The following is a 57,671-nucleotide window of genomic DNA, read 5'->3' on the forward strand; positions in this document are numbered from 1 at the left end:
GGTCCGCCACCCGGCTTACGTACAAATTATGCCCCTGCAATAGCAATTCGCGCGCGCCCGGCAAATCACCGTCTTTGTCTTTCTTCCCGCCTAAATTTAACCGCTGCAACACCTTACCGCTGCGGGCATCAACTTTAGAAATAGTGCCATCAAGGGAGTTAGAGGTATAGAAAACAGCACCTGCGTTATCAGCCACCATGCCAAAGTTTTTCAGGTCGGTATGTGTTTCCCCTTCCGTGGCAAGCGTAACCGGGTTCAGGCGATAGATAACGCCGCCATTAACATTTTTAAAGCTCTGAGCACTGGCAACATATAACGCATCAGCCACTGGCGAATAGGCCATTTCATATAAGCCATCGCCCACTTCGCGCTGAGTAACAACTTGCAGGTTTACTGGCTTAGCAGCCACTGTGGGCGTGGGAGCCGCAGTTTTTTCAGGCTGATGCTGGCAGGCAGCAAGGGCAAGGGTGGCGGCAACCAGCGTGGCAATACCGCTTTTGGGCAAACTGCAAAACGATTTCATTCCAGGCTCCATTAATCAATGCCCGGTACTATTTGGCCCCAGGCAATACAGGAAAAAAGAGAATGAGAATCATACGCGTTAAAAAGCGATTAGCAAATATCCGGAAAAACAGACAGGCACTGTGTAGTGACAAATAACCACAGACCATTCTTACCTTACAGCCAGGCAGAAAAAATAAAACTTTTATTTTTAAATCATATATTTAACCAACAACAATACCATTCAACCGCCCCGTTATTCCGATACAAAGAATTACATATTTATCGTTAATACCTCTACGAATAATAAAGAAAATGATTATCATTTATTTTCTCATAATGAGCCTGCTATGTGCTCACATACTCTGATGCAGCAAATCAAAAAGCTGCGCAGTGGCAATTTGCTTTTTGGACGGGGATATTATGTCTTTTAATCACAGGGAACCGGGAAAACCGGTTCTTCAACCCAGATACACGCTTTCTCTTCTCGCACTGGCAATTCATACACTGGTCAGCCCAACTCAGGCTATTGCGGCCGATGGCACCACAACCGACACAACCAGCAACGAACAAACCATGGTGGTGAATGCTACAACGAAGAAAGACACAGCTTCCCAGGAAAGCAAAGATTACCAGGTTAAAACCACTCGGGCTGGCACCAAACTGCTACTGACTCCGCGAGACGTTCCGCAGTCGCTCAGTGTGGTGACTCAGCAGCGCATGCAGGACCAGCAGTTGCAAACAGTTAATGACGTTCTGGGCAATACCACAGGTATCTCAGTTCAACAGGATGACAGCGAGCGCTCTTATTACTACTCCCGGGGTTTCCAAATCACGAATTTCACTTACGATGGCATTCCCACCAGCATGGGTGATGCCTGGAATTTTGGTGATGCCGCTTCCGATACCGCTATTTACGACCGCATTGAAGTGGTGCGCGGGGCAACCGGGCTGATGACCGGTGCTGGCAGCCCGGCGGCGTCAGTCAACATGGTGCGTAAACATGCCGACAGTAAAACATTCACCGGTAACCTCACCGCCAGCTATGGCAGTTGGAATAAACAACGTTATGTGGCTGATATCAGCACACCATTAAATGATTCCGGAACGATTCGTGGCCGTGTTATTGCGGGGTATCAGGATCAGGACAGTTGGCTGGATCGCTACCATAAAAACACTAAGTTTTTATATGGTGTTGTCGATGCAGACCTGAATGACAGCACCACGCTGTCTCTGGCGTGGGATTACCAGGATGCAGACACCCGGGATCCTTCCTGGGGTGGCAACCCCGTCTTCTACAGCAACAGCTCATTGACCCACTACCGGCGCAGCCTGAACTCTTCAGCAGACTGGACGTATTACCACACCACCGTTCGTAAAGTTTATGCCGACCTGACACATAACTTTGATAACGGGTGGTCCTTCCGCCTGAATGGCACCCATGCTGAAAATACCTTCAGTGATAAATTGCTGTATGTGGGTTACCTCTCCACTCCAAATGAGCAAACCGGGGAAGGTGCCGATGGTTTTGGCAGTATGGACCGGGGCAAACGAGAACAAACGTCTGTGGATGGTTATGCCAGTGGCCCATTCGAACTGTTCGGGCGGCAACACCAGCTAATGGCAGGCCTCACGTATAGCCGCCAGCATAATTCCACCTACAGCCGGGATGGGGTTACCGATGAAGACGCTTATGACATTGCAACCAGCGACATCGGTATTTTCAATAATAGCTGGAATGGCAACATCGCAGAACCGAACTGGAGCGACTGGTATGCAAACGCTAATGATGTCGTGCGGCAGAAATCCGCTTATACCGCAGCCCGCTTTTCACTGGCCGACCCGTTATCGCTGATTGTAGGGGCCCGCTACACCCAGTACAGCACTATTGGCAGTAGTGGTGATATGAAAAAGAACAACACCACGCCTTATGCCGGTGTGGTGTATGACATTAACGACACCTGGTCTGCTTACGCCAGCTATACCTCGATTTTTCAGCCGCAAACTTACCGTGACAGCAGTGGCCACTACCTGGCCCCGGTTACCGGGAAAAGTTACGAAACCGGGCTGAAATCCGCCTGGCTTGATGGCCGCCTGACTGCCACCATGGCTATTTTCCGCATTGAACAAAACAATGTCGGCCAGGAAGTCAGTGGCTCTTATGTGAATAACAGCAGTGAACAGGCTTATGTTGCCACGAAAGGCGCACGCAGCAAGGGCGCGGAATTTGAACTGAATGGGGCGCTTACCGATAACCTGCAAATGACGTTCGGCGCAACGCGTTATGTGGACAGGGATTCCGATGGCCGTTATAACCCGGATCAACCCCAAACCAGCTTCAAACTGTTCGCCAGCTACAATCTACCTGAACTTCCTGCCCTTACGCTGGGCGGCGGCGTCAACTGGCAAAACAGAGTATTCGACGATGTCAGCGCGCCAAATGGCACAACCAAACGCGTGTACCAGGGAAGCTACCCGCTGGCAAACCTGTTTGCCCGTTATCAGGTGACCAAACAAGTTTCTGTTCAGGGGAATATCAGCAACCTGTTTGACCGCAAATACTACGCGTATATGAACAACTATGTGTATGGTGAGCCACGTAACATGTCGGTCAGTGTCACCTGGCAGTTCTGAATATTCGCTTTTTAAATCACCACAGCCCTGCAGATTCAGGGCTGTGGTCTGCCAGATTGTTGCCGTACTTCCGGGGAACTGGACACCGTTTTTTGATGTTCTGCCCAAAACTCCCGCGAATATTTGTTGTTGACCCTCGCCTTTACGCAAGATAACAGCCAGACTTAAACCAAAGACGTAGTCTGCCCGGGCATTGTGCTTTACACTGCGCGCTGCGAAATTGAGTGAATAACGAGTAAGTAAGCGGTAATGACCATGAAAGGAACAATCACAACCTGGTTCCAGGACAAAGGTTTTGGGTTTATCAAAGATGAAAACGGCGATAACCGCTATTTTCATGTTATCAAGGTTTCCAACCCTGAACTGATTAAGAAAGATGCGGCGGTAACCTTTGAGCCAGGCACCAATAACAAAGGGTTATCAGCCTTTGCGGTGAAAGTGGCACCAGAAAGCAAACACCTGTATATCGCCGGTGAGCGCGTGAAACTCACGTCGATTAAGTCTTACCTGGTTTACAGTGAAGAAGAGCCTGCCGACACCCGGATTGATAAAGAAAACGCAGTGTTGTCTGTCGGCATACTGATGAACAGCATCAGGCCGAAATCGTCACAAAAAGCAGGAGAGATGCGTTCAGTGAAAAAACTGGCGATCACCACTTTCCAGGGAACTACGCTCATCTTCACAGAAGATGAAATAGACATTGATGCAACAGTGAAAATGCTCAAAGTCTGACGCGTTCAGTGCCGGGGCAGAAACACCTGCCCATGGCTTCTTCCCTGGCGTACTCCCCACGCGCCTGAACCTGCCTGCAGCTACTTCATCAGCACCTGAAATTGTGGGTTAAACTCGTCAAAAATTGGCAGGGCTGCCGCCCCAAGTGCTGCGGTGTCCATGCCCGACATCCCCATTTTCACCCGCATGCCATCCAGGTAGCGCCCGCGTACCGACTGGTAAAACGGTGGCAGGCGCGCCAGCACTTTCTCCAGCAATAGCGCTGGCATCATGCCGCCCACTACCACGGTCTGCGCATCAAAAATACACTCCAGCATATTAATCGCCTGGCGCAGAGGTGGCAGCGCTGTCTCTACCCAGCGGTCAAACAGTGCGCCATCTACGGCCAGTAAGTCATCGGGCAGCGCCTGGTAAGGGTCAAGGCCGCAAAATTCATACGCCGCCTGCAAAGAGACATAGCGCTCAAGGCAGCCATGGTTCCCGCAATAACAGGCCTTACCACCGGGCTGAACCACTATGTGCCCTACTTCCCCCGCATTATGCGCATGGCCCGAGTAAATATGGCCATCAGTAAAAATACCGGCTCCCAGGCCAGTACCAATATACAAGTAGATAAATGAACTGAGCTGGCGGGCCACGCCATGAAAACGCTCACCGATTGCCGCAACCGTGGCATCATTCTCCAGCGTCACAGGCAGGCCAGTCAGTTCAGAGAGCGTGGCGGCAACATCAACGTGCTGCCAGCCATTCAATGTTGTCGGCCCGGCAGAAGAAATCCCTTCCACACCAAATGGCCCGGGCATTACCACCCCGGCACCCAGCACTTTTTGCCAGTCCAGCTCCGGTAACGCTTTTATCTCATCAATAACCGCCATAATGCGCGCAAATGTGGCATCGGGTTGGGGCTTTTGCACCATAATAAGGCGGCGAAAATGAACTTCACCGGCCAGGTCCACCAGCACAATAATTAAAGTCTGGTGATCCAGATGGATCCCAACTGACCAGGCGCTGGCCGGGTTCAGGCTGACCGGAACCGCTGGTTGACCACGCCCGGTCACTTTGCGTGGCGCATGGCTGAGTAAAATTTCTGCCTGTTGTAGTTCCGCCACAATGTTTGACACGGTTTGCGGTGTCAGCGCGGTAAGCCGCGCCAGCTCTGCCCGAGTCAGCTCACCGTGCAGCCGAATAGTTTCAATAACCACTCGCCGGTTGTGCGCGCGCGCGTGTTCAAGGTTGGTTCCTGAGGTTTTCATCTGTTCCTTTCCTGGTGCCCCTGCGGGCAGTATCTTCTGCCCCCTGGCGGATAGCAACGGTTAAGCAAGCTTTGTGCCCTGTTCACTGGCTGGCATAAAGTTTGCTTAAAGCTTAATCAGTGAAGGCGAAGTCAGCCGGACCTTTTTGTCATCCTGATTAAATCAATCAAATTGATTTAATAAATCATAAACGGTTTTACGCCTTGCCACCCGGTTGCACACAGCAAAAAAAGCCACCCGGGGAACAGGGCTGGGGGAGAACACCATGCGTCACCACAATACACACCGCTTGCGTCTCAGCCTGCTGGCAATGCTGGCAGTTTGTACCAGCGCCACGGCCGCCACACAAATCAACGCCTTGTTTATGACCCAGGCGGCCTACAGCGAAAACGATATTCGTGCCATGACCAGTGATTTCCAAAAACAGCACCCGGACATTCACGTCAACCTGGAGTTTGTGCCTTATGAAGCGCTGCATGACAAAATCGTCGCAGCCCGGGGCGCAGGCACCAACGGCTACGATGTAGTGCTGTTTGATGCTATCTGGCCGGCTGAGTTTACCCGCTTTAACCTGCTGCAGGATGTCAGTGCACGCATTCCCGACGCTGAACGTGAAAAGATTTTCCCGGGTGCCATGAACACCGTGGTTTATAAAGGGAAAACGCTGGGCATGCCGTGGATTCTGGATACCAAATATCTCTACTACAACAAAGCCATGCTCAGTAAAGCCGGGATAACCCAGCCGCCAGCCACCTGGCAGCAGGTGATGGACGATGCCAAAATCATTAAAGATAAAGGCATTGTGAAATACCCGCTGGTCTGGAGCTGGTCACAATCCGAGGCTCTGGTGTGCGATTACACCACGCTGGTATCGGGCTTTGGCGGCAGCTTCTATCACAACGACAAACTGGATTTCAGTTCCCCGGCCTCGCTCGCTGCGCTGAAACTGATGAAAAGCTCGCTGGATGAAGGCCTGACTAACCCGGCTTCACGTGAATACCTTGAAGAAGATGTGCGTAAAGCCTTCTCTAATGGTGATGCCGCCTTCGCCCTGAACTGGACCTACATGTACAACATGGCCAATGACCCGAAACAGAGCAAAGTGGCGGGTGATGTCGCGATTATGCCAGCCCCGGGCGATGCGCCAGGCAAAGCCGGTGCGGTAAATGGCTCGATGGGCTTAGGTATCACTCAGGGTAGCCAGCATCCGGAACAGGCATGGCAGTTTATCAGCTATATCACTTCACAACCGGTACAGGATAAATACGCCAAACTGAGCCTGCCCATCTGGAAAGCGTCTTATACCGACCCGGCGGTCGCTCAGGGCCAGGAGAGCCTGATTAAAGCCGCGAATACTTCGTTGAATGTCATGCTTTCCCGCCCGGAAACAGCAGACTATTCACGCCTGTCTAATACCCTGCAGCAACAACTCCAGGCGGTATTACAAGGCAAAGCCACACCACAAGACGCCATGAAAGCTGTAGATAAAAGCGCGGCACGACTGCGTTAAGGAAGCGTGATGCTGAATTTGCAACAACGCGAACACCGTCAGGCATGGGTGCTGTTAGCACCCATGGTTATCATGATGCTGTTGCTAACAGCCTGGCCATTGCTGCGCACCCTGTGGTTAAGTTTTACCGATGCAGCGCTTATCAGCACCGGGACCAGCCCAAACTATATTGGGCTGGATAACTACTTATACGCCCTGACTGACCCGGATTTCCGGGATGCATTTGGCCGTACGCTCTACTTCACCATTGTTTCTGTGGCGATTGAGGGCGTACTGGGCGTATTAGTCGCACTGCTGCTTAACCAAAAGTTCGTCGGGCGCAACATTCTGCGGGTGTTGGTGATCCTGCCATGGGCGCTTCCCACCATTGTTAATGCCATGATGTGGCGGCTGAACTTTAACCCGGATTACGGCAGCATCAATGCCCTGCTCACTCAACTGGGTATTCTGGACAGTTATCGTTCCTGGCTTGGCTCAACCGACGCCGCACTGAACAGTGTGATGTTTGCCGATATCTGGAAAAACTACCCACTGGTGACATTGCTGGTGCTCGCGGCGCTGCAATCCATACAGGAAGACCTGTACGAAGCCGCAAGGCTTGATGGCGCCAGTGCGTGGCGGCGTTTTCGCGCCATCACCTTTCCGGCCATTGTCGCGCCACTGGGCGTGGCTTTGGTTCTGCGCACCATTGATGCTTTCAAAGTTTTCGACATCATCTACGTTATGACGCGTGGCGGCCCGATGGACAGCACCAAAACCCTGAGCTTTTTCGTTTACCAGGAATCGTTCAGCTATATGCGCGCAGGCAGTGGTGCGGCTTACGCCATTTTGATGGCGCTGATGTGTGCCGTACTGATTGCCATTTACCTGCTAATGCTGTTGCGCCAGCGCCGCCGGAGTACTGCCCATGAAGCGTAAAATCCGCACCATCCTGCGTTACCTGGCAGCCCTGGTCGTGGCATTGTCTATTCTGGGCCCGATGGCGTGGCTATTTTTAATGAGTGTCAGCTCTACCGCCGACCTCACCCGCATCCCGCTTGAATGGTTACCACGCCAGTGGGATTTCAGCCGCTATGCAAGCCTGGTTTCACTGGAGCCTGGTAAGCCGGGAGCACTCTTTTTGCACGCGCTGTTAAACAGCATTCTGGTTGCCTGTGGCGCCACGCTGGTGTCGCTGGTGCTTGCGGTTCCGGCCGCATTCAGCTTTTCCCGCTACCCAGGCCGTGATGGGTGGTTGTATGCCGGGCTGGGCATTTACATGGTGCCCCCCGTTGCCTTTGTACTGCCGCTCTATTTTATTCTTGAACAACTCGGGCTGCTTAATACCCGCACGGGCCTGGTTCTGGTTTATTGCTCGCTGATCCTGCCCTTTCTCACCTGGATGCTCAAAAACCAGTTCGATACCCTGCCCCGCGATATTGAACAGGCGGCAAGGCTTGATGGTTTGCGATTTTGGCAGGTTCTGTTGCGCATCACACTGCCACTGGCGAAACCGATGCTGGGTGCTTCAGCGCTGTTTGGCTGGCTACTGGCCTGGGATGAATTTTTCTACTCACTGCTGTTTACCAGCAATATCGCCGCACAAACACTGCCCGTAACGATTGCCGGTTTTACCGCCGGGCGCGCAACCGATGATGGCCTGATAGCGGCAGTCGGCATTCTGGCATCCGTTCCGCCCCTGTTTATTGCTATCTGGCTGCAAAAAACGCTGGTTGGTGGGCTTGCCAGCGGTGGAAGTAAAGGATAACTATGCACAATTTAACCACGCCTGTGCTGTATGTCGCGGGCAATATCAATGTCGATATTATTATGGGCACCCTGGCGCAGTGGCCCTTACCTGGCACAGAAGCCATGCTGGAGCACAGCGCGCTGCGCCCTGGTGGTTCAGCCGGGAACTGTGCTCTGGCTCTCGCCGCAATGGAGATTCCCCACCGGGCAATTTCCTGCCAGGGCAATGATGCTTTCACGCCGTGGCTCGCCGGGTACTTTCCACAAAGCGCTGCCGGGTGGCCGGGTTATGCCTGCGAAACGTCTTTCACCGTGGGCGTGACACACCCAGACAAAGAACGGTCTTTTCTCAGCAATTACGGCCATATTACCCGTCTCAGCGCCGACGACATTCTGCAACAACTGCCGGAACAAGCCATCCCCGGGGATATTGTCCTACTGTGCGGCACTTTTTTATGCAGCACATTGTTCAGCCAGTACTCCACTCTGCTGCCCGCGCTGCGCAAGCGCGGTTACCGCATCGCGGTGGATACCGGCTGGCCGCCCACCGGCTGGACACCCGAATTACGCGCTGGCGTATATACCTGGTTACCCGACTGCGACTGGTTATTGCTCAACGAGGTGGAGACCCTGGGGCTGAGCGGGCTGGAAAACCTGGATGACGCCGGAGCGGAACTTGCCCGGCAACTCAACGGCCGGGGGGGATGTGTGGCGAAATGCGGCCCGGATGGCGCCCGGTTATGGACCACACAGCACAAACAGCACGCTCCGTGCCAGCCAGTCTGCGTTATTGACACCATTGGCGCCGGAGACAGTTTTAATGCCGGTTTTCTGGCCGCACTTTGCCAGGCACAGCCCCCCGACGAAGCGTTGTACTGGGGAAATGCCGTTGCCGCCCATGCCATCAGTAGTTCACCACGCAGTTACCCTGACTGGCAGGCGTTACAACACCATATAGAGGAGATGTCACATGGCCGGGGTTGAACTGGTAAAAGTTGCCAAGCGTTACGGGAAGCAAACTGTTTTGCACCCACTGGACCTGACCATTCCTGATGGCAGCTTCACCGTGCTGGTAGGCCCTTCCGGATGTGGTAAATCCACCCTGCTGCGGCTGCTCGCTGGTCTGGAAAGCGCCTCTGACGGGGCGATTTTAATGAACCAAAAACAGATTAACGACCTTGACCCGGCCGACCGGGATATCGCTATGGTGTTTCAAAGCTACGCGCTCTATCCCCACCTGACTGTCGCTGAAAACCTTGCTTTTCATATGCAGGTTAAAAAGGTGGATAAAACCACGCAAAAGAGCAAAATCACCCAAATAGCCACCATGCTGGGTATTGATAAATTGCTCAGCCGCTACCCACGGGCCTTGTCCGGCGGGCAGCGCCAGCGTGTGGCGATGGGCCGCGCTATGGTGCGTAATCCTCAGGTATTTTTGTTCGACGAGCCACTGTCCAACCTCGATGCCCAACTTCGTATGGAACTGCGTGCGGAAATAAAATCCCTGCATCAGCGTTTTAAAACCACCATGATTTATGTCACCCACGATCAGGTTGAGGCCATGACACTGGCCGACCAAATTGTGGTGATGCGTGACGGTATCATTGTTCAGCAAGGCAGCCCGTTAACTATCTACGACCAGCCACGCAACACTTTTGTGGCCCGCTTTATTGGTTCACCGCCAATGAACCTGCTGGAAGGCACTATTCAGCTTCGCCAGGGCGAGCCAGGCGTGCAGTGTGGTGAACTCTGGATACCGCTGCCTGCTCACTGGCACGAAGCCGCACGCATACAGGGCGACCAACCGGTCATCGCCGGGCTACGCCCACAAGATATTGCTATCGCGCCACAAGGCAGCAGCGCTCAGGTGAATATTATGGAAGTCACCGGGGAATCCACATTGCTGCATCTGGACTGGCAAGGGTTTGCCATTCACGTTCAGGTAACGGGGCGGCCTGAAACCGGGCCCGGGCAAACGCTGGCGTTAGTGGCGAAAAGCGACAAACTGCATTTGTTTGATAAAGCGAGCGGAGAACGGCTGGTTCAAGGAGAATAATGTGAGTAGTAACGGGGGCCTGAAGCCCCCGTTCAGATTGATGAAAAAGAAGGGAAAAGCGTGGTTTTTCCTTCTTTTTAGTTAGCAGGCGAAAATCAATGACTTGATTTTCCTGTTTTTTTATTGGGTGACATCCTCTCGTTCTGTGCGAACATGAGGTTTGTCATCAGACTCAACGGGGGCCTGAAGCCCCCGTTTAATATAGTCATGTAGCAATAAACTCAGAACGACTCCCAGTCATTCTCTTTGTGACCACCACCCGCCAGCGCCAGTTGGCCTTTTTTCGCCGAAGACAGTCCTTTACGCGCTGCTGGTTTCGCCTGATTACCACTCGCATCACCCGGCAGTCGGAACACCGAAACAATTTCAGTCAACCGGTGAGCCTGCTCTTCCAGTGATGCCGAAGTACCGGAAGACTCTTCCACCAACGACGCGTTCTGCTGCGTTACGGTATCCATCTGAGAAATCGCGCTTCCCACCTGGGAAATACCTTTGCTCTGTTCCACAGATGCTGATGCAATCTCCGACATAATGCTGGTTACACTGGAGACAGATTTCAGGATGTTATCCATCGTGGTGTTTGCCAGAGAGACCTGCTCATAACCGGTGTTAACATTGCTGACTGATTCATCAATCAGGGTTTTGATCTCTTTTGCCGCACCCGCACTGCGCTGAGCCAGGTTACGTACTTCACTGGCTACTACCGCAAACCCGCGCCCTTGTTCACCAGCACGAGCAGCTTCAACCGCTGCGTTAAGCGCCAGAATGTTGGTCTGGAATGCAATACTGTCGATAACGTTGATGATATCGGCGATTTTCTGCGAGCTGCTGGTGATATTTTTCATACTACTGATAACACCCTGCACCACTTCACCGCCTTCATTCGCCGCTTTGGATGCTGTTTGTGCCAGCGTACTGGCCTGTGCTGCGTTATCGGCGTTCTGTTTTACTACAGCGCTCAACTGTTCCATGCTGGCGGCCGTTTCAGTCAGAGCTGCTGCCTGCTCTTCCGTACGTGACGACAAATCAACGTTACCTGCGGCAATTTCACTGGAGCCGTGATAAATCTCGCTGGCACTGCCACGAATTTGTGAAACGGTTTTCACCCAGTTTTGCTGCATGGTTTCCAGGAACGGAATTAACTGGCCCACTTCGTTATTACCCAGTGGCTGTGTGGATTTATCCAGATGGCCTTGTGATAACACCTGCAAATGTTGTTTTACCCACTCCAGTGGGCGGCCAAGGAACACGGATAAGTAACGTTCACTCAGCACCAGGATCACCAGACCAATAACCATTGTGATAATAATGGTGGTACGCGCCACAGAAACCCAATTATTAATACGGCCATTGGCTGCCGTTTTAAGATCCTGAATTTCCTGGTTATAGGCGAGAATAGCGTCGGTGAAATTGGTGCGTAGCGGGTTATATTTATCACTTGTCAGTTGAGTAAAGGCTTCCAGGTTATTTGCTTTCACCGTGTCGAACATCGGTTTAATTGCCTGGTTAAACAGTGTCAGTGAGCTGTTGTAAATATTATCAATCGACGTACTGCTGATATTGGCATGGTCTGTCACTTTGAACTGATTAAGCCCACCCTGCAGGAAATCAATGTCTTTACCAATCCCATCCACTAACTGCTGGTAACTGGCTGTATCCCCATTTTTTTGTGCAACCATTGCACGGTCCATAGCCAGTTTAACCTGGTAGTAACGCGCACTGGCGCCATTAATGATATCGCCATTCACCTGCTGAACATTGGTGAGCGCGACCTCGTCTTTCAGGCTGCCCAAAGCATGCAGAGAGAAAAAAGACACGCCACTCCACAGCAGAGTGAACAGGATAAGGATAGATAACATCATAACCTTAATTTTAAGGTTGCGAATGAAGTGCATATAACCCCCGGAAGTATTGAACTGATAACAAAACGAGTGCTGAGATGAGAAACAGGAACACAACCTGATGCCGTTGCATCAATTCCGTGTCTGGTGCGCAACACCTGCATGTAATATCGGCACAATTACATTTTTAATTAATATTTTTATCACCTCACTCACACTGAAATCACAGAAAGAATATCAATTAACACACTGTTTTAACTGAATTTATTAAAAGTACAAAAACAAAAATGTTAATAAAATTATCACTAATAAAAAAATATTCAGCCAAAAGAAATAATTTTTAATAATTAAAACAATCCAACAAAAGTATGATTTATTCATTAATTAAGCAGGGCTAACTGAGAATAAAACACATTTCATTCCCACTAACATATCTTTACATTACCACCGAGAACAATCTGAATTAAAAACAGCTCCATACTTTGTTCACAATTATCCCTTATATACCTCAGTTAATAACGAGGCAGAGAAAAACCCTGCCTCACGTAACGAAGAACCCGATGAAATCCCGCTACCGGGAGACCATTGAATACCAGTCTGAGGATGACATGAACAAATTAGTCGCACTTTCTGCTTTACTGGCCTTTGCCGCTGCTCCCATTGCTCAGGCAGCGCCACAACCGCAGCAAGAGCAAAATAACCAACAGATGCTGCACAAAAAAGGCCATAACCAGAATAATGGTTCTCATAAAGACCAGCACCAGAGCAACCATAACGGTAATCACAACAGCAATCACAAGGGTTCACAAGGCAAACCCGGCCAGAATGGCGGACAAAATATGAAACCGGGGCAGACTGGTAGTCACAATATGAAACCGGGACAGAATGGCGGGCAGAATACGAAACCGGGACAGAACAGTAACGGTGATAACAAACTGCCAGTACAACCACGCTAAGTTGGCACTTATCCGTTTCTGAATGCACAGAAGGAAACCCTCAGGGTTTCCTTCTTGTTTAATGCATTACATTGTTGTTCGGTTCGTACGCTGGAACGGTAAAACCCGCCACAATTGCAACTCACGGCAGGCCACATTACCCGGTAAAAACACCCGGCCCTTTTACAGAAAGAACATTAAGGACACGTAACGCTGCCCCATTCGGTTTTTTTTCACCACGTTCCCATTTGGAGACAGTCACAACAGACATATTCACAAGTTCAGCCAGCATTGCCTGGCTCAGGTGGTAGCGGCTACGCAGCGTACGAATTGCATCACCATTCATTTCAGTAATCACAGGTAAACGTTCGCGGAATTCACGTAATCTCACACGCGAATCAATGTAACCGACAGTGTCTTCAGAAATCCCACCATGAGGAAGCATATCGTGAGCCATTTCCTGCAAATCTTTCAGATGGTCAACCATTACATTTAACCTCTCTCATCGTGCTATTTTTAATCTGTGCCGCAATTTGTTCTTGCGTCATATTCTGAAGATCAGCAGCGAATTTACGATAGCCTTTAAGGGCATCATCAGGAATCTCTTTACCTCTGTTACTGATATTCGACTTCAGGTAACCATTAATAAAGAAGAAATTCCGCCCGGTTTGAAAGGCAATAATTGCACGGGCTCCATAACTTTTCCCCTTTCCTGGCAGAGGGATACGTTTTTTGATAATCCCACCGCCCAGGTCACCTTCAAAAAGGCCTTTCATAATTTCATTTGCTGCACTACATAAATCTGCACCACTAATGCTGCCACCTCTGGTGTTCTTATCGAACACCTTTAAAACATAAATCTCCATGGCGGATTCCTTGCGTGTTGTCAGGGTATCCCTCTCCAGACTACGCAAGCTATAATACTAAGGATTATAGGTTAGAACAATGTGGGTTTGTTTTACCCGGTAAAAACACCCGGCACGTTGCACAGCATGGAAGACTCGCCTTTATGCTTTGCGGGCTATCAGTACATAACTCAGAAGCGCTAACAAATAGCTCCCGCCCAGCACTACCCCCATAGAGATAAAAGACGTGCCGCCAATACCGGTTAAAGGTGCGCTCACGCCACCCATCATAAACATTAAGGTACCTAAAAAAGCAGATGCAGTGCCTGAATGTTGACCTTGCGCTTGCATCGCCATGGCTCCAGCCAGGGTACAAACGGCACTGTTTATGGATACGGCGATGAACAATACAGGAACAACCGCAGCCAGGGGTGCCCTTACTACACCGCACAGCAGCAGTACCACCGCAGCAATAACCGACAGAACCAGAGCGCCAACCAGAACCGGCTTTTCTCCCCAACGGGCCGAGAGTTTCACTGTGCCAAGGGAAAACACAATAAGCCCGGCACCATTCAAAGCAAACAGGTAGCTATACTGCTGTGGCGTCAGTTGCCAGTGAGACTGAAAAACATAAGATGAGGCACCAATGTAGGCAAATAACCCGGCCAGCATAAACCCCTGCACCAGGCACAACCCCATGAAGCGCCGGTCCCGCATCACTGCAATAAATGATGCCGCCATATTACTTTGCTGTTTTTGCCGCCGTTGTGGTGGGTAACTTTCGGCTAATTTGGTGGACACAACAACCAGCATCACAATCCCCACCAGCGCCAGAGTAATAAACAGCCCCTGCCAGCCAGTCAGCGCCAGTTGCAACCCACCTAATACCGGTGCGGCTATTGGTGCCACACCGTTAATTGCCATCAGTAAGGCAAAAAACTGCGTCAGCTCTGGCCCGGCGTAACAGTCACGCGCAATGGCCCGGGATAATACCGCGCCACCAGCCCCGGCCAGCCCCTGGATAAAACGCGCCGCCATTAAACCAGACATACTGGTTGCTACCGCGCAGCCAATTGAAGCCAGAATAAAAATAACCAGAGAAGCCAGCAGTGGTACTTTACGCCCCATTCGGTCACTTAACGGGCCGAAAACCAGTTGCCCCAACCCCAGGCCAACCAGAGACGCGGTGAGGGTCAGTTGCGTCGCAGAAGTGGATACCTGTAAATGGGCCGTAATATCCGGCAATGCAGGTAGATAAAAATCGGTGCACAGTGGCCCCAACGCGGCCAGCATCCCAAGTATCAGGGCATACAGCGTGCGTTGTTGTATTGACATGGTTTAGTCCTTTTTCCTGGTATTGTTGCTCTGAGTATCCGGAAACAGGGTGTGCAATATGGCAAGGTAATTACTTTGCAAACATTGCGCATCAATTGGCCGGTGCGGGCGAACATGGCGACGAAGCAGAGTGCCTTCAGTAAGCACCGCCATCACTTCACTCAGCGCATTAACCTGAATGGTATCCAGATGCGGGTAGCGTGCTTTCAGCATGGCGCACCCTTGTTCAAATAAACTCAGGTCAGCCTCAACCACCAGTTGAGCAATGCGTGGGTTACGGGTTGCTTCAGCACTGATTTCCAGCAGCAATGCATCATCGCGGCTGTCAAATGCGGCAATACCAGCCAGGCTCCGGGTAAACTCATCTGCCTTGCGCACTAAATCATGATTAACGGCCAGCATATGTTCCACCCTGGCACTAATAATCGCTTTGATAATGGCTTCCACAATGGCGTCTTTATTCTGAAAACAGCGGTAGATTTGGCCCGGCCCAAGCTGTGCTTCCCGTGCAATATCCGCCATAGAAGTGCCATGCAGCCCTTTATCCCGAAAGCATGCCCGGGCGGCCTGAATAATCGCGTTGCGCCTGGCGTCCTGGCGGCTTATGCGGTCCGTAGTCATAAATTTTCCGTGATTGCAGGAGTTGAGAGGATCACAACCCACAGATGAGAACGTTCATTCTCGTTTAAACCACGGAAAGATTCAAGAAACAGTGGTAAGCAATTTGTGCCAATGAGAAACACCGCTGGCAGCAGGCAGGGAAATGCGCCAGAAATTTGGCGCATTGTTACGGTTACCCATGAGCTACACGGTCTGCCTGTGCAAATACGCCACGCGCGACGGCAACTGCTTTCAGCGCCGCAGGGAACCCTGCGTACAGCGCCATTTGTAGCATCACTTCTGTAATCTCTTCACGGCTGCAACCCACATTCAGTGCTCCCTGAATATGCACCGCCAGTTGAGGCTCGCAGTGGCCCATCGCAGTCAGCGCCGCAACCGTTGCGATTTCCCGTGATTTAAGATTGAGTTGTGGGCGGGAATAAATATCACCAAAGCCAAATTCCACAATATAGCGGCCAAGATCAGGGCAGATATCCGCCAGCCCATTGACCACATTTTCGCCTGCTTCGCCATCAATCTCAGCAAGCTTTGTTAACCCTCTTTCATAGCGTGACTGTTGCATGTGTTACCTCCGGTTAGTCAGTTCAGGTAACAGGCTAAAAGTTAGAGCACACTCTAAGTCAAGGGGATATTACCAACCACAAACAGGCCAATGTTACCCAAAGGTAATCACGCCGGATCACTCTGATGCGCCACTTGTTCCCGCAATGCCTCATCATAAAAAGCAATTTTGCTGCCCAGTGCCTGCAGATGCGCCTGAGCCTGAGCAATATGCGCCTGCAATACCGCCTGGTGTTCCGCCAGCATTTGCCGCCGTTGCAAAAGCGTTGCGGCGCCTTTTTCCCGTAACATGGCATAGGCGCAAATTTGTGCCAGAGGCATACCGGTCTCTTTCAGGCGGGTAATGAATTTGACCCATTCAATATCTTTCTCATTAAACTGCCGGTGCCCACTGGTATCGCGTGCAATACGCAGCAACCCTAAGGTTTCGTAATAACGCAGGGTGTATGGGCTTAACTGAGTACGTTCGGCAAAACGGGCAATTTTCATCAGTTCTCCAGGGACTCACTGTTACCAGCACAATAAGATAGCTCTTATTCGCAGGGGCTAATATTAGTGGGGGATTATGTGTTTATTCTTTATTGCAGACCAACAGCCCGGCAATTAAAATATCGCCATATTTTATTCAGTTATCACTTAAGAAAACGGTTGTCATTGTCTGGTATCCACGACCAGCAGACACTGGTATTCATTTTTCACCGGTTGGCATTCCAGCATGCGTTCAGCCATGTCTGGCTATACCCTAAATAATTCGGGTTGCAGGAAGGCGGCAAGTGAATGAATCCCGATGAGCTTACTGTAGTAAGTGACTCGGGTGAATGACCGCAGCCAACGCACCCGCAACTTGAAGTATGACGGGGATATACTCCGTATTATACGGGCTTACACACTGTCGGGAAGACTCAGATGTTACATAACATATACCAAATTTTGTTGGGTATTATTGCGGTTGCAGTAATTTGGGGCGTTTTTTATGTATTTATTATGTTCATCAGTAAATGTTCACTATGGGCACTGCAAAAACATATTAATGCCGGGCGTATATCAGATAAATTTCTGGTGAAAATGTACCAGGGAAGCCAACAATCCAAACGGATGAGCCATAAAATTATTATGTTTCTGGTATTTGGCTTTGGCGCCCTGCTGTTGATCTCCGCCAATAAACGCCGTAATGAATTTATTACCCAGGAAATGCTGCGCCGCGGTTTACCCCTGTAACATTTCTGCCGGGTATTTTTGCCCGGCATCTGTTGATCGTTTTTCATCCTTCCAGCGTACTTTTTGCCCTTCCATGGTGCATTTCGCGCACCACCAGCAGACATAAGCCCCGTTTTGATCCAGCCCGTTTTCCCCATGCCTGCTGCAACGCTGTATATTTACATCTAAATTAAAATTGGCACGTTTAATGCTTAATCATTGTTGAACAATATCATCAGGGGTTCGACATGAAAAAAGTCATCGCATTACTGGGCAGTGCCGCAACCATTCTGGCGTCATTGCCAGCTCTGGCGAACGGCACGTTACAGCCGGGCAACCTTACTATCGGTTCCGACTTAACTTACCCACCTTATAACTTTATGAACAACAACCAGCCTGCCGGTTTTGATGCTGAGTTTATGCAGTTGATCGGCAACGATATGCATCTGAAACCTAAGGTTAAAGACACCCGTTTCGCCAGCCTGATAATGGGCCTGAAAAGCCAAAAATTTGATGTCATTGCATCAACGCTATATGTCACCCCCGAACGAGCACAGCAGGTGGATTTTATCCCCTACATGAAAACGGGCGGCTCACTGATGGTGAAACAGGGCAGTACATGGCAGCCCAAACAGCCGCAGGATCTCTGCGGGAAAAAAGTCGGATCCATTAAAGGCGGTGCGTGGATCCCTAAATTGCAAAAAGTTTCCGCGGATTATTGCCAGGTGAAAGGGCTCGGCGCTATCGATGTGAAGGAATTTCCTTCCTCACCCGAAACAACTCAGGCTCTGCTTTCTGGCGCCATTGACGTTCAGTACGAAGATGCCGCTGTCGCCAAAGCGACGGTTGAGAAAACCGGTAACCGCCTGGTTATCAGTTCTGACAGCGTGTTGTACCCGGTAGTGGTTGGCCTGGCCGTAAACAAAAACAACACAGTTCTGCGCGACCAGTTGCAAAAAGCATTTGGGGATGTTGTGAAAAATGGCGAATACGCAACGTTACTGAAGAAATACAACGTACAAATGCCCAGTGCCGAAGAGATCAACAAAGCGCTGGCTGGCACGCTGTAACTACTTACCGGTTCGGGAGAGAGCATTATGCAGTTTGACTGGCATTATCTGTTCAGTTTATTCACCTTTGCTGATTTCTGGCATGCCAGTTGGCTGGTTGTGCAATTAAGTTTGCTGACCTGGGTTGGCGGGGTAGTTCTGGGGCTGGGTCTGGCTTTTGCCCGCCAGTCTCCCCGCCGCTGGGTCAGCCAGGCTGCCGCAGTCTATATCTGGCTGTTCCGTAGCCTGCCTTTGCTGGTGTTACTGATTTTTATCTTTAACCTGCCACAGATGATCCCGGCAAGTGGTGCGTTGCTGAGCAGCCCGTTTATCGCGGGAGCTATTGCGCTTATTTTAAGTGAAACGGCATATATTGCTGAAATTCATCGGGGCGGGTTAATTTCCGTACAGCGCGGGCAATATGAGGCGGGCAAAGCACTGGGGCTGGGTAATGGGCAAATTCGCCTCAAAATTATCATTCCCCAGGCCCTGCGTATCTCTCTGCCAACGCTTGTGAACGAGTTTATTACCATTGTAAAAATGACGTCCCTGGTCTCGGTCATTTCACTTTCCGAAATACTGATGGTCGGTGAGCGGTTATATACCGAAAACTTCAAGGTAATGGAGACATTACTGGCTGTTGCCTGTTACTACGTGTTGATAGTCACCTTGTTTGAGCGCTTGTTTTCCTGGCTGGAAAAAAGCCTGGATATTCAGCGCCGCCAGCCCGCAATGATTGACGCTGAACAAGTGCGTGCCACCTTACCCGCGCTGGTTCCTGGCACCCGGCGCAGTGTGAGCCCTTCCGCCAAACCCATTCTGGAACTGAGCGATATCCACAAAGCGTTCAATGGGAAAACCGTACTCAACGGCATTAACCTGGCCGTACGCCCGGGGGAAATTATCTCCATCATCGGGCCATCCGGCTCCGGGAAAACCACGCTTATCCGCACCATTAATGGCCTGGAAACGCTGGATGGCGGCACTGTACGGCTGCTGGGCAACGACTTTATTGAGGCCGGCCAGGCTGAAAATGCGCTCGCCTGGCGCAGTAACATCACCAAACTCGGCATGGTCTTTCAGGGCTTTAACCTGTTCCCCCATAAAACGGTGCTGGAAAACCTGATGCTGGCTCCACACCTGCACTTTGAAGAACAGCGGGAAAGCTTAAAACAACGCTGCCTCGCCATGCTGGACAAAGTGGGCATGCTCGAACACGCCAACAAATACCCGCATCAGTTATCTGGCGGCCAGCAACAACGTGTCGCCATTGCCCGCACGCTGGTAATGCGCCCCAGTGTGGTTCTGTTTGATGAACCCACATCGGCCCTTGACCCTGAACGCGTCAGCGAAGTGCTGGATGTTATCGCCCGGCTGGCCCAGGAAGGCATCACCATGCTGATAGTGACTCATGAAATGAAGTTTGCGTTCACCATTTCCGACCGGGTGGTGTTTATGGAGCACGGCAATATTGAAGTGGATGCCGCACCCAGTGCTATCCTGCAGATGCGAGAACATCGCATTAACCGTTTCATTCAGGATATGGCAACTGCCTGAGGCCGCAAAGATGCTCAGTTTGAAAATCGAATTACCCGAAGAAATGTCTGCAGACACACTGCCCGCTTTCCAGCGCATTGCGGTGCTGTTAAGGGAAAACATTATTAACGGCAATCTGCAGGCCGGACAGGCGCTGGCGGAAAACGAACTGGCGGCCCTGTGCGATACCTCGCGCAATACTCTGCGCGAAGCCTTGCGGTTTTTGCATGGTGAAGGGCTGATGGATTATCAGCATAACCGTGGCGTATTTGTTCGCCAGTTAACCCAGCGAGATGTGCGGGACATTTATAAAGCCCGCCGCTACCTGGAAGTGTTGGCAATACAGTCTTCGTCCACTATCAGTGAATTTCACCTGCATAAAATGGCCGGGCAACTCGACCTTGCAGTAACCGCCGCCAACAACAACGACTGGCGCACTTTCGGGACACACAGCCTGCGCTTTCACCAGCGCATCGTCCACATGCTCGGCTGCGCCCGGTTCAATGAGTTTTTCAGCGTATTGCTTGCTCAGTTACGTCTGCTGTTTGCCAGTGGGGAGCACGAAGGTAACTTCCAGCGCCCCTGGCTTGAACGCGACCAGGCTATTTTTGGCCTGCTGAAAGCACAACGTAATGAAGAAGCCTGCCAGTCGCTCACTGCTTATCTTGAACAATCTGAACAACAGATTATGTCTGCGTTTACCACGCGAATGAACGGAGTTTAATATGTCTTCTTATCCTGCTGCATACCAGAGCACCAAGGGCTCAGCCCTGGATGTTGATCGTGACTTTTACCAGGCTCTGGCTGATGGCAAACGGACTCAGGTTTCCCAACACCTGGTGCCGATTCGTACCGGTTATGCCTGGGAGGTTCCGGCTGGCCATATTTTTCGCATAACCACCCCACAAGGCCCGCAAGTGGGCGACCTGAACATGTGGAACCTGCATAACCCACGGGAAAGAATGTGGGTATCACGTACCCGCCAGTTACAGCGTGCCCATTTGTCCACCTTTGACCGGCTGTGGTCCACACTACCGTTTATGCGCCCTGTTGCTACGATCACTGCTGATTCACTGGCTGATTATGGTGTGGATGAACACGGCGGGCGTGTCCATGATCTGCTGGGCACCCGTTGTGATCCTTATGTCAACAAGCTGCTGACAGGTGAAGATTTTGATTTTCACTGCCACTCCAACCTGACCCGGGCGATTCAACCCTGGGGGCTAACTGAATTTGACGTGCATGACGTCATGAATGTGTTCCAGTGCACCGGGCTTAACGATGAAGATAAATACTTTATGAAAGCCTGCCCGGCGCGCAAAGGTGACTATCTGGAGTTCTTCGCCGAAATCGATTTGTTGTGCGCTATTTCTACCTGCCCGGGTGGTGATCTCTCGCTGCCAATGTGGGGAGATGAAGCCGAAGACACCCTGAAAGTGTGCCGCCCTTTAGGTATTGAAATTTACCAGCCGGACCCGGCACTGTTAGCTGGTTGGGAATCACCTAAGTCGCCAGACTACAAAGGGAACCACGGCATGAAGTTGAATGCAGTAAATTGGTAACTGAGTTTGTGTTGTGTGGTTGCGTTATTTTCAGGGAAGAGGAATAACGCTTTTTTCCACACTCACAGTTTTCGGGGCAAAGGGGTATCTCGCCCCGTTACCCTTCTCCAGCGCCAGGCGTAACGCACCGCCACCACGGCCACAAAACCAACGAGAATAATCATGCCAGTACCTCCACGCAGCCTGTATCAAAACCCAGTTGCCGGATAAGCCGTTTCTGCCACTCAGGGACACTCAGCTGGTGCTTTTTCACCCGCCGCCTATACAACACATACAACGGGTAACGGGAAACGACATCATCGCGAAACTGCAGATAACGTGGCGACAGGCTCCATAACCAGGCGCGTTGTATCCAGAAATCAACCAGCCACAAATTCTTTGCCATTCCACGGCCATGCAATGCACAGAAAGCAAACAGATAGGCGATATAAGCCCGGTAATCGCCACTGATATTCCCCGACAGCAAAATTGCCGGGCAGAGTTGCTCCAGGCCTTGCTGGACTTTTTCCGGGAAATCAGACAGTGCCAGTGTGCAGGCAAGATCATAGCGGGCAAGTGCATGCCCGGCTTGCTGAGACTGGTATAACAACGTTTCCCTCGCCTCTGCGAGGCGTGTTACCTCCCGAGGCAAGAACTCCCGCAAGAGCTGCCTTTCCAGTAACCGGCTATGTAAAAACCAGGCGTGTGCATCACCCTGGTCACCGGCCTTAGTAAAAACATGTTGGGCCTGTAATTCATTCTCCTGCATAGCCATGGCAGACAGAGCCCGCGGATTCGCCCCCGACTGCGCATCGGCCAGAAACAGTGCAGCCTGGCGCCCACCCTGCTGTGCGGCAAGCAGAAGTATTCTTCCCAGAGCCTTGCCATACCCCAGTGCGGCAAGGTTATTACAGGCCTGCCACAACGCTGCCGCATTCGCGTGCTGAATTCTGGCCTGCAACGCCAGTAACTGGCTGGCAGATAACGCCTGTTTCAGGCCACCTATGCCCTCTGGCGTCGCCGCCAGTAATGCCAGCAAAGCATCCAGCACAGAGCTTCCCCGGGCACGGGTCAGAGCAACCAGTTTTGCCAGCACCTGTTGCCTGTCCGGCGGTGGTACGGTTGCATTGCCCAACACAACCGCCAGAAGCGAGAAAACGTGGTCACTGTGGGTTAACCAAAAAGCCGGAGCGTCTATGGCAGCAAGTGCTGCCACGCACTGATAAATCTGCCCGGTAAACCAGGACGTTAACCGCCACTCTTGCCCGTACCGGTTAAACAAAAAATGTTCGCAAAACCGGGCATAAGCCAAATAACCACTGGCCTGAGCTTCAGGATGTAAAGGAAGAGACAGCAACTGACGAAAACGCACATCCAGGCGGCGAATACGGTACGTTTTCCCCGGCAAAGGCCACAACACCGGGTTATTTATCTTGTCATATATCTTCGCGCGCCACAGTTGGTTACGCACCGGCAGCGCCAGGTTCTGGCAATGCTCGCTACTGAGAAAATGGTTCACTGCCTGGTAACGCGCGTCTCCATAATGCAGAGGAGATAATAACCGTACCCACTGTTCACGAGCGGCGATATTTGCCGGATCGCACTCCATTGTACGGTTAAACCAATACAGTGCCGGGAAACGTGTCTCTGAGTAAGTAGGTAACCGCAATGACAGCGAGACCGGCCCTTTATCAAGCGGCAATGCACCGTACTGCCGGGCAAAAGCCAGTGCATCTTCACCAAACTGATGTGCCGGGAACGTCACTGGCCATAAGCCATTTTTCGCTCCGGCTGGCGTACCCAGGTAGCCCGCTGCATTCATCAGCAGCATAAAGACTGCGGGGCAATAACTGCCGGAGGCTATTGCCTGTACTGCCCATGAAAAACCCGCGGTATTCGCAACCACCACGCGGGGTACAGGCTGCCCGCCAGGGGCAACTGATGCACCAGTCCGAAGTGTTTCACTGGCAATAGCAAACCAACTCTCTGCCAGCAATAAGCAGGGAGTGGCATCTTCCGGGCAGGCAAAGTGCCATGCCAGCAACTGAGCATGCACATCGTCACGAGCAAGCTGATTTTGTGGAAACAAAAAAGCCAGCGAACTTATCAATGCCAGCCTGCCCGCAGGCAGCTGGGTATATTGAGCCTGCCGCACAGAGTGAAAAAACCGGCTAAGTGTCCGGTAGTTTTTTTCTTTTAGCAAGCAATGCAGGTGGTGCTGCAATTCATATAATTCATCCAGAGATGAATACATCCACACGCCCCATTAATTCTCAAACAAAATCAGCCAGTCGCAGAGGAGTTCCTCTGTAACCGGCAAAGATAAACATAAATTAGCCGAATCCTGGCGTAAGCGTTGATTTAAGTCAATTTACCAGGTTTAGTTGGTTTACAGCTAACCAGTTGAAATAACTAAAATTAACCTAACAGAAAATTAAGAATTATCCTACACGGTATATATTTACAATAATAACAAAAGTTCATCAACCTCAGTTGATTATATTATCAAAATATCGTTTCAAATTACTATGAACCCGATATGTATAACTTTATAACTCCCGCCGAAAACGTCTTTCCAAACAGTAGTTAACCAGGGAAACTATTTATATTGTGACAATCGCACTTATTGAATACTCTTTTTTGATGTTACAACCGCGGTCTGACAAGAGTGAAAAGCTCTCTTACATTTTTTTGAGCAGAAATCAGTGACGAAAGTACCAATCTCTACTGGTAAGTAAACAGCGCGATCAGTTACATTTGTCATACCAATCTGTTGTCCGGGATATGCCATGTCCGCCCCATTAACTGGCGCCAAACTGAATTTGCGCATTATTTCTATCGTTGTTTTTACCTGCATTTGCTACTTCTCTATAGGGCTGCCGCTGGCCGTTTTACCCAGTTTTGTACATTATGATTTAGGCTACAGCACACTGCTGGCAGGCATTGTCATCAGTATTCAGTACATTTCCACTCTGTTCAGCCGCCCTCATGCCGGGCGTTACACCGATACCTGGGGCCCCAAAAAAGTAGTGTCCTTGGGGATTATCTGTTGCGGACTGAGCGGGTTATCCACACTGATTGCCTCGTTTCTCACCCACTCCCCTGCACTGGCCGTTGCCGCGTTACTGGTTGGCCGCCTGTTTCTTGGTGTGGGAGAAAGCTTTACCGCCACCGGCGCGACGCTATGGGGCATTAAAACCGTGGGTAGTATTCATACTTCCCGGGTGATTTCCTGGAATGGCGTAGCAACCTATGTCGCCATGGCATCCGGTGCGCCACTCGGTGTTATTCTGAACCAATATTTTGGGCTGGCCGGTTTTTCTGTGCTCATTATCGCTATCGCAGCCATTGGGCTGTTTTTTGCCCGAGGTAAAGCGGATGTCAAAGTGGTTGCTGGTAAACGCGCACCGTTTCACAAAGTGGTCGCCCGCGTGTTCCCGTTTGGGATGGGGCTGGGTTTAGGCACCATCGGTTTTGGGGTTATCGCTACTTTTATTACGCTCTACTTTGCTCAACGCCAGTGGCAGGGAGCGGCTTTTACACTCTCGCTGTTCAGTATTGGGTTTATCTGTGTCCGCCTGGTTCTGAGTAACACAATAATCCGGTTTGGCGGCATACGGGTATCACTGGTGTGTTTTATCGTGGAGTGCCTGGGGTTATTGCTTATCTGGCTTGCGCCTAACGCCTGGCTTGCTGGTGCAGGGGCATTTATGGCAGGTTTTGGTTTCTCGCTGGTGTTCCCGGCACTGGGTGTCGAAGCGGTTAACCGTGTGGAAGAACAAAATCAGGGGTCAGCACTGGGTGTTTTCTCTGCATTTCTCGACCTGGCGCTGGGGATTACCGGGCCGGTTGCCGGGTGGGTAAGCGGCCTGTGGGGTATGCAGTCCATATACCTGTGCGCGGCCATCATGGTGATGGCCGGTTGGGGGTTGATGTTATGGGTTAGCATTCGCGCCCCGATACGCCCCAAAACACCAACAGCGTAAAACCGTTACTCTGGCACTAACACAACCCCCTGGTTCTCCGGGTTGTTGCGGTTGCCACGGTATACCTGCCAGCCCACTTTTCCCCGCTGGAGAGTAAATACCGCCGTTGCCAGAGTATTTTCGTCGTCAGGATCCTGCGGGTCCTGGCGGTAAACGGGTAGCGGCTCACTCTGAGTATCCGATAAAATCGCCAGCGCCTCATCTGGCGACAGGGCTTTCTCTGGTAAGCCTGAGCGCCACTGTTCGAGGCGCTGCTGGCGCGATGCAGAGCTTCCAGTAACCACCTGTTCAATATTTGCCAGTGCCGGGTGAACCAGGTGATTGGCATGCCCGGCGACCTGGGTTATTTCCCGTACTGAACACCCTCTTCCGGTGGCTTCGACAGACAATATCTGGTTTTCACCAGCCCGGCTGAGGGTATGGTGAAATGCCCCTGCCCGTGCAATTTGCGTCAAAACAGCAACCGCTTCATCCAGGGTGCTGGCATTCAGCGCCGCTCTTGCCAGCACCTGGCGCGGCAACCCTGGTGGCCGGTGTTGTGCCCGAATGTTATTAACTGTATTCACAATACCGTGAGCATTCACCGAGAATGTATGCCCGCAAATTGACCCCGGGTAAGCAAAACTGGTAAAGGCAACGCCGTCATCAGGTTGAATGGTCACTAATGCGCAATCATTGAATAACTGCGGGTAGCCATCTTCATTGTGGGCAATAACTTGTTCCCCCTGAGCAGTAAAACCCGCCACAGTAGTACAGCCATCTGACGTAGAGGGCACCAGGTCGCCACGGCAATTCCAGGCGAATACGCTGCCAAACGGCGCATCCAGCCCGGCTGCAAGGCCTTCCAGCTCCTGCCAGATTGCCGGAAACTGTTCGTACACTGCGGCCTGCAATTGCGCCAGCACAGGCGCATGAACAGGAGAAGTGACTGAACGCCACAAAGGTGTATTCACCACAAAGCGGTGCCAGGCGGTGTAACCAAACTGGCCAAGTTGCTGGCCGGTCGCAAAAGGTGAACCTTGAAGGGTTAGCGTTTTCATGGTGATAACGTCGTACTTACTCAATTAAGATACATGCTGTAAAAAGGCATTAAGCCGCGGGTTTGAACTACCACCCACCAGAGTGGTAGAAAAAAGTTGTGCGAAAAAGAGTAACACTGACTGGTAATATTATCGCTAAATTTCATATGGATACGTTCTGTTCCAGCACAAAAATTTACCTGCCTTAATTCCACTTCCACACGAATTCTTCACCCTCACCGGATGGACAAATCTTAAACCCATTATTTTATTGTGCCATTATCCTTGTATTTTATAGACGACCAGTCTAAATTAAGCGCCATGAACATGCCCACTATGCAAAAACGCCGTGGCCGCCCGCCCAAAGAAGGGCGCAGCCGCGAAGAAACCCAACAAGCCCTGCTCAGAGCCGGTACAGAAGCAATGACCAGTAATGGTTTTACCGCATCTGGTCTGGATCAAATTCTGAAGTCGGTTGGTGTACCTAAAGGGTCGTTTTACTACTACTTTTCCAGCAAAGAAGCCTGGGGAATGGCAGTGCTTGAGTGGTACGACGCATTCTTTCGCCGCATGCTGGAAAAACACCTGAATAACACGGCTCGCCCTCCACTCAGCCGCCTGGCGGACTTTGTCGACCAGGCGTGTGCTGGCATGGCGAAATACCAGTTCACCCGGGGTTGCCTGGTTGGCAACCTTGGGCAAGAAGGCCCGTTACTCTCTGCCGATTTTTGCGCCCGGCTGGAGGCCGTGCTGCAAGGCTGGCAGGCTCTGGTGGAACAAACATTACAAGCCGCACGCGATGACGGCACGCTTGCCCCAGGTGCAGATTGCGCACAACTGGCCGCATTTTTCTGGATTGGCTGGGAAGGTGCGGTATTACGCGCCCGCCTGACACGCAGTGAAGACCCAATGCGGTTATTCCTCGCAGGCTTCCTTGCCGGTCTCCCCCGAATTTAATACAAGCTAACAGGAGTTTTTATGAGCCAATTTAATGCTCTGCTGGTAGAAAAAGATGACGCCGGCTACCGCTGCACAACCCAACGCCTGGATGAAAGCCAGTTGCCTGAGGAAAACGTCTCAATCGATGTTGAATACAGCACACTGAATTTCAAAGACGGGCTGGCAATTACCGGGAAAAGCCCGGTGGTACGCACCTTCCCGCTGGTTCCAGGTATTGACCTGGCGGGGACTGTGACACACAGTGCCCACCCGCGCTTTAAAGCTGGCGACAAAGTGGTACTGAATGGCTGGAGTGTTGGCGAACAATACTGGGGTGGTCTGGCACAAAAAGCACGGATTAATGGCGATTTTCTGGTGCCACTGCCAGCAGGTATCACGCCTTTCCAGGCAATGGCGATTGGCACTGCAGGTTATACTGCCATGTTGTGTGTGATGGCACTGCTGCGCCATGGCATTAAACCGCAGGATGGCGAAATTCTGGTTACCGGGGCAAATGGCGGTGTTGGCAGCGTGGCAGTCGCTCTGCTGGCAAAACTGGGCTACAACGTGGTGGCATCCACTGGCCGCCCGGAACTGGCAGATGGCCTGAAAGCACTGGGGGCCAGCACAATTATTGACCGTGATACGCTCAGCCAGCCAGGCCGCCCGTTAGGGAAAGAACGCTGGGCTGGTGTGGTGGATTCCGTTGGCAGCCACACGCTGGCAAATGCCTGCGCAACCACTAAAGCAGATGGTGCGGTTGCCGCTTGCGGGCTGGCACAAGGGATGGATTTCCCGTCTACTGTTGCGCCGTTTATTCTGCGTGGTGTGAGCTTGCTGGGTATTAACAGCGTTACCCGCCCTTACGAAGAACGCACTGAAGCCTGGTCCCGCCTGGCTGAAACGCTGGATTTCGCTTTGCTGGAAGGGATCACCCGCACTATCAGCCTGGAAGAAGCAATTCCGGCCGCCAGCGATTTGCTGGCCGGGAAAATCCGCGGCCGCCTGGTTGTGGATGTAAACCGCTAAATGCTCTGCCCCGCTGGCTGCTTGCTGGCGGGGTTTATCACTCCCGAAATTGCCGGGCATCAATATGGTACTGCTTCATTTTGCGCCACAACGTGGTACGGCCAATATTAAGCAGGCGTGACATCTCTAAAACCCTCCCCTGAGTCACTCTGGCTGCATGCATAATAGCATCCCGTTCGATTGCCGGAAAAGATAAGCCCGAAGACATTGCAGGCCACGCCGGTTCACCGGATGCAGAAATACTCAATAAATAATCCGGTAAATTACTCAGGCGCAAACGCCCGTTATCGCTGCGCATGGCCATATTTTCAACCACAGTATTCAGCTCAAAGTCATTACCCGGCCAGGTGTAATCCGCCAGTTGAGCCAGGACTTCGTCATCAATGCGGTACCGGGTCGCGAAAGGTTTTTCCAGTTGCGCCAGTTTATGGCGCACCAGTTCCTGAATACTGGCTTTACGCTGGCGCAGTGGCGGAATGTGAATTTCAAAAGCGTGGAAGGCGTAATACAACTGGCGGCTGAACTGTTTTTGCGCCACCCGGTCTTCCAGGTTTTGCCCTGTCGCCGCCACGATTTTGACATCCACCGGGATCATGCGCTGGGAACCCTGACGGGTGACCATGCCCTGCTTAATAACCTGTAACAGTGCCGACTGAATTTCTCCCGGTAAAAATTCAATATTATCCAAAAAGAGCGTTCCACCATGAGCCAGCTCAGGCTTACTTAACTGGCCGTTTTGCTCATCTGTTGGGCCTGTACCCAGGAAATCGGCTACAGCACCCGGGTCGGCAAAACGCTGGCAGTTAATGGCAATATATGGCCCACCCGCCTGGCGGGTTTCATTATGAATAGCTTCACTGAGACTGGTTTTCCCCACACCTTCTTCACCAGTCAGCAAGACTGGAAAATTGCCTTTTGCCGCCTGGCGGCCAAAATGCACCAGGCGCCGTGAGTCGGCATCCTTCTGAGGCATCTGCTCGAAGGTGTGGCTGGCCCGGCCTATCTGGCTGGTCATTAACTGGCGCATCTGTTCAGGTGGGTGCAGCAGCAGAATAAAACTATCGCCCTGCGCATCATGAATGGGCTTGAGCGTCACCACCAGGTCAATAAACTGGTGCTGGCTTTCAAAAGTGACTTCGACATGGTTCAGGCGCTGGCGCTTACGAATACCTCTGCGCAGCAACGCCGGTAATGTAACCAGTTCCTGTAACGGCTGCCCCTGGCTCAGTTGCGGCTGTAACAGTAATAATTCCGCTGCCTGCGGATTAAGAAACTGCACAACGCCTTGTGAATCCCAGGCCAGCACGCCATCGTTCATACTTTCCAGCAAACCATAAAGCTGGTTTAAATGGCGGTTTGATTCTGCCAGCAGGCTGTCGGTCAGCAATGAGTTGCCAACCTCACGGGCAATGGCCAGCGTCAGAGGCAAGTCACCGGGGCAAGTCTCTTCGCTGCGGCACACCAGTGCCACAGAGCCCGCCAGCCGCCCGTGGTTATCAAATACCGGCGTGGCGCAAAAACACCAGGCAAACAACGCCTGTTTAAAATGCGCACGGCCTGCGGTTTTAACGGGCTGCCCCAGTTGAGCGGCGAGGGATAACGCACAACTGCCAATAATGCTTTCCGAACAATAGCACCCGGCACTGAACCCCAGGTCAGCCAGCGCTGATAACGTCTGTGGGTGCCCGCAACTTTCCAGTAAACAGGCGGATTCATCCAGCACCAGTAGTGCGCAGTGCCGCCGGTCCATAAACTCCAGGGCATCTTCCAGTGCCGCCTGCGCAATGGTTATCAACGCCGCTTTGCGCTGGCAAATAGAGCGGAATGTTACGCCCAGAGCCCGGTGGGGCTGGCGCCAGGTTTCCGGGTGCATCATAGCGGCACAGCGGTGCCAGGACTCATGGATATAAGGCGGGTATTCAGGTGAGGAAGTGACATTATCTGGCATGCAGTGATCCGGTAGCAGTAGAGATACAAAATAATCGGATTACGGCACGCCACACACCGCTGAGACTGGCACCCGCCAGTGTTCAGGGCGCTGAAAACAGCCAGCGTACCTGCAATCGAAGAATGAAGAATATCAGGCCATTATTAGCTGTACCTGGCAAAAAAAGGGGCGAGACGGATCATGTTTCTGCTAATCCCCCGCCAGTTTCCGGCTGGCGGGGGGATTAATCTTATTTAGCCAGCCACTGCTGGCCGAGTAAATCTGCGGTCAGGATGGCTGCGTAAACCTGCTCAGGAGTAACCGGGAACGGCATGTTATGGATGGTTTCACCTTCAGCACAACTGGCTTTTGCTACCGCCATAATGCTGTTTTCAATATCGGTAGTGACACCCATTTCAGCCAAAGTAACCGGCAGGCCGACCCGGTGGCAGAAGCCCAGGACTGTTTCCAGTTCTTCCATTGGGCTGTTTTGCAGTACCAGTTGCGCCAGCGTTCCGAAAGCCACTTTTTCGCCATGATACAAATGGTGGCAGGATTCCAGAACGGTGAACCCATTATGGATAGCGTGGGCCGCCGCCAGCCCGCTACTTTCAAAGCCGATACCGCTCAGGTAAGTATTGGCTTCAATAATCCGTTCCAGCGCAGTGGTTACCACACCGGCCTGAGCAGCAAGGCGAGCCTTCTCCCCTTCAGCCAGTAAGGTGTCGTAACACAACCGGGCAAGGCTGAGCGCCGCGGCGGTAGACTGCCCCCCGGCCATGCTAACAGCGTGGGCGTCATAGCAGGCTTTGGCTTCAAACCAGGTGGAAAGCGCATCCCCCATGCCAGCCACCAGCAGGCGCACCGGTGCTTTGGCAATAATAGCGGTGTCCATCACCACCATATCCGGGTTTTTCGGGTAGATAAGGTACTCTTCAAATTCGCCCTGGTCGGAATAAATCACTGATAACGCACTGGTTGGTGCATCAGTGGACGCAATGGTTGGCACCACAATAACCGGCAAATGCAGGTAGTAACCCATGGCTTTTGCGGTATCAAGTGTTTTCCCGCCACCGACGCCAATCACGCCTTTACTTCCCTGAGCCTTCATCAGTGCTATCAGGCGGTTAATTTCATTGTGGCTGCATTCACCACCAAAACGTTCAGCATGGCATTGAATATCGTTACGGTGCAGGCCATCAATCACTTTTTCCCCGGCCAGCTTCATAACCAGGTCATCAGCAATCACGAAGAAACTGTCTGCAAGGCTTTTGGCATATTCGCCAAACAGTGCTGCTGCATCCGGGCCTTGCAAGTATTTAGAAGGGGACTGAATTACATTTAGCATTGGTGTTATCCTCCACAACCAGGTTGTTTTCCTGCCCGCATTACTGCCGGAACCGGGTTGCTACAACCCCATTTCATTTCAGGGTTCCAGCGTCAAATTGGGCTGTTTCCATGTCACTGTTTAATGCACTGATGTCATTCTGGCTTTTGCTAACCAAGAAAAAATAAAAATATTAATGTTCCATTTTGAAACACATTAATAAATACTGCGTTTCAATCAGAAACAGATATTCATGGAACCACAGAAAAGTGCGATCCAGGCATCACACAAAACAGCAAAGCAGCCTGACACAGGCCGGTTTCAGCAGATACCACCAGGAGATGCACGAGTAAAATCCCGCACAAAGAAAATGACCAGCCTCCAGTCTTTTGGGTAATAACCCTTTTATTTCACACAAGAAAAACCCGGCCGGACACTAATTTATTTGATACCAGTCTCAGTTTTTCTCTTCGCACTGAATATATGTTTCATAATGGAACATATATTTATTTTTACGTTCCATAACGAAACACCATTTTTTGTTTTTTTATTTCATGCAAGGCCAGGCAAGAATAACCTGGTGAACATGAATACCAACTCTGTGTAAACCAGCCAGCCCTGAATGGAGCATCGAACAAAATGAAAAAGCTAATTAATGATGTCGAAACTGTGCTAACGGAACAACTTGCCGGTCTGGTAAAAGCGCACCCTTCGTTGCGCCTCCACCCGGACCCGCTGTATGTCACCCGGGCAGATGCGCCGGTGAGTGGCAAAGTGGCGCTGCTGTCTGGCGGCGGAAGCGGCCATGAACCAATGCATTGTGGCTATGTCGGCGAAGGTATGCTGAGCGGTGCCTGCCCGGGCGAAATATTTACCTCACCAACTCCGGATAAAATCTTCGAGTGCGCACAGGCTATAGATGGCGGTGAAGGTGTACTGATGATAATCAAAAACTACACCGGCGATATTCTCAATTTTGAAACCGCGGCAGAATTACTGCACGACAGCGGTGTGCAGGTTGCAACAGTGATAGTTGATGATGACGTGGCAGTAAAAGACAGCCTGTATACCGCAGGGCGCCGGGGTGTGGCGAATACGGTACTTATTGAAAAGCTGTTGGGTGCGGCGGCACAGCGTGGTGATTCACTAAGCCAGTGTGCGCAACTGGGCTGGCAAATCAATAATCAGGGGCACTCAATTGGTATTGCCCTCAGTGCCTGTACTGTACCGGCTGCCGGAACGCCGTCGTTTACTCTGAATGAACATGAAATGGAGTTCGGCGTGGGGATTCATGGTGAACCCGGCATTGATCGCCGGGCGTTTACCAACCTTAACGATACTGTCGATGCCATGTTCGCCACACTGCTGGAAAATGGTACCTGGCAACGCACACTGCGCCAGTGGGATTGCAGGCAGGGTGAATGGCAGGAACACACTGAACAAAAACAGGCACTGCAACAAGGCGACCGGGTCATTGCCCTGGTGAACAACCTTGGCGCAACGCCACTTTCTGAATTGTATGGTGTTTATGACCGGCTGGCACACTGCTGCCAGCAAGCCGGAATAATCATTGAACGCAACCTGGTAGGGTCTTACTGCACATCGCTGGATATGTCCGGCATCTCTATTACTTTATTGAAAGTGGATGATGGCCTGCTGTCACTGTGGGATGCGCCGGTCAATACACCGGCACTGAGATGGGGAGAATAACCATGAGCCAGTCATTAAGCCGTGAACAAATTGTCAACTGGTTAACCTTGTGTACCGACGTTTTCACCCGGGAAAGTGATTTTTTGACCGGGCTGGACCGGGAAATCGGTGATGCTGACCACGGGCTGAACATGCACCGCGGGTTTAATAAAGTGGCGGAAAAACTCCCGGCCGTGGCCGATAAAGACATCGGTTTTATATTAAAAAACACCGGCATGACGCTGCTTTCCAGTGTTGGCGGTGCCAGTGGCCCACTGTTTGGTACTTTTTTTATGCGTGCAGCCCAGCCGGCTCAGGCGCACCAGGCGCTCACTCTGGAAGAGCTGACTCAGGTTATCCAGGAAGGTGCCGCAGGCGTTGCCAGCCGTGGCAAAGCCGAACCGGGGGATAAAACCATGTGCGATGTCTGGGGGCCGGTGGTGGAAAGTTTACGCCAGTCCAGCCTGCAGCAAATCCCCCTGAATGACGCACTGACAGCCGCCAGCCAGTGTGCTGAAGAAGCGGCGCACAGCACAATTACCATGCAGGCGCGCAAAGGCCGGGCCAGCTATCTGGGTGAGCGCAGCATCGGCCATCAGGACCCGGGTGCGACCTCGGTGATGTTTATGATGCAGGCGCTGGCACAAGCCGCACAGGCATAGGGAGTAAGAAATATGGTTAATCTGGTTATCGTTTCACACAGTGCCGCTTTGGGTGAAGGCGTGTGTGCGTTGTCGCAACAAATGTTGCAGGGGAAAACGAACTGCCGGATAGCTGTCGCCGCCGGGCTGGATGACCCGGATTTCCCCATCGGCACCGACCCGGTAAAAGTAATGGACGCCATTGCTTCCGTTGCCGATGCTGACCATATTCTGGTGTTGATGGATATGGGCAGCGCCCTGCTCAGCGCTGAAACAGCACTGGAGTTGCTTGAACCGGAGGTCGCAGCCAAAGTTACACTTTGTGCCGCGCCTTTGGTGGAGGGGGCGCTGGCGGCAGCCAGCATTGCCGCCACCGGAGCAGGTATCGAGCGGGTAAAAGCCGAAGCAGAAAATGCGCTGCAAGCCAAACGTGTCCAGTTGGGGGTGGAAGATAGCGCCCCACTGCCCCCACCGGTTGCATTAGCACAAATTCCTGGCGAGAGCGCCATGACAGCCAGTTGGGTGGTCACCAACCCTCATGGGCTGCATGTGCGCCCGGCGGCACACCTTGTGGCGGCACTGAGTGGTTTTAATGCTGCGCTGTCACTGGAGAAAGGTGGCAAGTGCATCTCGCCGATTACCCTCAACCAAATTGCCCTGCTGCAGGTACGGTGTGGCGATACGTTGCGGTTAATCGCCCAGGGTCCGGATGCAGCGGCGGCCATTGACGCCTTTCTGGCACTGGCACAAAACCAGTTTGGCGAAGGGGAAACCACAGCAGGTACTGCCACTGAATTGCCAGCCAAAATAACCGGGGCAGTGCGATGGCTGGCACAGGACTACGCGCCATTTACGCCACCAGCACTATCTGGTTCAACTGCGCCATTTTCCGCACTGGAACAGGCCATCAACCGCACGCTGGATGACCTTCTGGCGTTGGCTCACCAGGCGGAACACGACGGGCTGGCAGACATTGCCGCTATATTCAGCGGGCAACATACTCTGCTGGATGACCCGGATTTGCTGGCTGAAACCCGCACACACATGCAGCAGCACCAACACAGTGCCGCGCTGGCATGGCACCAGGTGGTGTCCGGTGTGGCAGAGAGCTACCGCGAGCTGAGCGATGAGTATTTACAGGCGCGTTATATTGATATCGAGGATATTTTGCACCGCACATTGTGCCACCTGCTTGGAATACCGCTTGTGGTACCAACGTTCCCGGTGGGCAGCGTATTGTGCGCTGAAAACCTGTGGCCTTCACTGGCGATGCAGTTACCTGTAAGCGAAGTGCGTGCCATTTGCCTGCGTGCTGGCAGCCCACAATCCCACAGTGCAATTATTGCCCGCCAGCGTGGTATCGTGATGCTGACCGGCCTGGGAGCCTTGCTGGATAACTGGCAGGAAGGGGAAGCCATTAATGTATTCAGCACCGGCAAAATCGCCCGGCCAGGCGGCCAGGGCTGATTAGCCGGTAACTTCAAGCCCGTCAGGTGGTGGCGGCAATTCTGACGCCACCACCACCTGAGCCCGGCCCAGGTGTTTTGCGTGATACAGCGCTTCATCTGCCCGGCTGACCAGCAGATCCTGGCGAGCATCCTCCGGCCAGGTCGATACACCAACAGAGACAGTTACCGCGCCAAAGTGGTGGAAATCCGGTAACTGATTAATGGCCGCCACTTGTTCCAGCACCTGGCAGGCAAGGCTTTTCGCCGCTGCGCTGTTCATTTCAGGCAGCAAAACCAGGAACTCTTCGCCACCGTAGCGCCACAAGTAGCCCCGCTCCCCCACCACCCGTTTCAGCGTTGCCGCAACCTGGCGAATCACATCGTCGCCCGCCTCATGGCCAAACTTATCATTGAGCTGTTTAAAATTATCAATATCCACCATCAGGCAACTGACTGGTTGCGAATTTTGGCTCGCCTGGTCAAGGCAATTTTTCAGGGCGTCTTCAAGGTAATAGCGGTTACGCAACCCGGTCAGGGAATCGAACAACGCTTTTTCCTGCAAGGCTTCACGCAATTTCTGGCTGGTGATGGCCTGCGCCAGCGTTTCGGCCACCAAATCCAGATACAGAAGCGGGAATTCAGCCTGCGGGTCGTTCTGGCGCAACACCATCACACCAATATTTTCCCCGTAAGCCATTAACGGCACACAGACATGATGGCGAGAGTCTTCAGTGGAATCGGGCAAGTGCAGGCAACGCATGTCCGGGCCCAGTAAAGTGGCACTGTGGCGGTGACCGCGGCGAATCGCCCAACAGGCCGGAGGTAAAAAAGGCGCTGAATCGCGGTCCATACCCTGCCAGGCGGCAACACAACGCATCTCCTCTGAGGCATTTTTTTGCACAAAAAGCTGGCCGCCAATGCCCGGCGCAATTTCTGGCACAAAGACCCCGGCAACCCGCCAGATATCTTTGCGATGCTCACAGGCCTGGAGGCGCTGAGCCATGGTTGCCAGCAAGCGCCGCCGGGCCAGGTCTGCCTCACGTTCCCGCTCCAGTTGCTGGCGCACCAGGCCATTTTCACGGAATATACGCAGGGCCTGAGCCATATCGCCAATTTCGTCGATTTGGCGGTAATCCGGTGGTTCGGCGGCATAATCCTGGGCCGCCAGGCGGCTGACCACATCACTCAGTTTGACTACAGGTTGTAATAAGCGGCGGCGTAAAATCACCCCAAGTACCAGCAAAAACAACCCGGATGTCATCACCACCATAATTTCAGACAGTGTGCGCAATTTACGGGCCGTTTCCCCGGTTTGCGCCACCACGCCTTGTGCCTGGGCGTTTACCTGGCTGTAAAACGCCGTGACTGCACTGTCTATTTGCTCCAGTTGCTGCTGGTATTCCCGGTTAAACAGCAAATTCACCGCCTGATGGCTATTTCCGTTATCTTTCTCAGCCATTGCCTGGCGCTGGAGCACCGTTAAGGCATCGCTCTGCACCAGCGCTTTACGCAGAGCATCCAGGGCGCTGTCGGGGATCCCCCGCACCCGGTAATGCTCCAGCCGTATTTCCAGTTTATTTTCCACCACCTGTAATTGTTGCCACACCAGCAAATCCTGCGGGTCCTGGTCAATAACATAGTCACGGGCAAGGCCACTTTCCTGGTAGACGTCTTTATCCAGTTGCTCACTAAAGCCGTCCAACGCGGCCCTTTGCGCCACGGCCTGGCGCTCAGCGGTATCTGCTCTGGAAGCGAGAATCAGCGCACCACCAGAAATTAACGTGAATGCCACGGTGATACCGTAAGCCCAGTTAGTGATTGTGGCGATACGCACGGGGAACCTCGTTTATGTGGAAAGTTTGACAGAAAGTGTAGTAATGACAGCCAGTAAGGCGCGAGTTACGGCCTGCAAAGCATAAAACATCTCACTAACTGGAATCCAGCGCACATAAAAAACCGTTAACACCGGGCTGTAATGTCCCCATTAACTACAGGCCCGAGTGTTATCGAGGCTAATGCTGTGATGGCGACAGCACTGGCAACACAAATTCAAGCCGTAAGTGAAATCATCAAAACCTGTGACGAACGAAGTGGTCAAAAATCCTGGGGACACTGGCGCTGGCAGTGTGCCTGGTTCGTCAGGCAGACCTTTGTTGAATGGACTGCGAAGACGGTTAACTCACCGTACTGAGCCAGACTTTATTACCAGGGCCTGCGAGAAAAAGGGAAATCGCATCAACCAGCTATCCGGGCTTTGGCGCTTAAATGGATAAGGATTATTTACCGCAGTTGGAAGACCAAAACCCGGTACGACGAAGCAAAATATCTGCTGGCACTGGAAGCTCGACACTCACCTTTACTGAAGCCATAAAAAGCTTGTCGAATGTCTCAGGGCGTGAAACAGACATAGGCAGGAGGATGATGATAATATTTCCATCAGTGGGTAACTGTTTCCAACAGGTGTACTAATGGAATACCAAACGTCATTGCAGAAAATATTGTCAGATGACCCCGTAAGAATGAAGATCCTCTATGCAGTTCAAGCACTGGAACTCAATGATAGTTGGATTGGAGCGGGATTCGTACGGGATGCTGTTTGGGATCAAAGTACCCCGAAGAGTACTTAATTCCGTGAAGAACACATGTGAAATAATCAGGGACTGATTCAGGAACCAATATACAGCATACTGCCAGTTGCCGGCTTTTTATTTTCATTCACCATGTCATTGAATACGTCAGCAGAAGAACCGGTTGCCCATGTGTAGTTTCCGTTACCGTTATTTTTGGCGATCAGGAGGTCAGTATTTTCAGCTTTAACCAGGTTTGAGTAATCCTTTGCAGTATACTGGAAATCAGTATCAGTCGACTGAAGTTTTTTCAGTTTATCCTGAAGTTGTTTAATACTGTCATCGGTAATTCCTTTTTCACTTTTTTCAGCATCACTCATTCCGTCAATGATTTTTAACTGTGACGAAATATCAATGATATTAAAATTATCGTTATTGCCGGAGATCACTCCCTGCGTACTGATATTGACTGAGGTCCGATAATTATTATCGCCAGCATCCATCTGCAAAGACGCAGCCAGCCGTTCTGCTGAAGTGAACGAACCCGACTTATCATAAGCAATGGATGACAGTGTCTGCCGACTCAGACCATCAAAGGGGTTTTTACCCTGATCGCTACCCTGGTAAAGGGACTTAATATAATCAGATGCCTGGCTGGCAAGAGCAAGCCTGGCGGGATCCGTAGAGTCAGGCTTGTCGTTTAAAAAATCAGCATTAACATTCCCGAGGTTGTTGTTAAATACGTTTTCGAGCGCTGACATACTCATCGTGTCATAGCCACCGGAACTGGTGACTTTATTGGCCTTGATTTGTGAGAGCAAACCCTGATAACGCGAGTCGTCTGATAAGGAAACTTTTGTGCTACTTACTCCCCCTGCACTGGATTGTACTGAACTGCCTGTCGGAGAGACTGGAGTGGAAGTAACAGAATTACTGATACCGGAATTGAGATTCTGAAGAATGTTGTTGAGGCTACTGATGCTGGTCATCGCTCCTGCTCCATATCAATAGATAAATTGTCTGCAAGCCCTGTGTGTGGATGGTTGTATGGAGGATACACAGCTTGATAACAGTCCTATTAAACGGTTCATCAGAAAGTGATAACCCGGAAACCTCCATTATATCCCGGACCAAAGTGATGTATGGCTAGAGAATTATTCAATTATCGGCACAAAGTTAAAATTTATTACACTTTTCAAACGCAAAGTTTAGTGAATAAGAACAACTAAGGACAAATTTATAGATTTAATAAAGTGAAGTTAAGTCATCACATGTGTGAATATAAAAGGTAGTAAAATAAATTGGCACACATACCTGACTCAGTACTTCACCACCTGGCGAATGCTTCCCGGCGAAACCTGACGCCGCTCACTTCAACGCTGCAATATGAGTTCGCCGGATACTTACAGTGCTTTCAACCGGAGATTGACAGTCTGCTGTGAGCGAGGAACGGAAGTTGGTACTTTTGCGCGTAAAACTGGTCCCGTCTGCAGGCTGAGGGTAACTAATCCCGGCAGGCGTTTTTCAGTTTGTCTGGCCGAAAGATAATTAATACTATAATTTTGAAAAAGTTAAACTAAGTATGATGCATAAGACGTGAAGCTAAAGGACAGATATGACAGCATATTCAAACTCTGATGCAGCAAGGGATTTACGCTCGGCCTTAGACAAAGCACCCGCTGGCGCTGTGAACGGAGAATGGTTCTTTATCACCGAACAGGCTGGAGTATCCTCACAAACAGGAGGTTACATGTATGCAGACGGGAGTCACGTTGCAGAGGGTAACCACGCCTTTCAGAAAGTCCGGGAGGTTGTCGAAAAACTCGAAGCATCACAGATACAGCCTTTTAATAAGGTTATCGTTCACTGGACAAAGTCTAAAATACCGTTAATACAGGGGCGCGTAACTGTTGATACACTATTCGATGAGACAATTGTGCCGCGTGGTCCCCAGGACCCGATTTATGAGGCAGCTTCAGTAGCAAGGCGAGCCTTTTGGGAAAAGTATGGCAGCGTCTCAGATGGCTTTAAGACTGAACAAGATGGTGCGAACATACACAACCAGACGGAATGGTTCGGGCCCCATCGTCGAGTACTCAATATGAAGAGCAACACCCAATTAACGCTGGCCACTGATGGCCTCTCGACACCCTGGGCTGGCATTGCAGACCCGGAAAATGGCGTAGGATGCGAACTTTTCATGGAATTTGACGCTTCGAGTATTACCAGCCACCAGATTGATGACTGGGCTCATTTCTTGATTAACCTGGGGGATCTCGTTGCCGATGGGTATCAGATTGCTACCGATGTTGAAAAATATGGTGCAATCCTGTTTTGCACTCTTACAGACGAATATAACCCAATGACCCGAATCATCCTCAGCCGTGATTGCCGTAAGATTGATAATTTGCCTTTCGGTTCCGTTCCGCTGATCCGTGTAACGCCGATAGCAGAGTCAGAGATTGAACACCTTGACCAATCTGATGAATGGGCATCAAACGCAGCAAGACATGCTCTCGCGAAACGGCAGATAGAAACATAGACAATTAACGCGACGCTGTTCACGCCCCTTCCGGGGCAGAATAAGTTCGCTCACTTTACTTAAAGGAAGAACAGCATCAAATGATTGAACTTTGTTCCGCTGTGAGCGACAAGAGGACTTAGTCAATTTTAGGGCTGTTTTTTTCGTAATAGAAAAACTGCGGCTGCCGTCAAAATGCCTATCAACGGCATCGTGCCAGCACCTGCTAAAAAGTTACGCTGATCTCTCCGATTATCTGTACGAATGTTAGAAAGACGCGCCAGTGCGCTTTTTTTCGAAGTAGCACTAACCTCTTCAAATTGCTTTTCATAGCCCTGATTAATTAGTTTAAGAGCCTGGTTTTCTTCCGAATGTTCTAACACAACTATCTGTTTACCTTTTTGATAGAACTGGTAGTCAGGCATCTGGTCGTCCTTACAGTGAAAATTGATGAGGTGCTTCAGCTCTCAAGTTTAGCTATCTATAAAAAACCCGTTTTCTCTCAGCAGGTCAACACAAATATTATTCACAATGTCCGCTCTTGGCACAGAGCGGGCATTGCTAACAGCATTTCGTGTGAATCAGAGGGGAGCAGGTCAACTTGCACTGGGTGCAACTATTAGCAGATTTAATATACATTCAACAAAAGTCCTTTTTGCCTTTTTCGGATCCGTATGATGGAAAACTGGCAAATGAGATGATTTAATGTCATAACGTAGTAAATCATATGTATAAAATAAGTGAGGTATTTATAATGCATTTTTTGGGTGTGGTTGTTGGTGCTGTTGCGGTTTTTCTTATTTTTTCCTATATAAAAAATAAGAAAAAGAATTAGATTGTTATTTTATTTACTAGCCAGAAGGGCTATCTGGATCTGGCCTCGTTAACAGGATCAGTTGACATCCTCTCCGGCATAAGGGCTGGAGATTCCTACGGTGCTCAGGGACGACCACATCAGCGTTATCTTCGAACCTGATCCTACCTACGTAATGTGGACACAGCCCTATCGGGGTACAGATTGACCCGACGTTGTACCAGCAGTTTGGTATCACGGCGGTTCCTGCCCTGGCCACCGTGATGTGGTGCGGGGAAGTCTGCCGCTGAAAGATGCACAGGAAAAGGTGGCGCCGGTGGCGACTGTGCGCAAACAGCGAAAGTCATTTGTCCACTTCTGCTTTACGTTGACAGGCGCACATAAAAAAACCGGCAGGGTGGCCCGCTGCCGGTGTGAACAAAAAACAGGTTATTACCGGGTTCCCCGGCGCAAAGTCAGAATACAGCCACAAGCTGTGCCATCTCGCGGCTATAGCGCTGGCTCCCCTGAACCAGCATTTGGGTATAGGGCGAATCAGCTTTGCCGGAAACCAGTTGCTCAATGGGCAAGGTTTCCAGTATGCGGCCGTGTTGCATTACCGCCACCCGGTGGCACAGGTGAGCAATCACGCCCAGATCATGGGTTACCAGCAAATAAGTGAGCCCCGCCTCCTGGTGCAACTGCGCCAACAGGTTAAGGATTTCCGCCTGTACGGAAACATCCAGAGCGGATGTTGGTTCATCCAGCAGCAAAACTTGTGGCTCAAGGATCAACGCCCGGGCAATGGCCACACGCTGGCGCTGCCCGCCCGAAAGCTGGTGTGGGTAGCGGTCGCGAAAGGTACGGCTAAGGCCTACTTTATCCAGTAACTGGCTGATACGCCTTTCCCGCTCACCAATACGGTGAATCGCCAGCGGCTCTTCAAGAATATCGCCAATGGTATGGCGCGGGTGCAAAGAACCATATGGGTCCTGAAACACCATCTGAACCTGGCGGCAACGGGCGGGAGAGAGGTTGTGAGTCAGCGGGGTGCCACTCAGTTGCAACTCGCCTTGCCAGTGGGTAAATAACCCGGCGAGGCACTTAAGTACCGTCGTTTTTCCTGAACCAGATTCCCCCACCAGCCCGTAAATTTCACCTTTACCAACGGTGAAGTTCACATCAAACAGCACCTGGTTTTGTTTGTTACCTTCACCGAAGTGAAGGTTCAGGTGGCGGACATCAATCATTGTTTGTGCATTCATGCTTTCCGCAGTCCTGGTTTTTATGGTGATAGCTTCCGTTTTCATGGGTCACACTCCTTACTCATTCAGCCAGGATGCCTGCCGTTGCAGCACCGGTAACACCGCCCGAGGGTGGTGCAAATCTGGCAATGCATCAATCAACCCTCGGGTATAAGGGTGCTGTGCATTATCCAGATCCCGGGCGGCCAGTGATTCCACAACCCGCCCGGCGTACATCACCAACACCCGGTCGCAAAAACTGCGTACCAGGTTGATGTCATGGCTGATAAATATCAGCCCCAACCCGCGCGAGGCCACCAGGTCATCCAGCAGGGCGAGAATTTGCAAACGGACGGAAACATCCAGCGCAGAGGTGGGCTCGTCGGCAATCAATAGTTCCGGCTCGGTGATAAGCATCATCGCTATCATCACGCGTTGCCCCTGCCCGCCGGATATTTCATGGGGGTAGAGCCGCCAGACACGCTCAGGGTCACGAATGCGCACAATATCCAGCATCGCCAGCGCTTTTCCCCGGGCCAGTTTCTTGTGCCCCGGGTGGTGAGCCAGCCAGGCTTCGGCAATTTGTTCTCCCACGCACACTACCGGGTTAAGAGAATACTTTGGGTCCTGCATTATCATGGAGATACGCCGCCCACGAATGGTGCGCATCTGCGCTTCGGTGGCGGTGCGCAGGCAGATATCGCCAAACTGCATGCGCGTGGCACTGATACGGGCTTTGGCCGGGTGTAAATGCAGTAATGCCCTGCCCACGGTTGATTTACCAGAGCCAGATTCACCGACAATCGCCAGTTTTTCGCGCCCAAGGCTGAATGACACACCGCGAACAGCCGATGTCACCTGGCGGCCATTAATAAAATCGACCTGTAAATCCTGCACCTCCAGCAAAGGTGCGCTGTTATTCGCTGCGGGGATCGAGAATGTCACGTAAGCCATCTCCTAAGAAATTGAACGCCAGGCTGTTAATCAGAATCGCCAGCCCCGGAACCGTTACTACCCACCAGCACTCCATCATGTAAGTGCGCCCACTGGAAATCATCGCCCCCCACTCAGGCTCTGGAGGCTGAGCCCCCAGGCCAAGAAACCCGAGGCCTGCCGCTGTCAGAATAATGCCTGCCATATTCATGGTGATGCGGATAATGACCGAGGGCAGGCACAGCGGCACAATATGGCGGCACAAAATACGTACCGGCGACGCGCCCTGCAGGCGAACCACTGAAATGAAATCAGCCTGGCGTAATGACAGTGTTTCGGCGCGGGCCAGGCGGGCAATCGGTGGCCATGCTGTCAACGTAATGGCGATAACCACGTGCTCAAGCCCCGGGCCAAGAGCCGCGACAAAAGCCAGCGCCAGTACCAGGCTTGGGAAGGAAATAAAAATATCGGTGATGCGCATCAGCACGGCATCGACTTTGCCGCCAAAGTACCCTGCGGTAACCCCCAGCAGCAGCCCCAGTGGGCCTACCGTGACCGACACCAACAGCACAATCCATAACGTGATACGTGAACCCCACACCAGGCGGCTGAAAATATCACGCCCGAATTCATCCGTACCAAACCAGTGGGCCGCACTGGGGGCGTTAAGGGCATGCTCCAGGTCCTGAATTAACGGGTGGTACGGCGCAATCCAGGGGGCAAAAACCGCCACCACAACCAGCAGCGTGATAATCCCGCCACCCACGGCAGTTAAAGGGTTACGCGCCATTTTGCCAACAAAAGCCGCCATGCGTTGCAGTAACCGGCGAACACGCAGGCGGTGTTGTTGACCGGCGAGTATCTGCGGTGAATCCAGCGATACCGTCATGATTTTGTCCTCGGATCAAAACATTGATACAGCATGTCGGACAGCAGGTTGAGCATCACAAAGATAACGCCCACCAACAACACACATCCCATTACCGCATTCATGTCACCCAGCAATAAACTGCCGGTCAGATATGAGCCAAATCCAGGCCACGAGAAGACAGTTTCAATCAACACCGCGCCTTCCAGTAACCCGCCATAAGCCAGTGCCACCACCGTCAGCAACTGCACCAGGATATTACGAAACGCATGGTGCCAGAGCACATGGCGCACACTCAGCCCCTTCACCCGGGCGGTAATAATGAACTCCTGAGAAAGCTGGGCGAGCATAAAACTGCGTGTCATGCGGCTGATATACGCCAGGGAATGGAACCCCAGTAGCGAGGCAGGTAACACCAGGTGTTTCAGTGCGTTTATAAAGACCTGGCCGTTGCCTGCCAGTAACGCATCCACAGTCATTAACCCGGTATGGCGCGGTACAACACCATCAAGGCCAAAATCCAGCCGGCCTGCTCCGCCTACCCAGCCAAGCCAGGCATAAAACACCAGTAACCCCATCATACCCACCCAGAAGATGGGCGTTGAGTACCCGGCAAGGCTGATAATACGCACAATATAATCCGCCAGGCTGTTGCGCCGGGAAGCGGCCAGAACACCCAGAGGAATACCCAGCCCGGCACCGACAATAATCGCCACTGTCGCCAGCTCCAGAGTGGCCGGGAACACCCGCAGAATATCGTCAAGCACGGGTTTACCTGTCAGTAGCGCATTACCCAGGTCACCGTGAGCCAGGCCATTGAGGTAAATGAAAAATTGCGTCCAGAGCGGTTTATCCAGCCCCAGTTGGTGGTATACCTGTTGGTAGGTGCTGTGGTCAGCATCCGGGCCAACTATTGCCAGTACCGGGTCTATCGGCATCACGCGGCCAATAAAAAAGGTTAACAACAGTAGCCCAAACAAGGTTATCGCCACCTGAACAGCACGTCGGGTTACCTGCCGCACCGGCCCGGTTGTCAGCGCAAGTGTCATACTCATAACCCGCCCTCCTGTGGTACTGATTCAGTTTTGTAGACATCACGCAAGAAAGTGGTGGCCGATGGGTGCGGCTTGTAGCCATGCACAGTTTTGCTCACCACCACAGAATCCACCATCTGTGAAACAGGGATAAGCGCAGGCACCAGTTGGTCATAGCGGCGTTGAATAGCCTGGTAATCGGCAATCTGCTTCTGCCTGTTCTGCTCCAGCAGCGCCTGGTTGATCATCTGGTTAAGCTGCGGGTCATAAAACCCGGTGCGCCAGCCCTGGAAGTTGGTGAGTTTCGCTTCATCACGGTTATCCGGGTTGTACACCAGCGAACGCAGGTTGGAGTGAGGATGGGGTTCAACACCACTTCCGCCCCGGCCGACCAGCATGTCGAAACGGCGCTCACGCATGGCTCCATAAATTTGGTTACCGGTGCCAGTAATGATTTTGGCGCGAATGCCGCCCTGCATCAGGGTGGACTGCACGGCAATGGCAATATTCATGAACGGCTGGTCTGACAGTACCCGCAAGGTGGTATCGAACCCATCCGGATACCCGGCTTCTGCCAGCAGTTTGCGGGCGCGCGGTACATCCAGCCGGTAACCCGGGTCAGGTAATGTTGACGGCATTCCGGCTTTTATGGGCCGTTGGTGAAGCTCGCCATACCCCGGCATCAGGGCTTTGTTTATGCCCTGGTAGTCAATCAGGTAGCGCACCGCTTCACGTACCAGGCGGTTGGAGAATTCCGGGCTTTTCATACTCATTGCCACGTAATACAGCGTGCCTTTTTGTACTGCATCAACAGTTAATGCCGGGTTTGAGCGCAGGGCATTGATATCGGCAACCGCCATATTACTGGCAATGTCCAAATCCCCTTTTTCCATCATCAGGCGTAAGGTTTGCGACTCCTGGAAATGGCGGAAAATTACACGACTTAGTTTGGCAGGACCGCGCCAGTAATTAGGGTTACGCACCATACGCAGCACATCTTTCGCCTGCCAGACATCAAGGCTGAATGGCCCGGAACCGGCAGAGTGTGTAGTCAGCCAGTGGTTGCCCCAGTCGCCATTTTGTTCATGCTGTAACACGGTTTGCTTATCCAGCACGCCCAAACTCCCAAGGGCTGCCAGCGAATAGATAACCAGTTGCGGGTCATTGGGTTTGGGTAACCGGATTTGCACAGTGAACGCGTCCGGGGCACTGACCAGCGAATCGATATTGTTTTTGGTAAACCCATAAGATTTCCATACCGATGCCTGCGCCAGGTTAAGGTGCAACAAGCGGCGCATCGACCAGACAACGTCCTCTGCACTTAACGGGTTACCCGACTGAAATGTCACCCCTTGTCGCAGGTGAAAGGTCAACATATCCCGGGACGGGCTGATATCCCAACTACGGGCAAGCGCCGGGCGAACATTTGTGGGATTGTCTGCGGGGAGTTCCACGAGCGAATCGTAGAGATTAACGACAATTCCCACCACTTCGTTACCGGTCATGGCCGCCGGGTCAAGAGTCAGGAGATTGTTCATATTCATGCCGATGATCAGTTGATCAGGTGGGGTTTTCCCCCATGCCTGACCACCGCCCAGCATGATAAGGAGCGTGAGCAGCCACGCCCCCATTCGGGAGCTGGTTTTCATGTTGTATACCGCCGTAGGGTTGAGGTTTTTTTATTTATCAGCCGTGGCTGATTGTATTGGCTTCGATATACGCAAAATTAATGTCTTCACCCAGACCAGGTCTGGCAGGTAACTGTACGTTCCCTTCGCGGTCCATTGGGTCTACCAGGCTGTTAAGCCAGGGGGCTGGCTGGTCGTAATCCAGGAATGGGTGCAGCAAACCACGCTCGTACCAGCGGCAGTTTTTAATCGCTCCAATTACAGCCAGGCTGGCGGCACCATTACCATGCACTTCACAGTTCATGCCAAAGGCTTCTGCCAGGTTAGCCACTTTCAGGCAAGGCGAGATACCGCCCACACCGTTTGCACCGGCACGTAAAATGTCGCAGGCGCCTGCTTTCACCCAGTCGGCACGGGAGTGGTATTTGCCCCCCAGGCTTTCCGGCCCGATAACATCAATCTGTAAGTTATCAGCAAGCCAGGCGTAAGAAGACATGCTCTCTTCCTGCATGGGCTCTTCAAACCAGGCGAAACGCAGTTTTTCCAGCTCCTTACCGATGTACAACGCATCGCTGCGGCTGTACCAGTGGTAGCCATCCAGCATCAGTTCAATATCCGGGCCTACGGCTTCACGTACCGCGGCACAGGCTTTCACATCCATTTTGGGATCGGGTGCGAAAGCTACGGGAGGCATCCAGGTGTGCAGCTTGATAGCTTTGTAACCCCGCGCCACCAGTTTTTCGGCAAAATCGCCATACTCTTGTGGTGTGGAAAGCCCCCCGCGCAGTTCATCACCGCACATGGTGCTGCCATAGGCAGGTACCTTGTCGCGGTAGCCCCCGAGTATTTTCCAGACCGGCAAATTGAGTTTGCGGCCAATTAAATCCCACAGTGCCTGTTCAACAAAGGACATCGCGCGCTCTGTCAGCTGGTGCGCACTGCCGCGCTGCCACAGCACCAGATCCTGCCACAAGCGTTCACGGTCGAACGGGTCCTGCCCCACCATGACTTTGCGGAAAAAAGCATCCAGAACATAAGGCCGGACAATTTCAGGGGGAGCAAAAGAGAAGCCCTGCGTACCGTCATCTGCGGTGATAGTCAGCATCGCCATCGTTGCCGAGTGTGGGTCTCCCGGGTGTGAATGCCCGGCACTGTCGGACACCCGTGGGCTCATCCAGCTAAAAGTAGTGGTAGTGATAGATTCGATTTTCATTCCAGTTCCTCAGGATTACCGCTTTTGTTGTCAGCGCGTATGCCTGCGGCGAAGCCTCCGGCCGCCGCCCATGGCACATGCGGTTAGGTCAGTCTTTATTCACCTGGCTGAAAAGATAAGGAGAAGCGTTCATCAATGAACGATATGACTCAGTTTCATTCTGAGAAAACAAATAATTTTATTTTTGAAAAGATGTTTCAAATATGAATTCTACGTGAAAACACCCTGCCCGGCATCATGCAGACACGAAAAAAAACAACAGAGATTTGGGCATACGCCAGATGACGGGTGATATTTTTCACAAAATTGGCCACAAAAAAGCCACAGGGAGAAAGGAAAGCGCCGCAAACCCACGGGGTTGCGGCGAAAAAATGCGAGGGTCAGGAAAAGCTACACGCTCAGGCTTTCACATGCTGCCAGCAGGCGCTGGCAGGCACTGTGTAGCAGGTTGTCTTCTACAGCATAAGCAATGCGCAAGTAACCCGGAGTGCCAAAAGCCGAACCATGCAATACCGCAACATGAGCAGTCGCTAATAGCCATGCCGCCACATCACTGTCGCTTTCAAGGCGGTTTCCTTCGGGAGTAACCCGGCCAATCAGGCCCTGGCAGTTGGCAAAAATATAAAATGCGCCTTCCGGGGGCTGAGCACTGATGCCATCAATAGCGGCCAGTGTATCCAGCACCTGCTGGCGGCGTGCGTTCAGTTTTTCCCGCCAGGCGTGGAAAAAGCTGTCTGGCTGGGTCAGGGCTGCCACTGCTGCCGCCTGAGAAATTGTGCTGGGGTTAGAAGTACTTTGTGACTGCAGTACCTGCATGGCATTGATAAGCCACTGAGGCCCGGCGGCATAACCCAGGCGCCAGCCCGTCATAGCATGGCTTTTCGACACGCCATTAACAGTTAAGGTGCGGTCTGCCAGGTCTGGTGCAACCTGGGCAAAAGTGGCAAATGGGGTATCGTCATAACGCAGTGGCTCATAAATATCATCAGCCAGGATAAGCACTTGCGGGTGCGCGCGTAACACATCGGCCAGCGCACGCAGTTCATCGGCACGGTAAACCGCCCCGGTCGGGTTACCAGGCGAATTAAGTACCACCCAACGGGTGGCCGGTGTGATGGCCTGCGCCAGTTGCTCTGGTTGCAGTTTCCAGCCATGGGTTTCATCGCAAGGAACAATCACCGGTTCCCCTTCCGCCAGAGCAACCATATCCGGGTAAGATACCCAGTATGGAGCTGGAATAATCACCGACTGGCCGGCATCCACAGTTGCCAGAAAGGCGTTAAAAATCAGCTGTTTTGCTCCGCTACCGGCAATGATCTGCCCGGGGGTGTAGTGCACCTGGTTATCGCGGGCAAATTTATGGGCAATCGCCGCTTTAAGTTCCGCAGTACCGGCAACCGCGGTGTATTTAGTCTGGTGATGCACAATGGCCTGAATGCCTGCATAGCTGATGTTATCCGGCGTTGCGAAGTCCAGCTCACCTTCACCAAGGTTAATCACTGTCTTCCCCCGGGCTTCCAGCTCACGCACCTGGTCAGAAATTGCCGCTGTGGGCGAGGGCCTTACCCGGCGCATCCGGCGCGCCAACGCGTTATTATTCATAAATCCTCTTTTGTATCTAATGAGTCAGTTTATACAATCACAGACCTGTCTACACATTCATTAACCGGGAGAGCCCCGTGACACAGACCTTTATCGTTGATGATTCCCCGTACCCGGCACGCTTTGGTGTTGCCGCCAGCTTGTGGGCCAATGCACAGCAACGCCCGTTGTGGAGCTTACGCCCGGCATTTAGCGGCGATTTCCCCGACAGCCACCAGCACGTCTGCCAGGCAGGCTACTGCGTAACCAGTGGGCTGTGGCTAAGCGATACTCTGTGCGAAGAAGTAGCACAGGTATCACAACTGGCAACCGCAGAGCCTGGCTGCGTCGTAGTCCTCAGCCCGGCTCACAGTGCAGCAACCGCCACTTTGCCAGGCACTCGCCTGTATACCCACCATGAAGGCGATACCCTGCAATTACTCACCGCAGAACGCGGCGTTGTCGCCCACTGGCAGGCCGACCAGTGGGGCCGCTGGCAGGCTCAGGCACAACCCACTCAGGGTGACACACTGCATATTGGGCTGGCTGGCCGTGAAACTGACCACCGCCTGGGCTACCCGGCCATTGTTGCTGCACTGGGTGATGCCGCAGATGCGCTCGGTGTGCGCGTCCAACTGCACTTTTTCGCCCCGGCCACGCTATCTGAAAACCTTGCTGAGCTGGATGGCCTGAATGGCATGATCCTGCCAGGTGGTTCTTCCATGGCCGCCGTTAACGGGCAAATTCGCCTGGCGGGTGCCACAAACCAGCGCGCTTTGCCCACGCTGGGGTTATGCCTTGGCATGCAAAGTATGGCGACAGCACTGGTGCGCCAGACGCCGGGGTTTGAGCAGGCAAACCTTGCCGAAGCAGCCCCTGATGCCCCCTGCCACAGCTTTGTGCGCTTTGATGACCAGCGCCACCGCTGTGGCGTGCTGCCGTTTATCCCCCTGGGGCGACTCAGCAACCTGATGCCGCCCAAAGACATGCATTACAACCACCGCTACGCGTTCAACCCGGCACTGCGCACACAACTTTGTGCAGGCGACGGGCAAATCAGCGCAGAAACAGACGGGATTATTGAGGCCATCAGCCTGAGCAACCACCCGTTCTGGCACGGGGTTCAGGGCCACCCGGAGCTGTCTTCCCGCCCGCAGGCCCCTCACCCACTGTTTTGCGCCTTTTTACAGGCAGCGCAGATTACGCCAGCGTAACGCCACTGCGTGGGTCCTGCGCCAGGGTGTTCATCACCTCGCGCAGGGCGGCCAGCGCACTGTCAGAAATGGGTTTTAATGGCGCACGAACCGCACCACCGTTAAAACCACGTAACGCCATCGCCGCTTTTACCAGTTGTGGCTGGCCGTGCTGGCGAGCCAGCGCCCGGTAGCTGTACCAAAGGCAATGTAAATCGCGCGCGGTGTGGGCATCCCCTTGTTCTACCGCACGGTAAGTTGCCAGAATAAGTTCAGGCAGTGCGCCACTGTTGGTGGTGCTGATACCGTCAAACCCGGCCAGCATAGGGCCGGTAAACACCAGGTCTGATGCGCAGAACAGGCGTACTTTGCCCCCCAGGCGGTTGGCGATTTGGTCCACCACTGTTGGGGTTAAATCCCCCTGTTTGATCCCCACCACGCCGTCGATATCTGCCAGTTTTTCCAGTTGCGCCGGAGACAGCGTAATACCAATGCCCGGTGCGTTATAAATCAGAATACCGGTGGGTGACAGCGGTGCCATTTCTTCGAAAAAGGTGATGATTTGCGCATCGGTAATTTCGGTAACAAACGGCGGGGTTACCATCGGCAGCCCGCCGAGCTCCCCGGCAAGGATCGTCAGTTCACGCACCACGCGCGGGTCTGAGCTGGCACTGCACAACATAACCGGTACGCGGTCACCCACAATGCTCATTACACGGGTGAACAGCTCCCGGCGCTCTTCAACAGATAAGGTAGGGAATTCGCCATAAGTCCCGCCAATCAGGATACCGTCGTAACCCAGGCCAATAACGCGTTCAATGTTTTCCTGTAACGCGGCAAAGTCGATATCGCCTTGTGGGTTAAAGGGGGTAACGGTGATGTTGAAAATGCCGCGCAGGCGCTCCCGGGTTTCATTCATATTTTTCACAAGTTGCTCCTTACAGCAGGGTTAAAGGGCGGGCCAGTGAGCCCAGTTGGCGGTAGCCGGTTTCTGTCACGACAACAGTTTCACTGACACCAACAGTGAACTGGCCGTAAACCCGTAATGCCGGGGGAATATGGAAGGTCATGCCTGGTTGCAGTACGGTATCCACACCGCTGTACAGGCTGAGAATGCCGCCTTCGCCCCAGTCCGGTGCAAACGCAACACCAATGGAGTAGCCGGTGCGTTTTTTGAAATTGTCGGTGAAACCGGCTTTATCAATGACCCGCTGGCAGGCCAGGTGCGGAGCCGCACAGGTTTCGCCCGGGCGAATGGCGTCCAGTGCCGCCTGTAACGCTTCCTGGCAGACTTTCTCCATTTCCAGCGCAATGGCCGGGGGTTTACCTAACCATGCTGAACGCATCAGTGCGGCGTGGTAACGGTCATGGGCGGCAGACATTTCCAGAAACACCGGGTCGCCCGCTTCCATCACGCGCCTGCGCCAGGTGCCGTGCGGCACACCGCTACGCGGGCCGGTGGAAACCAGAGGCTCCATCCCCACGTATTCAGAGCCCGCAGCAATGGCAGCCCCCATCATGGCCGACACCAGGGCATTTTCATCGGCGCCTTCACGTATTGCCGCCAGGCCTGCCTTCATCCCTGCATCCACATAGCGAGCCGCCGTGGCGATTTTTTCCAGTTCTGCCGCTGATTTCACCGCCCGCAGTGGCTCGATAATTCCGGCGCAGTCTGCCAGTTCACCTAATTTGCTTTGCAGTGCTTCATACACGGCGATGGGCAGGAACCAGCCGCGTTTATCAATACCAATGCGTTTACCCTGCCAGTTGTTTTGTTGCAGCATGCTGAACAAGAAATCGACCGGGTTATCGCCATCCTGGTAAACCGCGGCATCGGAAATAAACGTGTTGGCAATAAAGTTGAAGTATTCGAGCTGGCGAATCACAAACACCGGCTCCCCTTCTGCTGGCAGCAGTAACGCCTGGAAGGTGTAATAACCCGGGGTTTGCTGGCCGGTGAGCCAGAAGATATTTTCCGGGCCGGTCACAATCATCACATCAACACCCGCAGCGCTCAGGCGTGCACGGGCACGCTGGATACGGTCCTGGTACTCTTCTGCAGCAAAGGCAGACTCACGCCCCTGAATAACATTAGTTTGCATAGTTCCACTCCTGAATAAATGTGGCCTGGGCGGGGTTAAACACCACGCCAAGGCCGGCAGATTCGGCGACGCGCACTGTGCCGTCGTGGTAAAAAAGCCCGCAGGCCGGGTCGTCGGTCAGGCCATCAGCGCCATACAGCTCGCCCCAGACAGGTTGCAACACCCGGCAAACCTGCAAGGCAGCAGCGGTGGCCACATGGCCTTCATTCATCTGGCCGACCATAAACGGCACACCAGCCAGTTGCAGTTGGCGGGCGGCCTCCATTAACGGTGCTATGCCGCCCATTTTCACCAGCTTTAAATGACCACGCAGTTGGCCGTCGGCTTCAATCAGCCGGGTTATCGCCGCCGGGCTGTTAAGGCTTTCATCCAGCATGATGGGAATGCCCAGCGCAGACAGTTCGCCCAGGCGGTGGTCATTGGCAGGTGCCAGCGGTTGTTCGATATAACTGAGCTGTAATGGGCTCAACTGCGGAAAATACTCCTGAGCCTGTTCAGGCGACCACTGGCCGTTCACATCTATCGCCAGTGAGATGGCCGAACCAAAATGCTGGCGCAAAATGGTCAGGCGGTTCAGGTCAGTGGCGAAATCCGCCACGCCAGTGCGCAGCTTGAGCTGGGTGAACCCCCGGTCAACATAGTGCTGCGCCTGGTCCAGCAACTGCTGCTCACTGCCCCAGAACAAGGTTTGGTTGGTTGGGAAAGCGCAGGCACTGCCCGGCTGGCCGAGCCAGGCCGCCAGGCTTTGCCCCTGCTGGCGAGCCAGCAAATCATGCAGGGCAATGTCCACCACCATGCGGGCTGGTGCCAGCAGCGTGCTGTCCGGGTGGTGCACTGCCGCCAGCATGGCCGAAGGCGTGGTGTGCCAGTTCAGTGCATTGAGCCAGTGAGTCAGGTTATCGAGCACCTGTTGCTCACTGTAGCCATGTAAGTAACGGATATTGAGCCGCACTTCACCGGTGCCATACACCCCGTCACACTCAAGGTGTAACCACAACGTATCCAGCCCGCTAACCGAGCCAGAAGACGCCGTATGTAATGTCACACCCTGGTAATGCAACATTCCCCGGTACAAGCGCCCTTTCACGCCTGGCTCCCCACTGGCAACATTGCCAGGGCAATATCCAGGTAGATATATGCAGCTGCAATAAACTCTTCGACCGGCACAAATTCGTCTGGCTTATGGGCAACCGCCAGCGAGCCGGGGCCAATCACCACGCCTTTAGCGCCCAGCGTGCGGAAATGCACCAGATCACACCCGCCCTGGAAGCCAAATGGCCCGGGTTCAGGCTGGCCGTGGCGGCGGCAGGCTTCAAGGCTTGCCTGTACAATGCTTTCGTTGCTGTCGGTTTCCGTAGCACCACCGGTGGTGGGCTGCCAGCCAATAATTTCGGCATCCACGTTGAATTGCTGGCGAGCGGTATCCAGCAGTTGCTGAATTTCTGCTTTAACGGCGTCTTCGTCTTCACCCGGCACCATGCGGCGGTCGAGCAGCAATTCGCAGCTGTCCGGCACCACGTTATCAGCATGCCCGCCGTGTACACGGGTTACCGTCAGGCTGGCATTCCCCACCAGCGGGTGGTGGCGGCAACACACGGTGTGCTGGTGGTTGTGTTCGACCAGGCCGAGCAACTGCCCGGCTTTATAAATGGCATTCACGCCCAGGTCTGGTGTGCCGGAATGCGCAGTAACGCCATTGACGCGCACGCGGGGGCGCAGGCTGCCTTTATGCGCCGAAAACGTGGCGTTGGAAGTGGGTTCACCTATTACCGCAAAATCAATGGCGACCGGGCTCTCTTTGACATAAAACTTCGCCCCTTCGCTGGCAACTTCTTCGTCGGCGGTAAAGACGCCCATTAATGTGCCAGACCAGCTGTCGCGCTGGTTCGCCAGCATACGCAGCGCTTCCACCATTGCCACCAACGGGCCCTTGGCATCACAAGAGCCACGGCCATATAACCGGCCATCTTCTTCTGTCAGTGTAAAAGGTTCACGCTGCCAGCCTTTTCCCGCCGGGACGACGTCCAGGTGAGTATTAAAAGCAAAACAGGGGCCCGGGCCATTTTGCAGCACGGCAATCACGTTAGTACGGCCAGGCGCATACTCACTGAACGACAAATCAAACCCGGCGGCAGTCAGCCAGACCGCAACACATTCCGCCGCTTCACGTTCACGACCTGGCGGGTTTTCAGTATTAATAGCGACCAGCGTTGCCAGGTCTTTTTTCATGCGGGCGCTGTCCGCGTTAAAGCCACTCATAGGAACTCCCAATTAATGTAAAATTTGGTCGAGGAAACGGCGCGCTCTGGCGCTGACCTGGCCTTCAAAAAAGTCATTTGCGCTGGCGCGCTCAATGATCTCGCCCTGCTCCATAAACAGAATTTGGTTGGCTGCTCGCCGGGCAAACCCCATTTCATGGGTCACTACCATGCTGGTCATGCCTTCTGCGCTGAGCTCCGCCATTACATCCAGCACTTCGCGGATCATCTCCGGATCCAGTGCCGATGTCGGCTCGTCATACAGCATCAGTTCCGGTTTCATCGCCAGTGCGCGGGCAATAGCGACACGCTGCTGCTGGCCGCCAGAAAGTTCATCAGGGAAGTGATCAGCCCGGTCAAACAGGTGTACTTTCGCCAGCAAGGCATCGGCCTGTTTACGGGCTTCAATACGGTTAATCCCCAGCACAGTCATGGGGGCCAGCATCACGTTTTCTGCCGCCGTTAAGTGCGAGAACAACTCATAGTTCTGGAACACCATGCCAATGCGCTGGCGTACTTTGGTGGCCGGGATCTCGCCACGGCTGATGTTTTGCCGGGCAAAGAAAATATCGCCACTGTCTGCCGGGGAAAGCAGGTTCACACAGCGCAGCAATGTGGATTTACCAGAGCCAGAGGGCCCAATCAGTACCACGGTTTCACCACGCTTCACGCTCAGTGAACAGTTTCTCAGCACTGTCTGGCGGCCAAAGGCTTTATCGATACCAATCATTTCCAGCATCGGTTTATCTTCATTGCTCATGGCAGCTCCTTAACAGCATCAGTGGGGGAATGTGCCTGGGCCGGCTTCTTTTGGCTGCGGCGACGGCGCTGTTTGGGGTCCAGCGTGCGTTCAAGCCAGGACTGGAAAATCATGAACAGCGTGGTTAACAGCAGGTAATAGATACCCGCGGCACACAGCGCTTCGAAATAACGGAAGCTGGCGCTGGCCGCCTGGTTGGCGACCAGCAGCAGTTCCTGAACGGCTATAACAGAAACCAGTGCACTGGATTTCAGCATGCTGATCATCTGGTTACCCATGGGGGGCAGAACTATACGGGCAGCCTGAGGCAACACTATCTTGCGCATGATCTGTGCATTGGTCATCCCCAGTGCCATTCCGGCGGTGCGCTGGCCGCTTTTCACTGCCTGCAAGCCAGAGCGGAGGATCTCCGCCATGTATGCCCCTTCGTTCAGGGATAAAGCAAGAACGGCACAGGTGAATGCGGAGAAACGCAGGCCGAAGCCGGGCAGCACGTTATAGACGAAGATGATCTGAAACAGCACTGGCGTTCCACGAAACAGCCACAGATAGAAGAACGCCAGCAATCTGCCAGCCCGAAACGGTGCTTCCTGTAATAAAGCCAGCACCAGCCCTAACACCACCCCACACAGCAATGAGCAGAGAGTGATAAGCAGCGTCATCCACGCCCCTTGCAAAAACGCGGGGGAAATCACGTACTGCCACATTAAATCAATCGACATAGCATCCTCCGTTGGGACAAAAAAGCGGGATCAGAAAATAGAAACTGACGCCGGGAAGTGCCATTTCTCAATCAGTTGCTGGTAAGTGCCATCTTTCACCATGGCTTGCAGGCCTTTTTCCAGCAGCGCTTTGGTTTCGGTATCACCTTTGCGTACTGCGATGGCGATATGGGTATTGGCTTCAAACTCATCGCCTGTCGTTTCGAACATGCCTGGTTTTTCTGTCATCAGCGCCACGGAACCTGGTGTGGAGAGAAACTCCGCATCTGCGCGCCCCTGAGCTACAGCAACCGCTGAATCTGTTGCCGCCGGGAAAGTCATCACGTTAATGGCTGGTTTACTGGCCGCGAGGCAGTGTTTGTTGTCTTCACGCG

The 57,671-nt window shown here is 52.6% G+C and carries 51 protein-coding genes and 3 pseudogenes (2 of these 54 running past the window's edge); 24 read left to right on the forward strand and 30 right to left on the reverse strand.

All coding sequences use genetic code 11. The annotated features are described in order from the left end of the window. Positions 1-523, reverse strand: the beginning of a protein-coding gene (locus DT73_RS14595) for a YncE family protein (RefSeq protein ID WP_036110302.1). Its footprint begins 575 nt before the window's first position; 523 of the gene's 1,098 nt are visible here — the first part of the coding sequence; it begins with the start codon at positions 521-523; its stop codon lies beyond the left edge, outside the window. A gap of 401 nt (positions 524-924) precedes the next feature. Here DT73_RS14595 and fhuE point away from each other — a divergent pair, with 401 nt between their 5' ends. Beyond that, positions 925-3,135, forward strand: a complete 2,211-nt coding sequence (gene fhuE, locus DT73_RS14600) for a ferric-rhodotorulic acid/ferric-coprogen receptor FhuE (RefSeq protein ID WP_051691396.1) — start codon at positions 925-927, stop codon at positions 3,133-3,135. 249 nt (positions 3,136-3,384) lie between these two features. After that, positions 3,385-3,867, forward strand: coding sequence for a cold-shock protein (locus DT73_RS14605; protein ID WP_036110306.1), 483 nt, complete (start codon positions 3,385-3,387; stop codon positions 3,865-3,867). A gap of 80 nt (positions 3,868-3,947) precedes the next feature. Here DT73_RS14605 and DT73_RS14610 read toward each other — a convergent pair whose 3' ends face one another. Continuing rightward, on the reverse strand, positions 3,948-5,120 hold the full coding sequence (locus DT73_RS14610; RefSeq protein WP_036110310.1) for an ROK family transcriptional regulator: 1,173 nt from the start codon (positions 5,118-5,120) through the stop codon (positions 3,948-3,950). Between the two features lie 310 nt (positions 5,121-5,430). Here DT73_RS14610 and DT73_RS14615 point away from each other — a divergent pair, with 310 nt between their 5' ends. From DT73_RS14615 to DT73_RS14635, 5 genes are read left to right on the forward strand one after another with little or no spacing between them, the layout of a single operon-like run. Beyond that, positions 5,431-6,630 (forward strand): extracellular solute-binding protein, encoded by a 1,200-nt coding sequence (locus DT73_RS14615; protein WP_369792622.1) that lies wholly within the window; start codon positions 5,431-5,433, stop codon positions 6,628-6,630. Positions 6,631-6,639: 9 nt separating this feature from the next. Continuing rightward, positions 6,640-7,548 carry a carbohydrate ABC transporter permease gene (locus tag DT73_RS14620; protein ID WP_036110315.1) on the forward strand — a complete coding sequence of 303 codons (909 nt, stop codon included), beginning with the start codon at positions 6,640-6,642 and terminating at the stop codon, positions 7,546-7,548. Next, a complete protein-coding gene (locus DT73_RS14625; RefSeq protein WP_036110318.1) occupies positions 7,538-8,377 on the forward strand; it encodes a carbohydrate ABC transporter permease in 840 nt (279 codons plus the stop codon). Before DT73_RS14620 ends, DT73_RS14625 begins: the two co-directional genes overlap by 11 nt. Before the next feature lie 2 nt (positions 8,378-8,379). Continuing rightward, complete coding sequence (locus DT73_RS14630; protein WP_036110321.1) at positions 8,380-9,342, forward strand: carbohydrate kinase family protein; 963 nt, start codon at positions 8,380-8,382, stop codon at positions 9,340-9,342. Next, entirely contained in the window at positions 9,329-10,414 is a 1,086-nt protein-coding gene (locus DT73_RS14635) for an ABC transporter ATP-binding protein (RefSeq protein ID WP_036110323.1), read from the forward strand. The genes DT73_RS14630 and DT73_RS14635 overlap by 14 nt, the downstream gene beginning before the upstream one ends. 221 nt (positions 10,415-10,635) lie before the next feature. Here the strand turns inward: DT73_RS14635 and DT73_RS14640 are convergent, their stop codons facing one another. Then, positions 10,636-12,309 (reverse strand): methyl-accepting chemotaxis protein, encoded by a 1,674-nt coding sequence (locus DT73_RS14640; RefSeq protein ID WP_036110326.1) that lies wholly within the window; start codon positions 12,307-12,309, stop codon positions 10,636-10,638. Between the two features lie 506 nt (positions 12,310-12,815). On the opposite strand from DT73_RS14640, the gene DT73_RS14645 reads away from it, so the two are divergent. Then, on the forward strand, positions 12,816-13,211 hold the full coding sequence (locus DT73_RS14645; protein ID WP_036110329.1) for a hypothetical protein: 396 nt from the start codon (positions 12,816-12,818) through the stop codon (positions 13,209-13,211). Positions 13,212-13,347: 136 nt separating this feature from the next. Here DT73_RS14645 and DT73_RS14650 read toward each other — a convergent pair whose 3' ends face one another. The 6 genes from DT73_RS14650 to DT73_RS14675 all read right to left on the reverse strand — a co-directional run bounded on the left by DT73_RS14650 (position 13,348) and on the right by DT73_RS14675 (position 17,041). Continuing rightward, the gene (locus DT73_RS14650) at positions 13,348-13,677 is read right to left on the reverse strand and encodes a DNA-binding transcriptional regulator (protein WP_036110332.1); all 330 of its coding nucleotides are present in this window, start codon (positions 13,675-13,677) and stop codon (positions 13,348-13,350) included. Continuing rightward, a complete protein-coding gene (locus DT73_RS14655) occupies positions 13,670-14,056 on the reverse strand; it encodes a type II toxin-antitoxin system RelE/ParE family toxin (RefSeq protein ID WP_036110334.1) in 387 nt (128 codons plus the stop codon). The genes DT73_RS14650 and DT73_RS14655 overlap by 8 nt, the downstream gene beginning before the upstream one ends. Positions 14,057-14,197: 141 nt before the next feature. Continuing rightward, on the reverse strand, positions 14,198-15,370 hold the full coding sequence (locus DT73_RS14660; RefSeq protein ID WP_036110337.1) for a multidrug effflux MFS transporter: 1,173 nt from the start codon (positions 15,368-15,370) through the stop codon (positions 14,198-14,200). A gap of 3 nt (positions 15,371-15,373) precedes the next feature. Beyond that, complete coding sequence (locus DT73_RS14665; protein ID WP_036110340.1) at positions 15,374-15,991, reverse strand: TetR/AcrR family transcriptional regulator; 618 nt, start codon at positions 15,989-15,991, stop codon at positions 15,374-15,376. A 172-nt stretch (positions 15,992-16,163) separates the two neighbouring features. Next, a complete protein-coding gene (locus DT73_RS14670; RefSeq protein ID WP_036110343.1) occupies positions 16,164-16,553 on the reverse strand; it encodes a carboxymuconolactone decarboxylase family protein in 390 nt (129 codons plus the stop codon). A 107-nt stretch (positions 16,554-16,660) separates the two neighbouring features. Next, entirely contained in the window at positions 16,661-17,041 is a 381-nt protein-coding gene (locus tag DT73_RS14675) for a MerR family transcriptional regulator (RefSeq protein ID WP_036110350.1), read from the reverse strand. 417 nt (positions 17,042-17,458) lie between these two features. Here DT73_RS14675 and DT73_RS14680 point away from each other — a divergent pair, with 417 nt between their 5' ends. The 5 genes from DT73_RS14680 (at position 17,459) to DT73_RS14700 (ending at position 21,896) form a co-directional block, all read left to right on the forward strand. Further along, complete coding sequence (locus DT73_RS14680) at positions 17,459-17,770, forward strand: hypothetical protein (RefSeq protein ID WP_036110352.1); 312 nt, start codon at positions 17,459-17,461, stop codon at positions 17,768-17,770. Positions 17,771-17,997: 227 nt separating this feature from the next. Further along, on the forward strand, positions 17,998-18,819 hold the full coding sequence (locus tag DT73_RS14685) for an ABC transporter substrate-binding protein (protein WP_036110355.1): 822 nt from the start codon (positions 17,998-18,000) through the stop codon (positions 18,817-18,819). A gap of 27 nt (positions 18,820-18,846) precedes the next feature. Further along, positions 18,847-20,355 (forward strand): amino acid ABC transporter permease/ATP-binding protein, encoded by a 1,509-nt coding sequence (locus DT73_RS14690; protein WP_036110359.1) that lies wholly within the window; start codon positions 18,847-18,849, stop codon positions 20,353-20,355. Positions 20,356-20,365: 10 nt separating this feature from the next. Next, on the forward strand, positions 20,366-21,058 hold the full coding sequence (locus DT73_RS14695) for a GntR family transcriptional regulator (RefSeq protein ID WP_036110362.1): 693 nt from the start codon (positions 20,366-20,368) through the stop codon (positions 21,056-21,058). A gap of 1 nt (position 21,059) precedes the next feature. Beyond that, positions 21,060-21,896, forward strand: coding sequence for a DUF1989 domain-containing protein (locus DT73_RS14700; RefSeq protein WP_036110364.1), 837 nt, complete (start codon positions 21,060-21,062; stop codon positions 21,894-21,896). Between the two features lie 160 nt (positions 21,897-22,056). On the opposite strand, the gene DT73_RS14705 is transcribed toward DT73_RS14700, so the two are convergent. Continuing rightward, positions 22,057-24,129 (reverse strand): DUF4034 domain-containing protein, encoded by a 2,073-nt coding sequence (locus DT73_RS14705; protein ID WP_036110366.1) that lies wholly within the window; start codon positions 24,127-24,129, stop codon positions 22,057-22,059. Between the two features lie 535 nt (positions 24,130-24,664). Between DT73_RS14705 and DT73_RS14710 the strand changes: the two genes are divergently transcribed. Beyond that, positions 24,665-25,861 (forward strand): MFS transporter, encoded by a 1,197-nt coding sequence (locus DT73_RS14710; protein WP_036110369.1) that lies wholly within the window; start codon positions 24,665-24,667, stop codon positions 25,859-25,861. 5 nt (positions 25,862-25,866) lie between these two features. Here DT73_RS14710 and DT73_RS14715 read toward each other — a convergent pair whose 3' ends face one another. Continuing rightward, complete coding sequence (locus DT73_RS14715) at positions 25,867-26,901, reverse strand: acyl-CoA--6-aminopenicillanic acid acyl-transferase (RefSeq protein WP_036110373.1); 1,035 nt, start codon at positions 26,899-26,901, stop codon at positions 25,867-25,869. 315 nt (positions 26,902-27,216) lie between these two features. Here DT73_RS14715 and DT73_RS14720 point away from each other — a divergent pair, with 315 nt between their 5' ends. Both DT73_RS14720 and DT73_RS14725 read left to right on the forward strand, forming a co-directional pair. After that, positions 27,217-27,837 (forward strand): TetR/AcrR family transcriptional regulator, encoded by a 621-nt coding sequence (locus DT73_RS14720; protein WP_235234509.1) that lies wholly within the window; start codon positions 27,217-27,219, stop codon positions 27,835-27,837. A 21-nt stretch (positions 27,838-27,858) separates the two neighbouring features. Continuing rightward, entirely contained in the window at positions 27,859-28,848 is a 990-nt protein-coding gene (locus DT73_RS14725; RefSeq protein WP_036110375.1) for an MDR family oxidoreductase, read from the forward strand. Positions 28,849-28,885: 37 nt separating this feature from the next. Here DT73_RS14725 and dhaR read toward each other — a convergent pair whose 3' ends face one another. Both dhaR and DT73_RS14735 read right to left on the reverse strand, forming a co-directional pair. After that, positions 28,886-30,796 (reverse strand): dihydroxyacetone kinase operon transcriptional regulator DhaR, encoded by a 1,911-nt coding sequence (dhaR, locus tag DT73_RS14730; protein WP_036110384.1) that lies wholly within the window; start codon positions 30,794-30,796, stop codon positions 28,886-28,888. A 229-nt stretch (positions 30,797-31,025) separates the two neighbouring features. Next, positions 31,026-32,123: a glycerol dehydrogenase gene (locus tag DT73_RS14735; RefSeq protein ID WP_036110387.1), complete on the reverse strand. Its 1,098-nt coding sequence runs from the start codon at positions 32,121-32,123 to the stop codon at positions 31,026-31,028. Positions 32,124-32,741: 618 nt separating this feature from the next. Between DT73_RS14735 and dhaK the strand changes: the two genes are divergently transcribed. Genes dhaK through dhaM form a run of 3 tightly spaced genes read left to right on the forward strand, consistent with a single transcriptional unit; the run spans position 32,742 to position 35,899 of the window. Next, a complete protein-coding gene (dhaK, locus tag DT73_RS14740) occupies positions 32,742-33,812 on the forward strand; it encodes a dihydroxyacetone kinase subunit DhaK (protein WP_036110390.1) in 1,071 nt (356 codons plus the stop codon). 2 nt (positions 33,813-33,814) lie between these two features. Continuing rightward, the gene (dhaL, locus tag DT73_RS14745; RefSeq protein ID WP_036110393.1) at positions 33,815-34,453 is read left to right on the forward strand and encodes a dihydroxyacetone kinase subunit DhaL; all 639 of its coding nucleotides are present in this window, start codon (positions 33,815-33,817) and stop codon (positions 34,451-34,453) included. 12 nt (positions 34,454-34,465) lie between these two features. After that, complete coding sequence (gene dhaM, locus DT73_RS14750) at positions 34,466-35,899, forward strand: dihydroxyacetone kinase phosphoryl donor subunit DhaM (RefSeq protein ID WP_036110396.1); 1,434 nt, start codon at positions 34,466-34,468, stop codon at positions 35,897-35,899. Here dhaM and DT73_RS14755 read toward each other — a convergent pair whose 3' ends face one another. Then, on the reverse strand, positions 35,900-37,714 hold the full coding sequence (locus DT73_RS14755; RefSeq protein WP_036110398.1) for a diguanylate cyclase: 1,815 nt from the start codon (positions 37,712-37,714) through the stop codon (positions 35,900-35,902). It lies immediately after the preceding gene. 147 nt (positions 37,715-37,861) lie between these two features. Between DT73_RS14755 and DT73_RS25865 the strand changes: the two are divergent. Next, positions 37,862-38,251: pseudogene (locus DT73_RS25865) on the forward strand (IS110 family transposase); the annotation flags it as partial. A 97-nt stretch (positions 38,252-38,348) separates the two neighbouring features. Then, positions 38,349-38,483, forward strand: a pseudogene (locus DT73_RS26215) (hypothetical protein); the annotation flags it as partial. A 62-nt stretch (positions 38,484-38,545) separates the two neighbouring features. Here the strand turns inward: DT73_RS26215 and DT73_RS25160 are convergent. Beyond that, positions 38,546-39,436 carry a hypothetical protein gene (locus DT73_RS25160; RefSeq protein WP_051691397.1) on the reverse strand — a complete coding sequence of 297 codons (891 nt, stop codon included), beginning with the start codon at positions 39,434-39,436 and terminating at the stop codon, positions 38,546-38,548. Positions 39,437-40,062: 626 nt separating this feature from the next. Here DT73_RS25160 and DT73_RS14765 point away from each other — a divergent pair. Next, positions 40,063-40,989 carry a hypothetical protein gene (locus tag DT73_RS14765; protein ID WP_036110400.1) on the forward strand — a complete coding sequence of 309 codons (927 nt, stop codon included), beginning with the start codon at positions 40,063-40,065 and terminating at the stop codon, positions 40,987-40,989. A gap of 128 nt (positions 40,990-41,117) precedes the next feature. Here DT73_RS14765 and DT73_RS14770 read toward each other — a convergent pair whose 3' ends face one another. After that, the gene (locus DT73_RS14770; protein WP_036110403.1) at positions 41,118-41,393 is read right to left on the reverse strand and encodes a hypothetical protein; all 276 of its coding nucleotides are present in this window, start codon (positions 41,391-41,393) and stop codon (positions 41,118-41,120) included. 583 nt (positions 41,394-41,976) lie between these two features. Here DT73_RS14770 and DT73_RS26220 point away from each other — a divergent pair. Continuing rightward, a pseudogene (locus DT73_RS26220) lies at positions 41,977-42,166 on the forward strand (hypothetical protein); the annotation flags it as partial. Between the two features lie 71 nt (positions 42,167-42,237). Here DT73_RS26220 and DT73_RS14775 read toward each other — a convergent pair. From DT73_RS14775 to DT73_RS14805, 7 genes are all read right to left on the reverse strand, one after another. Further along, positions 42,238-43,011 carry an ABC transporter ATP-binding protein gene (locus tag DT73_RS14775; protein WP_036110856.1) on the reverse strand — a complete coding sequence of 258 codons (774 nt, stop codon included), beginning with the start codon at positions 43,009-43,011 and terminating at the stop codon, positions 42,238-42,240. A gap of 72 nt (positions 43,012-43,083) precedes the next feature. Next, a complete protein-coding gene (locus DT73_RS14780; RefSeq protein WP_036110858.1) occupies positions 43,084-43,950 on the reverse strand; it encodes an ABC transporter ATP-binding protein in 867 nt (288 codons plus the stop codon). Beyond that, complete coding sequence (locus DT73_RS14785) at positions 43,922-44,827, reverse strand: ABC transporter permease (protein WP_036110405.1); 906 nt, start codon at positions 44,825-44,827, stop codon at positions 43,922-43,924. Before DT73_RS14785 ends, DT73_RS14780 begins: the two co-directional genes overlap by 29 nt. Beyond that, the gene (locus tag DT73_RS14790) at positions 44,824-45,861 is read right to left on the reverse strand and encodes an ABC transporter permease (protein WP_036110408.1); all 1,038 of its coding nucleotides are present in this window, start codon (positions 45,859-45,861) and stop codon (positions 44,824-44,826) included. Before DT73_RS14790 ends, DT73_RS14785 begins: the two co-directional genes overlap by 4 nt. Continuing rightward, on the reverse strand, positions 45,858-47,489 hold the full coding sequence (locus DT73_RS14795; protein ID WP_036110413.1) for an ABC transporter substrate-binding protein: 1,632 nt from the start codon (positions 47,487-47,489) through the stop codon (positions 45,858-45,860). The genes DT73_RS14790 and DT73_RS14795 overlap by 4 nt, the downstream gene beginning before the upstream one ends. Positions 47,490-47,526: 37 nt before the next feature. Continuing rightward, positions 47,527-48,681 carry a mandelate racemase family protein gene (locus DT73_RS14800; RefSeq protein ID WP_036110415.1) on the reverse strand — a complete coding sequence of 385 codons (1,155 nt, stop codon included), beginning with the start codon at positions 48,679-48,681 and terminating at the stop codon, positions 47,527-47,529. A gap of 390 nt (positions 48,682-49,071) precedes the next feature. Beyond that, entirely contained in the window at positions 49,072-50,283 is a 1,212-nt protein-coding gene (locus DT73_RS14805) for a pyridoxal phosphate-dependent aminotransferase (protein WP_036110417.1), read from the reverse strand. 77 nt (positions 50,284-50,360) lie between these two features. On the opposite strand from DT73_RS14805, the gene DT73_RS14810 reads away from it, so the two are divergent. Next, positions 50,361-51,476 carry a gamma-glutamyl-gamma-aminobutyrate hydrolase family protein gene (locus DT73_RS14810; protein WP_036110419.1) on the forward strand — a complete coding sequence of 372 codons (1,116 nt, stop codon included), beginning with the start codon at positions 50,361-50,363 and terminating at the stop codon, positions 51,474-51,476. On the opposite strand, the gene DT73_RS14815 is transcribed toward DT73_RS14810, so the two are convergent. The 7 genes in view from DT73_RS14815 to DT73_RS14845 are tightly spaced (at most 30 nt apart) and all read right to left on the reverse strand, a layout consistent with a single transcriptional unit that may run on beyond the window. Beyond that, positions 51,463-52,383, reverse strand: a complete 921-nt coding sequence (locus DT73_RS14815) for a dihydrodipicolinate synthase family protein (protein WP_036110422.1) — start codon at positions 52,381-52,383, stop codon at positions 51,463-51,465. The two genes, DT73_RS14810 and DT73_RS14815, sit on opposite strands and share 14 nt — an antisense overlap. Positions 52,384-52,393: 10 nt before the next feature. Then, positions 52,394-53,557: a Xaa-Pro peptidase family protein gene (locus DT73_RS14820; RefSeq protein WP_036110425.1), complete on the reverse strand. Its 1,164-nt coding sequence runs from the start codon at positions 53,555-53,557 to the stop codon at positions 52,394-52,396. Further along, a complete protein-coding gene (locus DT73_RS14825; RefSeq protein WP_036110427.1) occupies positions 53,547-54,644 on the reverse strand; it encodes a mandelate racemase/muconate lactonizing enzyme family protein in 1,098 nt (365 codons plus the stop codon). The genes DT73_RS14820 and DT73_RS14825 overlap by 11 nt, the downstream gene beginning before the upstream one ends. After that, a complete protein-coding gene (locus tag DT73_RS14830; RefSeq protein WP_036110430.1) occupies positions 54,641-55,816 on the reverse strand; it encodes a M20 family metallopeptidase in 1,176 nt (391 codons plus the stop codon). The genes DT73_RS14825 and DT73_RS14830 overlap by 4 nt, the downstream gene beginning before the upstream one ends. Positions 55,817-55,828: 12 nt before the next feature. Beyond that, entirely contained in the window at positions 55,829-56,575 is a 747-nt protein-coding gene (locus DT73_RS14835) for an amino acid ABC transporter ATP-binding protein (protein ID WP_036110431.1), read from the reverse strand. Then, positions 56,572-57,297: an amino acid ABC transporter permease gene (locus DT73_RS14840; RefSeq protein WP_036110434.1), complete on the reverse strand. Its 726-nt coding sequence runs from the start codon at positions 57,295-57,297 to the stop codon at positions 56,572-56,574. Before DT73_RS14840 ends, DT73_RS14835 begins: the two co-directional genes overlap by 4 nt. Before the next feature lie 30 nt (positions 57,298-57,327). Beyond that, a protein-coding gene (locus tag DT73_RS14845) for an ABC transporter substrate-binding protein (RefSeq protein ID WP_036110438.1) crosses the window boundary here: on the reverse strand, positions 57,328-57,671 show its end. It continues 469 nt past the right edge of the window; the window shows 344 of its 813 coding nt (coding positions 470-813); its start codon lies beyond the right edge, outside the window; its stop codon occupies positions 57,328-57,330.

The sequence above is a fragment of the Mangrovibacter sp. MFB070 genome (assembly GCF_000705335.1).
GTDB lineage: Bacteria > Pseudomonadota > Gammaproteobacteria > Enterobacterales > Enterobacteriaceae > Mangrovibacter > Mangrovibacter plantisponsor.

Bases quoted from the DNA above. Each gene is read 5' to 3' on its own strand.
- fhuE (WP_051691396.1), top strand. From the start codon at position 925: ATGTCTTTTAATCACAGGGAACCGGGAAAACCGGTTCTTCAACCCAGA.
- DT73_RS14605 (WP_036110306.1), top strand. From the start codon at position 3,385: ATGACCATGAAAGGAACAATCACAACCTGGTTCCAGGACAAAGGTTTT.
- DT73_RS14610 (WP_036110310.1), bottom strand. From the start codon at position 5,120: ATGAAAACCTCAGGAACCAACCTTGAACACGCGCGCGCGCACAACCGG.
- DT73_RS14615 (WP_369792622.1), top strand. From the start codon at position 5,431: ATGCTGGCAGTTTGTACCAGCGCCACGGCCGCCACACAAATCAACGCC.
- DT73_RS14620 (WP_036110315.1), top strand. From the start codon at position 6,640: ATGCTGAATTTGCAACAACGCGAACACCGTCAGGCATGGGTGCTGTTA.
- DT73_RS14625 (WP_036110318.1), top strand. From the start codon at position 7,538: ATGAAGCGTAAAATCCGCACCATCCTGCGTTACCTGGCAGCCCTGGTC.
- DT73_RS14630 (WP_036110321.1), top strand. From the start codon at position 8,380: ATGCACAATTTAACCACGCCTGTGCTGTATGTCGCGGGCAATATCAAT.
- DT73_RS14635 (WP_036110323.1), top strand. From the start codon at position 9,329: ATGGCCGGGGTTGAACTGGTAAAAGTTGCCAAGCGTTACGGGAAGCAA.
- DT73_RS14640 (WP_036110326.1), bottom strand. From the start codon at position 12,309: ATGCACTTCATTCGCAACCTTAAAATTAAGGTTATGATGTTATCTATC.
- DT73_RS14645 (WP_036110329.1), top strand. From the start codon at position 12,816: ATGAAATCCCGCTACCGGGAGACCATTGAATACCAGTCTGAGGATGAC.
- DT73_RS14650 (WP_036110332.1), bottom strand. From the start codon at position 13,677: ATGGTTGACCATCTGAAAGATTTGCAGGAAATGGCTCACGATATGCTT.
- DT73_RS14655 (WP_036110334.1), bottom strand. From the start codon at position 14,056: ATGGAGATTTATGTTTTAAAGGTGTTCGATAAGAACACCAGAGGTGGC.
- DT73_RS14660 (WP_036110337.1), bottom strand. From the start codon at position 15,370: ATGTCAATACAACAACGCACGCTGTATGCCCTGATACTTGGGATGCTG.
- DT73_RS14665 (WP_036110340.1), bottom strand. From the start codon at position 15,991: ATGACTACGGACCGCATAAGCCGCCAGGACGCCAGGCGCAACGCGATT.
- DT73_RS14670 (WP_036110343.1), bottom strand. From the start codon at position 16,553: ATGCAACAGTCACGCTATGAAAGAGGGTTAACAAAGCTTGCTGAGATT.
- DT73_RS14675 (WP_036110350.1), bottom strand. From the start codon at position 17,041: ATGAAAATTGCCCGTTTTGCCGAACGTACTCAGTTAAGCCCATACACC.
- DT73_RS14680 (WP_036110352.1), top strand. From the start codon at position 17,459: ATGTTACATAACATATACCAAATTTTGTTGGGTATTATTGCGGTTGCA.
- DT73_RS14685 (WP_036110355.1), top strand. From the start codon at position 17,998: ATGAAAAAAGTCATCGCATTACTGGGCAGTGCCGCAACCATTCTGGCG.
- DT73_RS14690 (WP_036110359.1), top strand. From the start codon at position 18,847: ATGCAGTTTGACTGGCATTATCTGTTCAGTTTATTCACCTTTGCTGAT.
- DT73_RS14695 (WP_036110362.1), top strand. From the start codon at position 20,366: ATGCTCAGTTTGAAAATCGAATTACCCGAAGAAATGTCTGCAGACACA.
- DT73_RS14700 (WP_036110364.1), top strand. From the start codon at position 21,060: ATGTCTTCTTATCCTGCTGCATACCAGAGCACCAAGGGCTCAGCCCTG.
- DT73_RS14705 (WP_036110366.1), bottom strand. From the start codon at position 24,129: ATGTATTCATCTCTGGATGAATTATATGAATTGCAGCACCACCTGCAT.
- DT73_RS14710 (WP_036110369.1), top strand. From the start codon at position 24,665: ATGTCCGCCCCATTAACTGGCGCCAAACTGAATTTGCGCATTATTTCT.
- DT73_RS14715 (WP_036110373.1), bottom strand. From the start codon at position 26,901: ATGAAAACGCTAACCCTTCAAGGTTCACCTTTTGCGACCGGCCAGCAA.
- DT73_RS14720 (WP_235234509.1), top strand. From the start codon at position 27,217: ATGCAAAAACGCCGTGGCCGCCCGCCCAAAGAAGGGCGCAGCCGCGAA.
- DT73_RS14725 (WP_036110375.1), top strand. From the start codon at position 27,859: ATGAGCCAATTTAATGCTCTGCTGGTAGAAAAAGATGACGCCGGCTAC.
- dhaR (WP_036110384.1), bottom strand. From the start codon at position 30,796: ATGCCAGATAATGTCACTTCCTCACCTGAATACCCGCCTTATATCCAT.
- DT73_RS14735 (WP_036110387.1), bottom strand. From the start codon at position 32,123: ATGCTAAATGTAATTCAGTCCCCTTCTAAATACTTGCAAGGCCCGGAT.
- dhaK (WP_036110390.1), top strand. From the start codon at position 32,742: ATGAAAAAGCTAATTAATGATGTCGAAACTGTGCTAACGGAACAACTT.
- dhaL (WP_036110393.1), top strand. From the start codon at position 33,815: ATGAGCCAGTCATTAAGCCGTGAACAAATTGTCAACTGGTTAACCTTG.
- dhaM (WP_036110396.1), top strand. From the start codon at position 34,466: ATGGTTAATCTGGTTATCGTTTCACACAGTGCCGCTTTGGGTGAAGGC.
- DT73_RS25160 (WP_051691397.1), bottom strand. From the start codon at position 39,436: ATGACCAGCATCAGTAGCCTCAACAACATTCTTCAGAATCTCAATTCC.
- DT73_RS14765 (WP_036110400.1), top strand. From the start codon at position 40,063: ATGACAGCATATTCAAACTCTGATGCAGCAAGGGATTTACGCTCGGCC.
- DT73_RS14770 (WP_036110403.1), bottom strand. From the start codon at position 41,393: ATGCCTGACTACCAGTTCTATCAAAAAGGTAAACAGATAGTTGTGTTA.
- DT73_RS14775 (WP_036110856.1), bottom strand. From the start codon at position 43,011: ATGATTGATGTCCGCCACCTGAACCTTCACTTCGGTGAAGGTAACAAA.
- DT73_RS14785 (WP_036110405.1), bottom strand. From the start codon at position 44,827: ATGACGGTATCGCTGGATTCACCGCAGATACTCGCCGGTCAACAACAC.
- DT73_RS14790 (WP_036110408.1), bottom strand. From the start codon at position 45,861: ATGAGTATGACACTTGCGCTGACAACCGGGCCGGTGCGGCAGGTAACC.
- DT73_RS14795 (WP_036110413.1), bottom strand. From the start codon at position 47,489: ATGAAAACCAGCTCCCGAATGGGGGCGTGGCTGCTCACGCTCCTTATC.
- DT73_RS14800 (WP_036110415.1), bottom strand. From the start codon at position 48,681: ATGAAAATCGAATCTATCACTACCACTACTTTTAGCTGGATGAGCCCA.
- DT73_RS14805 (WP_036110417.1), bottom strand. From the start codon at position 50,283: ATGAATAATAACGCGTTGGCGCGCCGGATGCGCCGGGTAAGGCCCTCG.
- DT73_RS14820 (WP_036110425.1), bottom strand. From the start codon at position 53,557: ATGCAAACTAATGTTATTCAGGGGCGTGAGTCTGCCTTTGCTGCAGAA.
- DT73_RS14830 (WP_036110430.1), bottom strand. From the start codon at position 55,816: ATGAGTGGCTTTAACGCGGACAGCGCCCGCATGAAAAAAGACCTGGCA.
- DT73_RS14835 (WP_036110431.1), bottom strand. From the start codon at position 56,575: ATGAGCAATGAAGATAAACCGATGCTGGAAATGATTGGTATCGATAAA.
- DT73_RS14840 (WP_036110434.1), bottom strand. From the start codon at position 57,297: ATGTCGATTGATTTAATGTGGCAGTACGTGATTTCCCCCGCGTTTTTG.